Raw genomic sequence first — 53,722 nt, 5'->3', positions numbered from 1 at the left:
TGAGTCAGGCGGAGGGAAGTCCGGGGTGGTGGCTGGGCTACGACTCCACCGATCAGGTGTGGAAGTACATCCGCAGCGAGGCCCGGCCTGACGACTTCACGTACGGCTGGATGCCCCAGGAGGAAGCCCGGGCGGCATTCGAGGCTGCATCGATGGAGACCGTGGTGAACGCCGCCGAACCGGGCGATGAGTTGGTGCGTCAACTGGAGGAGTCGCTGGCACTCGCCCTTCGCGGCGTCTTCGAGGAGTATCCCGAGTTCGCGGGGGTGTCGGCCGAACAGTTGACGGAAGCGCTCCACGAGCTCGCCTTGTAAAGCGCGAGCGGTCACGATCAGCCGGTCACGGTTCGAAGCAGTCGCGTCATCCTTCGCTGCGGGCTTGCCGTCAGCACGCCCACAGGTGGGCAGACCGGCCCGCCTTCATGCGCTTCGGCAAGGGCTTCGTCGCTGCGGCCGGCCGAACGGACCTGACATGGTTCTCGTTCGACACAGGCAACGAAAGGCCCTGGGGGCGGTTCTCCCGCCCGGGTCATAGCTGTCTACCGAGTCGTCAATGTGGCTCCATCAGCCCGGAACCTGCGGCCAACCGCGTCCTGTTGCCAGAGGAGTCCGCAAGAGCGATGCCGCTCGCACGGGCACGGGTCGGGCCGGCGAAGGCAGGCGGCACCGCGATCGTGCCGATCTCGACGAACACCTCAGGCGTGGCAGGCAGCGTGCGAGCGGATTCGATCAGGGGGCGCGAGGACGGACGATGGCCCGGGATCCTCTCCAGGAAACCGCCGTAGACAGCGACTTCGCCGGCGTGCGGCCGTCGCAGGTGCACCCCTTCACCGTGGTCGAGAGCGGTGGCGAGGATGCTGAGCGTCGCCTGGTCTGAACACCCAAGCCGCTCCCGACGATCCCTCCGGGAAGCCTCGGGAGGCGAACTACCCGGAGGTGAAGACCGTTTCGACGCGACAACCGCAGGGACCAACAAGACGGTATCGCCGACCAGTCCGATACGAACACAGATGCTGCCCGAAAGTGAATCACCTTCTTCGCCTTGACCGATCCACCCTCAAGGGCAGCGGCCCCGCCCCGGCAGTCGCATGGGAATCACCAATTTCTCAAGGACTATCCATGGGTGATTGAACAGCAAATCATCATGTACCGGGCACCAACCGGTTGCCATGTGCGCCATGCACACCCATCGCCCTTCGCCTCATCGAAAGGAAGCACAATCGATGCCGCCTCAAGGCAAAGAAAATGCCGACGCAGAACTCACTCCGGAACAGTTCGCAGAATTCAAGAAGGCCCTGAAGGAGTCAGGGGCCGCCGAGATCGCGGCTACGATAACACACATAACCCCGGAACAGCTCGCCGGCGCAATGTCCAGAATACTCGCCGAAGCCAGAGATATCGCCGCTTCTCAGCCTGCAGCAGGGATCGAAAACACCCCGGAAGATCACGACAATAAGAGAGACACCTCGCAGGGAATTGAGGAAGAATTGGCAGAAATCGTATTCCAGGTAATCGCCGAAGAACATCCAGATTATTTCACCGATGTATACATGGATGACGAGGATCTTGCTGAGGAAGATCTGACAGAGGCCATCTCCATCGCCATCGAAAAAACCCTGGCAACGTAAAAACACCCGCCCGCCAACAGCTCCTCAGGTACTGCCTGAAGCAATCAAAACCCCTCATCACTCCGGCAGACTTGCCCAAGAAATCGGAGAAAAAAATGCCGAAACTCGCCGACACCCTCCCTGACAGTAATCCATGGAAAACCACCCTCATCCGTTACAGAGAAACCCAGACACCACAGACACCGCCGATCGACCCCGCCAAAATTTCCAAATTGGTGATCCGCCTCCGCCGCAAGGCAAAGACGGCAGCGCAAAACGTGGCAGATCACAGACAGGTGAGGCCCGTGGAGATCACAGGAGAGGGGGCTCCGACGAACAAGATTTTCTTCATGGCACACGGCTGGCACAAGCCCGGTGAACCCGACGTCCTGTTGCCCCACGACTGGGAGGAGCGTATTAGATTCTACGCACATGCGGACGTTACAATGGACATTCCGTCCATGCTCACCATAGCGCATCTACGTAGCCTAGGGGACGAGACTCCCTTGCCGCCCGGGAACAAGCGCGTTCCAAACTATTACTACGCGAGGATGGAGCGCAATTTCGTCGAGGATCTCAAAATCCTCGTGGACGCCCCAGGATTTGATGGAAAGGATGCGATCCAAGCTCCGGGCTTGAATCTAGCTGACAGCATGAGATTGTGCGGAATGAACAGCCCCGGATGCGAGGAAGGTGTTCATGAGTGCTCCGGCGTGCTCGGCATTTTCAAGAATCTTCCGATCGACATAATGTCTTGCAGAGTCGAGTCGTCGGAAGGACATGAACCACAGTTTGAAATCGGGAAAGTCCTTGAAGGACTATCCATAGATGGAATCATCGGAGATAAAATAAGAACGCTACTCCGCCAGGACCGGAGGACTGGCAACCTCTACGATGGTAAATTTATTGAGTGGCTGCACTCGATGCCGCCTAGAAGTCAAGTCCTCGCAAAGGCCAGTAGTACCGTAGCCACTCTCATCTATTGGGGTAGCGCACGCGAGATATCCAATGATTTCGCAGACGAAATCGCCCTGGGCCGCTTCGTGGGGGACATGAAGGAAAGTCACGAAATTCGGTATAACAGCTTGTGGGATGATTCGTACAAACGCTGGGTTATCACCCCCATGGTTGAGGATGCATCATGGCGGAGGGCCCTTCTTTTGACGGCCGTATTCTACCGAGACCCTGATGGCTTTGAAGGTGGGTGGCCGACCGAATCGTCGCATCAGGAAGTCGTGGACAGACTCAGGAAAGACCCCAAGATCGCTGCCTGGATCGACAGCCGGCCCGGGCCTTCGGGCACCTGAACTCCCACCGACGCACCCGCACGGAGCCGGGCACCTGCCGCGGGTGGTCAACCGCGGTCCCACCCGGCTCCACGGCACCCCGCACGCCTCCGCGTGCGCGGACGTCACCCGGCGTATGAAGCGATCAGCGCTTCGGGCGCGGAGCCAGAAGTCGCACGGGAGCGAGGGAGGCGCGCTCAATGCGCGCGAATTTCTTGATCATCTCCGGCCGTCGACCGGTCGCCCCTCATTGCCTTGGGCCGCGTTCCCTTCGGCCTACCCGTGGCTCCAGGCGCTGGGGACGAGTGCCGGGAGGCCGTGGGCGATCTCGTGTTCCCCTGACCCTGCGGCCGCCGGTCGGAGGCCCCGGAGAGGTTCGCGGCCTCCGGTACTACGCCGGGGGTGAGTCTGAAGTCGCGCTGTGGAGCCGTCGTGCCGCTTTGAGGAGTTGTGAGCTGCCGCGTTGTTCGGAGAGGGTGCTCACCGCCGGTACCGGAGGGAGGCCGGGTGCTGACTCGGCTTGTTCGGCGGCCAGGAAGAGGAGGTCCGCCCCCGGCTCGTGGCCTGGTGCCCGGGTGTGGCAGTACGTCGGGGAGTGCCTGTGCCAGTACTGAGTACACAGTGATCGGGGCGCCTCCCTGCGCGACGTACCGCAAGGTCTCCGTGACGCGCTTGAGTTTGAGGGCGTCGAGGTCGATCAGGTCTGCGATGTCCCGGGCCAGTCGGGCGGGATCCAGTTCGCAGCGGCCGACGAGGGTGAGGAGGGCGTCGGCGGTGGCGGCCCGTTCGATCACCGAGGAGGCTCCGCTGCCGTAGGCGAGTGCCAGGTGCACGGCCGGTCCGGCTTCTCCGTCGGTGTCGGCCAGGGCCGGCAGGTGGACGGCGGCACTCCGGTCGTCGTGTTCCGCGCCCAGGGCCATCGCCGTCAGGGTGCGGGCGGCGACCAGTTCCCGGTGGTGGGGTACGACGGCCAGCCACAGCGGGAACATCCAGCGCCAGGGTATGGAGTCCGCCCATCCGCAGTTGCAGTGGTCCTGCCATGCCTCGCGCGCGGGCCGCCGACGGCGCGGAACAGGGCGGAGAACTCGGCCAGCCGGTCCGTGGCGTCGGTGACGGCGAGGCGGATGAAGGCCGGTTCCCGGTCTCGGGCCCCGTAGGTGCCCAGCGGTTTACCCGCCCACGGTGGAGGGCCCGGGTAGTAGTTCAGCCCGGAAGGATTCGCTTGCTGCCATTGCCAGTCGGCCTCGTCGCGCGCGGCCAGGTTCCAGCCCTTCGGGTACGCGGCGGCGGCCTCCGGGTCGTCCGGACGTTCGAACGGGAGCACGGTGGTCCGTTCGCAGCCGGGGGCCGGAAAACCTCCGCCCGACAGCCAGCGCGCCAGTCGGCGCCCCTCGGGTGTGCCGAGTTCCTCCGCCGCGGCAGGCGGGAACCCGGGGTCGGGCCTGAGGCGGAACAACGCCTGCTCGAAGTCCGCTTGTCCGGGCCGCACTTCCGACCGCCGGTACTCGGCCAGTCGTTCCAGCAGGACGCGTGGATCCAGCGAACCCGTCGTATGGGTGGGGGTGGCCAGCAGGAACGGCGGGCAGGTGCCGTCGAGGATCCGGCCCGCCGCCTCGTCCACGCGCGCGGCCAGTACGGCGTCGAACACCTGGTGCCCGCACGATCGGGAGTAGACATACGGTGCGGCGTCGTCGTGGGTGGGGCCGGACACCGCCATGGCCACCAGCCAGATCCGGGTGAGATAGCTCGGCGTACGGGCAGGGATCCGGCGTTCGAAAGTTCGCAGCACGGGCTCCAGTGCCTCGGCGAGCGCTTCCCGATCCCGGTGTGCCAGGCGCACCAGTCCGTCCAGGACCCGTTCGAAGGGGATGAGCTGCCCCACGCGGTCGGCCAGGACGGCCCCGAGTTCCGCGGCGACCTCCTCCACGCCGCTCACCGGGGGCGGGAAGGCGGGAGTCGGCGCAGGCTGCGGCAACGCGTCCGTTCGCGGGGCGTCGGGCTGTGCTTCGACGGCGGGGCCGCCGGCAAGGTCGTCCATCTGGCGCCGTAGATCCGGAGGGAGGTGTACGGCCGCGGCGCGAAGGTCGTCCAGCGTCCCCTGCTCCAGCTTGTCCGCCATTTTCCCGGCCAGCTTGGCCGCCTTCTCCTGGACGCTGCGGGTGGGGTGGGAGAAGGCGGCTCCCAGCAGCGGTGCCAGTGCGCCGAGGCGTGCGGGGGAACGGCGCGTCTCACGCTGCAGGAAGGTCAGCGCCTGCGAAGCCATCACCCCTTCGGGGCGGGCGAGCAGGCTCAGGATGCACTCCTCCACCTGCTGGTCCGTCAGGCGCTCCAGGTCGGCGAGCCTGCGCAGCCTCCCGAGCGCGTCCTTCGCCGCGGCGGTTCCGGCCGCGGAGCCGACCAGTCCCACCAGTGTGTCCGCCGCGGCGGTCTGCTCGTCCAGGGTCGGATCCAGTGCGGTGAGCAGCGCGAGGTATCCGGGCGTCACGGTGCGGGGTTCGGACCGCAAGGGTCCTTGCAGCGCGGCTCGCAGGAGGCGGCTCCGGTCGACATGGCCGTCCCGGGCCAGGAGCGCCAGGGCCGCGATTCCGGTGCCCTCACGTGTGGTGACGTTGTGGGCCAGGCCGCGGCCCAGGCCCTCCGCGTCCGGCAGACGCGGCAGCGCGAAGGGAGCGAAGGGAGAGGCGCGCAACGCGTCGGCGGCGGCCTCCGGGGTGTCCTCCCGGCCGCTGGTGATCAGGAACCAGTCGACGGCACCCTCGTCGTCGATGTCGTACGGCATACCTGTCTTCTCCAGGAGGGCGTTGACCGGGAGCAGATAGTTCCGGAGTGGTCTGAGGGCATGCGCCAACGCGTTCAGGCCGTCGGGCGGCCAATCGGCGAACACGTCGAGGAAAGCGTCCCCGAACCTGGCCTCGTGGGGAAGCCACCACGCGCCGCCAAGGACGCTGACGCCGGGAATCGTTGAGCTCTCCCTCCCGGAGCAGGCCGGGTATGCGCGCGAACTCGCCCGCCTTCACCGCGACGATCACGGCGGAGTTCCGTCGCGCGTCCGTGGCCGCGGCCTCGGTCATCTTCCTGCCTTCCTGTTTCGTCACCGGTCTCCCGGGCGGACGAGCCGGCGGACGCGGTTCGCAACGAAGGGACGACGGATACCGCGAGAACGGCTATCAGAACCCCGGGCCCCGTCTCGCGCTCCCGCGCGAGCCAGAACGCGCCAGCCAGAACGCGTGAGCCAGAACGTCAGACCGGCCGCAGCCGTGTCCGCGCCGGCCGCGAGCTGGTGGACATGGTCGTTGCCGCCGGCTTCCGCCAGGTCGCGTCCGCCACGATCACCACACGGCACACAGGGTCATCGGCGCGCATCGCCGCAAGCGGGACCAGCGGACGCATACCGCGCGCAGCAGCCGCATCGTCGGTTCGTGTCACGAGGTCAGGGCCCCGTCCCCGCCGGCCGCCGCACCACCGGGGCCGGTCCTTCCCCGCCGGCCGCCGCACCACCGGGGCCGGTCCTTCCCCACACCCGCGCCCGGCCGGAAACCCTCCACAGCCACCCATCGCCTCTGGGCGGACCAGACGATCGCACGGCCCGACGCAACAGCCCGGATACGAACAGGTGACATGCAACGTGATGTTCGCTTTCGCGAACAGGCTGCGGAACGCGGCACAGTTGCCGCCTGCCTCTGGAAGGCGTCCCCGAACGCTCCGTGGTGAGCCGCTTGACTGCGGGCTGGTGAAATCTGACGGTGGGCGGCACCCACAGACCCTCTGCCGCCGGACGAAGGCCCCCACCACGATTCTGGACGCTCGGCCGTGATCACCGAGCACGGGACTCCCGGCTCAACTCGTTCCGGAACGGCCGGTTACGGGGAGCACGGTGTCCATGGCGTGGTGGAGGAGTTCGAGGAGGTCCCGCTTGCCGTCGGATTCGGTCCAGGCGTCGAAGGCCACTTCCAGGCAGGCGAAGGCCGCTGCGGTCAGGGCATGGGCGCGGGTGTCGTCGGCCTCGTCGCCGGCCAGAGCGAGCCGACGCGTGACTTCAGAGGCAAACAAAGGACGCCAATCGCGCTGCTTTTCGAGGTTGCGGGCGTGAATCTGCGGGTTGCCGCAGACGATGGCGACGACCGGCAGGCCGTCCCGAGGTATTCCGGCGGCAGTGAGCGCGTCCTCGATGGCGCGTGCGAACGCCTCCCAGGCGGATTCGGCGTCGGGGCGCGCGCACAGAGAGTCCAGGACCTGCGGACCGAAGCGTTCGCCATGGAACAGTACGACGTCTTCTTTGGTCGGGAAGTACCGGAAGAACGTCGTCCGTGAAAGGCCGGCGTCGGCGGCAATCTGCTCGACCGTCACCTGATCGAACCCCCGCTCCAGGAACAGGCGCATCGCGACCGCGCTGATCTCCTCCCGGACCAGCTGCCGCTTGCGATCGGCGATGGTCGGCTGTGCGGCCGGGATTCGGGGAGATGCGGTCATCGACTTGTCGCGCATGTGACACACAGTACGCCATCCCTCCACTGGTACTCAGTACCATTAACGTGTTAGCGTCTCTAATATGGGATTCACGCTCATGCCGTGGCGGGGCGTCTGTTACGGCGAGATCGGAGAGGAGAGCACGACATGAGCACCATCTGTTCCACCACCGGTTCCTCTCTATACGTCACGCGCCCCTGGCCGCGCGTTCACCGCAATGGGGCGTGGAAACGCGGTGCCGTCACCCCGCGCGAGACCGAGCCCCTCGGCGGCTTACGGGACGCTCCAGGCGACGCGGACCTCCTCGCCGGCCTTGGAGGTCACTGACACGGCAGCAGCGGTCGCAGCGTACGCACGGGGGCAGGACCCGCGATCGTCGAACCGGTGTGTCCGCGCGGACGCCGGCTCCACTGCTCGCGATTTTCGTCCGCGACCGGCCTTCGACGGCTGACGCGCGGCGTCAGGGGTGCTTCCGCTCAAACGACGGCGACCGGGTGGTCCTGCGTCTGCCGGTCGAAGGGACGCACACGGGCTCTTCCCTCGGCATCCCGACACCCTCCGCGCATCCCGACACCCTCCACAAGGCATGCTGCGGCGCCTACGTCGCCGAGCCCTTCTCACCTTGTCGGGTTCGACGCCGATCGGTTCTCACCGCATCCATACAACCGAAGCATCCGTCTCCTGGCTCCACCCAAGAGGGTCCGGACGGCGGTCCACGGAAAAGGAAGTCCTATGACCACAGTCCAGGCGGTTCACTACACCCGGTACGGCGATCTGGGCGAGGTTCGGATCGGGTCCCTGCCCGCACCCTCCGCGTCGCCCGGGCGGGTCCTGGTGGATGTGCGAGCGGTGTCGGTGAACCCGGTCGACGTCAAAACGGTCGCTGGCGAACTGGCCCCGTACGGGGAATCGGAGTTTCCGGCCCTCGTCGGCGCGGACTTCGCCGGGGTGGTGAAGCAGGCCGATCCGGGGGCCTCGTTCTCAGTGGGTGACGAGGTGTTCGGCTCGCTGCCGCCCTTCGTGGGATCCTTCGCCGAGACGATAAGCGCCGATCCGGCGACACTCGCCGCGAAACCCACTGTGCTCTCCTGGGCCGAAGCCGCGAGCATCCCCACCGCGGGCGTCACCGCGTTGACAGCACTCGCCACGATCGACGTCAAGGCCGGCGACGTGGTGATCGTTAACGGTGTCAGCGGTGGCGTCGGCGCCTTCGCCGCTGCCTTGCTGATCCAGCGCGGTGCCGTCGTGATCGGCACACTGTCGCCGTCCAAGATCACAGGTGCCGCCGGGTTCACCGAGGTCGGACACGGACCCGGCGTCTCGGACCGGGTACGCGAAGCCCTTCAGGGCCTCCCCGCCGCGGCGCTCGTCGACACCCATGGCGGCACCGAGGTCGGCGGCCTTGTCACCTTGCTCGCCGATCGCACCAACGCGGTCTCGGTCGCCCACGGCCTCGTCGGCGACGCGGCGGGAGGGACGAACCACACCACCGCGCCCAGCTCCGCCGCCTTGGCGGAACTGGCCGCACTGGCCGCCGCCGGCGCGATCAGGGTCCCCCTGAGCGAGACGCGACCCATCCGGGAGGTGAAGGCGGCTTACGAGGACCTGCTCGCCGGGCGGGTTCGCGGCAAGTTGGTGCTCGACGCCCGCGCCTGGTGACGCCCGGGCTTGCCGATCCCGATCACGGAACTCGGCAAGCCGGTCCGGGGGCTGGACGGGGCGGGCGACGGGGCGGACCTGCGCGGTGCCGGCGGGGGTCGCGCAGACCCTGGACCTGAGCCGGCCCGTCGCCCTGGTGATCTCCAATGTGCTCGGGCACATCGTCCGACTGGGACGACGCCCTACCCGGCCGCCTCCGTCCCTCTGTCGCACACGGCGTGCCGAAGCGCGCGTCTTCGTCAGGAGAGGGTCTGCGGTTTGCGCGGCGGCGGGACAGCGCGGAGCAGCTCCCACAGGGGGCGTGAGCCGGACGCCCACAGGGCGAGGGTGCGGCGGTCGACGATGTGGAGCCGCTGTTGCTCGGCGAAGGTGACGGCCGGGTTGGTGACGCGGCCGTTCGTCACGATCACCGCGACGTCCGCCCCGTGGACCTGGCGGGCGGTGCCGTTGAGGACCTGGAGGTCCGGCGTGCCGACGGCGGAGCCGGCGAGGCCGGCGGCGCGGTGCTTGCATTGAAGTACCCAGCGGCGCCCGTAAGGATCGGTGGCCGTGACGTCGGCCCCGTTGTCGCCCGCTCCCCCGACCTGGATCGCGTCCGCGCAGCCGTCGCGGACCATCAGATCGCGCACCGCGTACTCGAACTGGCGGTGGTGCAGCCGGTCCAGCTGCTCCACCGGGTAACGCAGCGCCCGCAGTTCCTCCTGCCGCCCGCGGATCCGCGCGGCACGGTAGCGGCACCACAGGACGCCCCCGGCAGCCGCGGCGGCCAGGACCACGAGCACGATCCACGGGTTCGCGGCGACCCAGGCCAGCAGCCTCCCCGCCACCCACAAGGCGACGGCGACGAGCACCACGGCCTGGATGACGCGCTCCTGCTGTCTGCCGCGGGGGCGGGCACGGAAAGCGGTTCGGCGGCGCGGTGCGGGGCGGCGCGACGGACGACGCGCGGAACGGCGGACGGGGTGGCGGCGCGGCGGGCGGCGGCGGGTGGGCATCGAGGGCGCTCCAGTTGTCAGCGGCCGGATTCGGAGATGCTGGAGGCGAGCCGGCCAAGGAGGCTGAGGATCCCCTCGCCCACCGGGGTGGGAGCGATGACCACGCCCAGGGCGAGCACGATGACGGCGGTCAGCCTCTGGTCGTACCGACTGCGGGCCTGCCCGCGGTAGCGCAGCCGGAAGAGGAGGATGACGGCCGGCAGTAGCCCCGGATTAATCGTCAGCATCCCGTCCCAGCCCCCGGTTCAGACCTCGCCCGCCACCGCCCGGCCGGTACGCCGGCGGGCCTCACAGCCCCCTTGTGTATCCCGAATCCCCAGGCCACGCCCTCCAGTTACCGGATCATGACGTGAAGTGACCTGTTGGCCGGATCGGGTCGAGGTGAAGGGCCGGCGGCCGGTTCGGCAGGAAGCCGCTGAGGGGCCCGAACCAGCGGCGCGAGCCCGCCGGGGACCGGCCGACCGGTACCGGACAGCGAAGGGCGACCGTCGGCCGGCGGAGGTCGCGCGGACGGGCCGACCGGCGATGATCACGTGATGACGACACCTCAGCCCACCCGCTCCAGCTCCGATCCCCTGCCGGTCATCGGGTGTGAGTCGTTGGCGTAAAGGGAATTCCCGGTGAGATGGAACCCTGCCCCGAACCGCGACAGTGACCGTGGAGGAGGAACGCGCCTTCTGGGTCCGGGCCGTCGTCGAAGTCTCCGCCACACCGGCATGCGGGTCGAAGAGGCCGTGGAGTTGGCCCACCGCAGCTCGTCGCCCACCGACTGCCGACCACCGGCGAGATCGTCCCCATGCTCCAGGTCGCTCCGTCCAAGCTCGACCAGGAGGGGCTGCCGCTGGTCTCCCCAGAACTCGGCGAGCCCTGACCGCGATCATCCAGCGTGTCCGGCCCGGCCGGCAGGCTACGCCGCTCGTCTCCGCCCATGTCGCCCTCGAACGGATCTGGAGTGCACCGATGCCGTTCCTCTTCCAGCGCCGTTACGGATCGGAAGACCGTGCCATCCCGCGCGAACACGTCTGCATCTGCCTCGATGACGCCCTGGCGGCAAGCGGTTGACGGGCCCCGACAGCGAGCCGTTGCGCCGCACCCCGCTCGACTTCCGGCGAATCTTCGTTTCCGCGGCCCTACGCTCCGGCCTGCCCGCGCACATTGCCGCCCGCATCCGCGGTCACCAGGCGGTCGACACCACGATCGGGTACGCCTCCATCTACCCGGAGGACGTCATCAACCACCATCGGGCCTTCATCGCCCGCAGCAGGTCGTTGCGGTCCGCCGCGAGTACGAAGAGCCCACCGCGCAGGAGTGGCGGGACTTCCTGGCCCACTTCGAGCTGCGGAAGGTTGCGTTGGGCGTCTGCGCACGTGACTTCGACGCCCTGTGCGTCCACGAGTACGCCCGCATCCGCTGCTTCGTCCTGCGATCCGCCCCCGTGCGGACGCCCCGACCGGAGGAGATCCACGTCAACCTGCTCGACCGGCTCCGGGAGGCCGAAGAACAGGAGGCTCGGCGAGGTCGCGGCGATCCAGGCCGGCTTCGCCGCCGTCGAGCAGCAAGCTTGCCGCCATGCATGACCTCGCGGCCCGGCACACGACCGTCCACCTCGGGATGCCGGACCTCCGCCCCAGCGCCGGCTGGTTTACCGAGCACCCTGACGGCCGCTGACGCTGTCCGACGGCGGCCTTCGCGCCTGGCCGCCCAATGGCCTCAGGCGCGAGGTGGCAGGATCTCGGTGATCTCGGTGATCTCGGTGATTTCGGCGATGCCTGCGGCGGGTTGGACCTCGTGCATGGTGATCACGTCGCCGGGCTTCAGATGATTCCACTGCTGGGGCCGCAGGGGAGCCAGGCGGACGCCGGCTGTCTCTGCCGGGCCGAGTTTCGGTGCGGACTCCACCCAAAGCCGCGCGAGCCGCCTGGCTCCCTGGCCTTCGCGCTATGCTCCCGCCCATGTCGAACATGAGCATGTCATTCAGGAAGGCTCTCGGCTCTGTCCCACGGTTCGCGCCGCGCCCAGCCGGGACCGCGGGCTCACGGAGAACCGGACGGTTCTCCGTCGTTTTCCTCCTTCTGCTGAGTCTCTTGGGAACACCGGCCCTGGCGAGCGCCGCACCGCCCCCCGTATCCGCCACCGCCGTCGCTGCCGCCCCTGCCGCTGGTGCCGCTGTGGCGCAGGCGCGAGCCCGCTGGGGCGACCGGCGACTCGACGAGGTCTCCTTTCTCGGCACTCACAATGCCTTCACCAACTACGAGGACTCTCGCTGGAGTTCGGTCGCCCAGTCCGAGTCCATACGCCACCAGCTCGACAACGGGGTGCGCTCCCTGAGCCTGGACACCCACTGGTACGAGCGCAGCAGGTTTCTCTGCGCGATCAGCCTCGGCAGCGACTGCTACCCGAGCGACGTCTACCTCTGCCACGGCGAGTGCAAGACTTTCGCCGGGGTCACCTACGCTCTGCCTCGGCAGTCCTTCCAGAGCAGCATGCAGACCGTGGTGGACTTCCTCGCGGAGAATCCGCAGGAGGTGGTGACGATCTTCCTGGAGGACTACGTCAGCGCCCAGCAGTTGGGGAACTCGCTCGGCCGGGTACGCGGTCTCGACCAACTCCTCTTCCGCCCCGACGCGTGGAACGTGCGCCAGCAGGGGTGGCCAAAGATGACCAACCTCGTCGAGTCCGGGAAGCGCCTGCTGATCTTCAGCGACGAGCCCGACCGTGAGGACCTGGGCGTCATGTACGACAAAGCCTGGACCGTCAGCAACTTCTGGAGCCTCGGCGACCTCGGCAACGACGTCTCCTGCGTCAGCCGGTGGTCCGACGTGCCGCTGGACCGTCAGGAACCGGGATTCCGCCGGCTCTTCACCATGAGCCACCAGCGCAACGTGCCCACCGTCATCAACGCCGCCCTCGACAACGGGACCAAGCTCCGGGACCGCATCAACCAACAGTGCCGCCCGGCGGCAGGCGGACGCGACCCGAACTTCGTCTCGGTCGACTTCCACAAGGTGTCCGACGGCAGCGGCCACTCCCCGGCCTCGATCGTCGCCGAGCTCAACGCGCGGGACTGAGACCCTCCGACAATCCCTCCTCCTTGCGGCGTCGCCGGCCACCTGCCGAGATCGCCGGAGATCCCGCCCGACCGCTTCCGCTCGACGACGCCCCCGCTTCGGATATCCGCCCGAAGCGGGGGAACCGGCGGGCCGCCCGTCCCCGTGGTCGCCGCGGCCCTCGGCGTCGGCTGACCGCCGACGGCTACGACGGTCGCGGCCTTGCATCCGTGCCACCGCGAACCGCATCCCGGACGAGTCGGCACCCGGTCCGGCCAGGTGGGTCAGCACCAGCGACTGGCGCTTCGGAGTCCTGGTTGCCCCGGTACCCGGACCGGGCGCAGCGCCGGTCGTGATCGGCCGCGCACAGCACTGGCCAACGGTCCAGTTCCTCAGCCGAGAGGCGTCCAAGCATCCGGACGCCCTCCCCAAGCTGATCCGCGACCGATATCACCGCTCGCCTGCGAGGTCCATATCGCCCCTGCTCGTCTCAGCCACGCCCTCCGCGCCCCGCGGACGCCGCCACGGGTGCGCGATCGGCCGGGACGCCTCGCGCCACCACGGCTCGGTCGGCAGTGTCGCCGCCGGCTCGAACGGCTCGCCGGGACGAGGCAGCGCCACCGCCTGGCCTGCCTCCTCGGCCTCATACCTCGTCCACTCGCCCGGCTCCGCCCACGCGTGCGGAGCGAGGTTGAACGTCCCCCAGTGGATCGGCAGCAGCACGCCGTGCGGCTTCCCGCCCTGGAGGTCGAGGTGGGCGCGCATGCCCTCGGCCGGTGTCATATGGATGTCCGGCCAGTACTCCGAGTAGGCGCCGATCTGAATCATGGTGGCGTCGAAGGGGCCGTGCTCGGTGCCGATGTCCCGGAAGCCCGGGAAGTAGCCGGTGTCGCCGCTGTGGTAGATCCGGTGCTCCGGGCCCGTCACGGCCCAGGACGCCCACAGGGTGTGCTGCTGGTTACGGAGGCCACGGCCGCAGAAGTGGCGGGCCGGAGTGGCGGTGAGGCTGATCCCGGCGACCCGCGCGGTCTCGTTCCAGTCGAGCTCGTGCATCCGGTCGGGGCTCACGCCCCAGCGCTCCAGGTGGGCGCCGACGCCGAGCGGCACGGCGAAGACGGTGTCCGTGCCGGCCAGGGCGCGGATCGTCGGCATGTCCAGGTGGTCGTAGTGGTCGTGGGAGATCACCACCACGTCGACGGGTCCGAGCGCGGCCAGCGGCAGCGGCACGGGGTGCAGGCGCTTGGGGCCGGCGAAGGGGAACGGGGAACAGCGCTCACCCCAGACCGGGTCGAACAGGACGCGGCGGCCGTCGATCTCGGCGAGGACACTGGAATGCCCCATCCAGGTCAGCCGCAGCCCGGAGGCGGGCGGGGCGGCCAGGTCGGCCAGGGTCGTGCCGTGCACCGGCACGGTGCCCTTCGGTGCCCGGCGGGCGCGCTGCTCCTTGTGGAAGTAGACCTTGGCGAACTCCAGCGTGGACCCGGAGGGCCTGGTGCGGGCGCCTACCGGGTTCTGGAACACCCCGTCCTCGAAGTTCGGCGAGCGGCGGATGCGCTCCATCCGGGCTCCGGCGGGATCGGCGCCGAAAGACTCGGAACGCATCGAACGCAGTTTCGTACGGAGGGAAAGCAGGTGGTCGGCGCCGGTCACAGCATCTCCTGGGGGAGTCGGTGTCGTTTCATTATGGTCGGGCTGTACGACATCGCGAGAAGAGGGCGGTGAACGGGGCATCGATCCCCGGGGCCGCGACGGCGTCCGGCCACGGCTCTGGGGGTGTCGGGGGCCCGGACCGGGCGGCTCAAGGGTGCGCGTCAGCCACGCGGCTGTCCGTAGACGTGTTCGATACGGAGCGTGAGCACGACCCTGCGGTCCCGCACCATGGTCCGCCGGTAGTCGTCCCAGTCGGGGTGCTCGCCCGCGACCTCGCGGTACAGAGCGATCAGCGCGTCCACCGTGGCGTCGTCCGGTTCCGCCGCGGGCGGGGTCAGCTCGGCGGTGCCCTCGGCGACGGTCCAGGCCCAGCGGTCGGCGCTGGTGACGTGGTAACTGGCGCGGGGATCGCGCCGCAGGTTGCGCGTCTTGGCCCGGTCCTCGGTGATCGACACCCGGATCACGTGTTCGTCCGGGTCGTAGGCGTGGGTGACATTGGACAGCTGTGGCCGGCCGTCCTTCTTCAGGGTGACCAGTACTCCACCGTCGTGCTCGCCGATGAGGCGCAGCAGCGCTTCCTGTGCCGGTGCGAAAGACGTCATGCAGGATCCAACGTTCCCGTTCACCGGAGGATTCCGCTCCGCCCGGCACGGGGCCGCCCGCCCTCCCGGCGGCCGGGCTGTGCCGGGCCGGTGGCCGCTCCGCGTTCGCGCCCGGACCGGCCCGCACGGCGGGACAGCCCTTAGGGTGACCGGGTGGCAAGAGTGCGGTTGAACGTGGCGGAGCGGCGTGAGGAACTGCTGCGCGCGGCGGTCGAGCAGATCGAGGTGCGGGGCGTCTCCTCCGTCCGGATCGCCGATGTCGCCTCGGCGCTGGGCGTGAGCAATGCTCTGGTGCTGTACCACTTCTCGACGAAGGAGAAGCTCGTCTCCGCCGCCTTCGCGTACGCCGCCGAGGTGGACCTGGCCCATCTGCGCAAGCTGCTGGCCCGCCGCACCACCGCTCTGCGGCGGCTGCGCGCCGCCGTGCGGTGGTACGCCCCGAGCGGGCGGGCCGAGGGATGGCGGCTGTGGATCGAGGGCTGGGCCGCCTCCCTGCGCGAGCCCGCGCTGCGCGAGGTCGCCGGCGCGCTCGACCGGCGGTGGAAGGCGGAGCTGGCCGAGGTCATCGAGGAGGGAGTCGCCGCGGGCGAGTTCGCCTGCGACGACGCCGTGTCGGCGGCCTGGCGGCTGACCGCCCTGCTGGACGGTCTGGCCGTGCAGATGACGTCGTACGCGGGCCCCCTCCCCCGGGCCACGATGCTGCGCTGGGCCGATGAGGCGCTTGCCCGTGAACTGGGCGTCGACCAGACCGCGTTGACCGCCTGACAGCTTGTCGCAACCGGGACCTCAGGTCTGGCGCAGCGGGCTGTAGGCGGCGCCGTCCAGGCCGAACGTCCAGGCGACCCCGTCCTTCGCTGTGCTCGTCGAGGGCGGCACACGGAGCCAGTACGTCCGGTACGTGCCGTCCGGCTCGGCGGTGGAGTTGACGACCTCGACCATCACCACGTCCTCGTCCCCGTCGAGTGCGATGCGCCAGAGGACGCCCGTCTCGTCGCGGTGGACGGGCTCGGCACCCGACTCCGTGAGGTAGCGGTCGTATCCGTAGTACTCCAGCATCACGCGGCGCAGCTCCGCGTTCTCCTCCTCGCGTATGCGGGCCGGGGTGAGAGAGGCCAGCTCGGCCAGGAACTCGGCGGGGACCGGCATGCCGCGCCAGGCGTGGAGCGCGAACCCGTCCGCCCAGGACAGCGCCGGACCGTCGCCGTGGTCGAGGCGGCCCGCCTCGTCGCGGTGCAGGACGGCCGGCCGCTCGCTGATCACCGCCGCGTGCTCGTACGGCCACCACCAGCCGGCGTTGCGCGCCACCTCGCCCAGGCCCGCCAGCCGGTCTCCGCGCCCGTCGAACGCGGCGAGCCAGGCGGCGTCGTGCTGGCCCAGCACCGCGTCCAGGAGGAGCAGGCGGATCGTGCCCTCGTCCTCGGGCCGCGATGCCAGGTCGGCGACCACGCCCGCCCGTATCCGCTCGGCGAGCGCCGCCGTGGTCTCCCACAGCCGCGCCCCCGTGGCGGACCAGAGCGCGGACCAGCCGGCCGGGCCCAACTCGTAGTGCGTACGGCGGCGTTCCTCGGCCCAGGGGCGTGTGCGGACTTCTTCGCGCACCGATCGTCCGGCGTCGGTGAGCTTCTCCACGATCTCGACGGCCGCGCGGGGCGACCCGGCCCAGAGAATCCGCTCCGGCTCGGCGAGGCCAGCGGCGCGGTAGGCGCGCCGAACTCCTTCCTCGGCGGCCGTACGGTCCGCCGCCCCGGTCGCCGCCGCCACGTCCCGCCAGGAATTCACGTGCTGCATCGGTTGTCCCGTCCCCTGTCGTGCTCGGTTCGTTGTTCTGTTCCCGCGACCGCGGCGTGCCGCTCGCGCCGCGGCTCCTGGTCGGTCCGGGCCGCCGGTCCCCCGACAGGCCGCCCGGATGGCTCAGTCCGCGACGATGCGGATCGCGCCGGGCGCGTACTCCCGCTGGCGGACCACCCGGAACCAGCCCTGCGGGAGCGTGATCACCGCGTGCTCCTCGTGGACGACCCGGCCGCCCTCCGGGAGGTGGAGCAGCATCGGTCCGAACGGGCCCGCCTCGCAGATCAGCCGTCCGGGGCCCTGCACCGCGTGGGCGTGTCCGGTGACCTCGCCGAGCGCGAGCACCAGCCGCCCCCGGCCGTCGCGCAGTTCACCCGGCGCCTCCAGGTGGGGAGCGGGCACGGCCGACTCCTCCAGCGCCATGATCAGTACATCGCCCTGCCGGTACACAGACGTCTCCCCTCGGTCGCGGCACCCGCTGTGCCGGCCACGGGAAAGACGCTAAGGGCAGGGTCTGACAACGGGCGTTCGCGGAGCGTGTCCGGCCGCTGCCGAAGGGCCCGGTCGCGGCGTTGTCAGTGCGGCTTGATACACCTTGCGGACATCAGCCGTCCTCAGGATCAGGAGCTCAGAGCCATGTACGGTGCGCAGCATCTGCACGAGTTCGGGGGCCTTTCGGCCGTCGACTTCCAGCACTCGACCGGCGAGGCGTCCCGGCCGGCCGCCGACGCGGTGGCCTGGCGTCTCGCCGTCGACCCGTACGGCGACGACGCGGACCTCAGCTGGGAGCGGTTGTTCGCCGCGTTCCTCGACTCCGTCGACGCCTCGCGGGTGCGCGCTGTGATCGTCGGTCAGTGGGGTGAGGCGTACGAGGAGGACTCCTCGGTCCCGATCTCCCACATCATCGCCGCCGCCGGCCGGCTGACCTCCCTGGAGGCGATATTCGTCGGGGACCTGGAGGCGGAGGAAGCGGAGATCACCTGGATCAAGCAGTCGGACGTCACCGCGCTGCTGGCCGCCTTTCCGCAGCTGACGGAGCTCGGTGTGCGCGGAGGCACCGACCTGTGCTTCCCGCCGACGAAGCACGAGCGGCTGCGGGCGCTGACGATCCAGGCGGGCGGTCTGCCCGTCCAGGTGGTCCGCGGCGTGCTGGACAGCGAGCTGCCGGCCCTGGAGCGGCTGGACCTCTGGCTCGGGGTGTCGGGCTACGGCGGCGACACCGACGTGGCCGATCTCGCGCCGCTGCTCGCGGGTACGCGCTTCCCCCGTCTCGACCACCTGGGCCTGCGCAACAGCGAGGTGCAGAACGAGATCGCCGCCGCGGTGGCGTCGGCGCCGGTCGTCGCCCAGCTGCGGACGCTCGACCTGTCCAACGGGACGCTCGGCGACGAAGGCGCGGCGGCCCTGCTCGAAGGGCAGCCGCTGACCCACCTCGACGTGCTCGACCTCCACCACCACTTCCTCACCGAACCCGTGGAGCAGCGGGTCCGCGCGGCCCTGGAGCCGCACGGCGTGCGGGTGGACCTGTCCGAGCGCAACGAGCCGTGGGGCGAGGGCGGTCCCGAGGGGCGCTACACCGCTGTGTCGGAATGAGGCGCTGAGTGACGCCGGGCGAGGACCCCAAGCCCTGCCACCGGCTGCCCGCACACCGCCGCCCGGCGGGCGCGGTGATCCGGGGTCGGCAGTGCGAGCGACGAGAAGAGATCGGAGGGATCGAAGCGCCATGTCGTCGTCGGTGAGAGGCTGTTGTCCCCGTTTCGCGGTCGTGGGCAATCCGGACAACCGCAGGGTCGCCTCCTTCGAGGCGGCCGTGCGGGACGCGGGGCTGCCGCCTGTCCGGCGCGTGCCCTGGCTCCAGGTGCTGTCGGGCACAGCGGTGTTCGAGCCGGGCGAGACCGTGCGGATCGACTCGCCGGGCGAGGATCCCCGGGTGGAGCGGTTGCTGCGCGGCGTCGAGGATCCGACCAGGGTGGAGGGGTCGGCCCGGTGGTACGCCGGTTTCACCGCGGCGGTGGCCGAGGTGGCGCGGGCGGCCGAGGACGCCCGCGCCCGGGTGCTCGGTTCCGCCGAGGACATCGCCGTGCTGTTCGACAAGCGGCTGTGCCACGCCCGCCTGGCGGACGCGGACGTTCCGGTGCCCGCCTCGCCGACCTCCGGCCCGCCGGCGCGCGCCGTGGAGGGCTGGTCGGACGTGCGGGCCCTGATGCGCGAGCACCGGATGCCGCGGGCCTTCGTGAAGCTCGCGCACGGCTCCTCCGCGTCCGGGGTGCTGGCGGTGGAGACGGCGGGCCCGGGCCGGGTGAGGGCGAGCACGTCGGTGGAACGGGACGCGCGCGGGCGGCTGTTCAACTCGCTGCGGGTCCGCCGGTACACGACGGAGCGCGAGGTCGGCGCGATCGTCGACGCGCTCGCCCCGGACGGGCTGCACGTCGAACGCTGGCTGCCTAAGGCGACCCAGCGGGGGCGGGCGGCGGATCTGCGGATCGTGGTGGTCGCCGGCCGTGCGACGCACGCCGTCGTGCGGACGAGCGCGAGCCCCATGACCAATCTGCATCTGGGCGGCGCGCGCGGCGATCTCGACGAGGTGCGGGCCGCCGTCTCGGCGGCGGGCGGCTGCTGGCGCGAGGCGCTGGCCCTGTGCGAGCGGGCCGCCGCCTGCTTCCCCGGCACGCTGTGCGTGGGCGTCGATCTGCTGCCCGCGACCGGCTGGCGGCGCTTCGCCGTCGGCGAGGTCAACGCCTTCGGCGATCTGCTTCCCGGGCTGACAGGTCTGCCCGGCGGCGCGGCCGAGGGCCTGGACACCTATGCGGCGCAGGTCGCCGCCGTAATGGACCGATCGGGGTACCGCCATGCCGTCACCGCTCGCTGATCCCGAACGCCCCGACATGGGCGAGGTCGTGGGCAGCCACGACCTTTTGCTGGTCACGCTGGACACCCTGCGGTACGACGTCGCCGTGGAGCTGGCCGAGGCCGGGCGCATCCCGCACCTGGCCGGCCGTCTGCCCCGGGGCACATGGGAGAAGCGGCACGCGCCGGGCAGCTTCACCTACGCGTCGCACCAGGCGATGTTCGCGGGCTTCCTGCCGACGCCCGCGACGCCCGGCCCGCATCCGCGGCTGTTCGCGGCGAGATTCGCGGGCAGCGAGACGACGGCGGACGGCACCTTCGTCTTCGACACACCGGACCTGGTGTCGGCCCTCGCCGCCGAGGGGTATCGCACGGTGTGCGTGGGCGGCGTGGGGTTCTTCAACCGGCGGGGCCCGCTCGGTTCGGTGCTCCCCGGAATGTTCCAGGAGAGCCACTGGGAGCCGGAGTTCGGCGTCGCCTCGCCGACGTCGTTCGAGGAGCAGGTCGCCCGCGCCGAGGAGGTCGTGGCCGCGCTCCCCCGCGAGCAGCGGCTGTTCCTCTTCGTCAACGTGTCGGCGCTGCACCAGCCGAACTGGTTCCATCTGCCCGGCGCCACCCGCGCGGCCGGCGACTCCCGGGAGACCCACGCGGCGGCCCTGGAGTACGTCGACCGGCACATCGGCCGGCTCTTCGCCGCGGCGAGCAGCCGCCGCCGGTGTTTCGCGATCGTCTGCTCCGACCACGGCACCGCCTACGGCGACGGCGGGTACACCGGTCACCGGCTCGGTCACGAAGCCGTCTGGACCGTGCCGTACGCCCACTTCTTCCTCGAACCGGAGGACCCCCGATGACCATCACGACCGCTCTTCCCGCCGTCCGGCCGTACGAGGGCTATGTGTACGCCTATCCGCACAAGACGGCGTACCGGCCGCTGGCGGACCGGCCCGCGCTGTGCGATCTGTGGGCGGCGGAGCGCAAGGACGCGCTGTCCCTCTATCTCCACATACCGTTCTGCGAGGTGCGCTGCGGGTTCTGCAACCTCTTCACCCGGATCGGCGCGCCGCAGGAGCTGACGACGCGCTATCTCGACGCGCTCGACCGGCAGGCGACGGCGGTACGGGAGGCGCTGGGCGACGGCGGACCGGTGCGGTTCGCGGCGGCGGCGTTCGGCGGCGGCACGCCCACGTTCCTGACGGCCGGTGAGCTGGAGCGGCTCTGCGACATCGCGGAGAAGCGGATGGGCGCCGATCTGCGTTCGGCGCCGTTGTCGGTGGAGACGTCCCCGGCCACCGCCACGGCCGACCGGCTGGCGGTGCTGGCCGACCGGGGCGCCACGCGGATCAGCATCGGTGTGCAGAGCTTCGTGGACGCCGAGGCGCGGGCCGCCGTCCGGCCGCAGCGGCGGGCCGAGGTGGAGGCGGCGCTCGGCCGGATTCGGGACGCCGGAGCCCCGGTGCTGAACGTCGACCTGATCTACGGGATCGACGGGCAGACGGAGCGCAGCTGGCTGGCGTCGCTGGACGCGGCGCTGGCCTGGCGGCCCGAGGAGTTGTACCTCTACCCGCTGTACGTGCGCCCGCTGACCGGTCTGCACCGGCTGGGCCCGGCGGCCGGGCCGGAGGCGGCGGCCCGGGAGGAGGCGCGGTGGGACGAGCAGCGGCTGCGGTTGTACGCGGCGGGCCGGGACCATCTGCTGGAGCGCGGCTACGAGCAGGTGTCGATGCGGATGTTCCGCCGCGCCGACGCCCCGCAGGAGGGGCCCGGCGACTACGCCTGCCAGACCGACGGCATGATCGGGCTGGGCTGCGGGGCCCGTTCGTACACGGCGGGCCTGCACTACTCGTTCGACTACGCGGTGGACATGCGGGAGATCCGGTCCATCATCGACGGCTTCACGGCGACCGAGGACTTCTCCCGCGCCGAGGTCGGACGGTACGTGGACGCGGAGGAGGCCCGCAGGCGCCATCTGCTCCAGTCGCTGCTCCAGGCGGCGGGCCTGGAGACGGCCGCCTACCGGACCCGGTTCGGCACGGACCCCTGCGAGGACTTCGCCGCCGAGCTGGGCCGGTTCGCGGAGCGGGGCTGGCTGGACGCCGGGGCGCCGGACGGTGTGCTGCGGCTGTCGCCGCGGGGCCTGGCCCACTCGGACGCGGTCGGCCCGGCCCTGTTCTCCTCCGGTGTGCGGGCCGCGATGGCCGCGTACGAGAGGAAGTGAGGGCGGCCGTGGACCTCACGATCCTCTACCGGGGGCCGCTCGCCTCGTGCGACTACGACTGCCCCTACTGCCCGTTCGCCAAGAGGCGGGACAGCCGGGCGCAGCTGACGGCGGACCGGGAGGCGCTGGAGCGCTTCACCGCCTGGGCGGCGGCGCAGACCGGCGACCGGCTCTCGGTCCTGTTCACCCCGTGGGGTGAGGGGCTGGTGCGGTCCTGGTACCGGCGGGCGCTGACCGAGCTGTCGCGTCTGCCGCATGTCCGCCGGGTGGCCGTCCAGACGAATCTGAGCGGGCGCACGTCGTGGCTGGCCGACGCCGACCGGGAGCGGATCGCGCTCTGGTGCACGTACCACCCGGGGCAGACCCCGTTCGACCGGTTCCTGGGCAGGTGCCGGGAGCTGTCCGGGCTGGGGATCCGCTTCAGCGTGGGCGTGGTGGGCTTCGAGGCCCATCGGGAGGAGGCGCGGCGGCTGCGGGCGGCACTGCCCGAGGAGGTGTACCTCTGGGTGAACGCCGCCGAGGGGCACACGTACACCGACGAGGAGGCACGGCGGTGGACGGAGCTGGATCCGCTCTTCCCCTACAGCCGCCATCCGCACCGTTCGGCGGGTCTGCCCTGCCGCACGGGTGAGTCGGTGATCTCGGTCGACGGCGACGGCACGGTGCGCCGCTGCCACTTCGTGCGGGCGGAGCTGGGCAATCTGTACGACGGCAGCTACCGCCGGGCGCTCGGCCCGCGGGCCTGTCCGCTGGCCGTGTGCGACTGCCACATCGGTTATGTGCACCTGGAGACGCTGCCGTTGTACGACGTGTTCGCGGGCGGCGTCCTGGAGCGGATACCGGCGGCCCACGGCGACCGCGCGGTGGACGGGCTCCTGGCGGTTCCGAGCCCGTCCCGGCGGACGGTCCCCGGGCTGTCGGCGGATCCCGTCCGGCCCTCCGGGTCCGCCCGGCCCTCCGGGTCCGCCTGAAGCCCGGGTCCGCCTGACGCGCGGGTCCCGTCCGGCACCCCGGGTCCCGCGCCGCCGTCGGCCGGGGTCAGAGGGGCAGCAGGTCCGGGCGCTTGGCTTCGACGTGGTCGCCGGAGGACTCTCCGCGCAGCCGCCGCCCGATCCAGGGCACGAGGTATTCGCGGGCCCACTGGATGTTGTCGCGCCGTGCCTCGAAGGGACGGCGGAGGGCCTGCGGGGGCCAGGGCTGGTCGGGGTCGGCCGGCACGTCGACGCCGAGGACCTGCGCGGCCCGGAGCGCCACGCGGGTGTGCCCCTCGGGCGACAGGTGCAGCCGGTCGCTGTCCCAGGCGCGCCGGTCCTGGACCGACCGCAGCGACCACAGGTCGAGCACCGGGCAGTGGTAGCGGTCGGCGATGGCCCGCAGGTGGACGTTGTACGTGGCGATCTTGCCGCGCATGTGGCGCAGCACGGGCACACCGCGGGTGTCGAAGCCGGTGGTGACCATGACGGTGCCGACCGCGCCCGTCAGGTCGGCGACCGCCCGTTCGAAGCGCTCGGCCAGGTCGTCGGGGTCGGTGCCGGGCCGAATGATGTCGTTGCCGCCGGCGCAGAAGGTGACCAGGTCGGGGGCGAGCTCCTTGGCCCGGGGGATCTGCTCCGCCACGATCTGGTCGAGGAGCCGTCCGCGTACGGCGAGGTTGGCGTAGCGGAAGTTCCCGTGCGGGGAGTCCGCCGGGCTCGTCGCGGCGTCGGGGGCCGGGAGCCGGTCCGCGAGCAGGACCGCGAACCGGTCCGCCCAGCCGACAAAGGTTCCGTCGGGGCCGGGGTCGCCGACTCCTTCGGTGAAACTGTCGCCGATCGCCGCGTACGACCCGATGATGTGCTGCTGCTGGGTTCTCGATGCGTCTGCCACAAGCGCATATCCTGCACCGTTCAATGTGACCTACGCGACCGTAATACGGGGTTGACGGATGGTGAGATAGACCACCCGGTCAGTTTTTGGTAAAGCCGGAATAAGTGGAGGGGCGGTGCGCCGCCGCGCACCGCCCCTCATACCCTCGCTACCGCCGTCGGCTCAGAGGGAGACGCCCTGCTGGCGGAGGTAGGCGACCGGGTCGACGTCCGAGCCGTAGCTCGGTCCGGTGCGGACCTCGAAGTGGAGGTGCGGGCCGGTCGAGTTGCCGGTGGAGCCGGAGAGGCCGATCTGCTGGCCGCCGGTCACGGTCTGGCCGGCGGAGACGCTCAGCGAGGACTGGTGGGCGTACTGGGAGTACATGCCGTCCTCGTGCTTGATGACGACCTCGTTGCCGTACGAGCCGCTCCAGCCGGCCGAGACGACGGTGCCCGGGCCGATGGCGCGGATGGGCGTGCCGGAGGACGCCTGGAAGTCCGAGCCGGTGTGGTAACCGCTGGACCAGCTGGAGCCCGAAGCGCGGTACTGGGTGGTGACGTTGCCGTTGGCGACCGGGGTGGTCCAGCCGGAGCCGGTGGCCTGGGAGGCGCCGGTCTCGGCGGAGTCGTCGGCGGAGACCGTGTCCGCCTGGGCGGCCGGCTTCTCGGCGGCCTGCGGAGCGGCCTTCGCCTTCGGGGCGGCCTTGGGGGCGGGCGCGGAACGCTCCGTCTTCGAGGGCGCGGCGGAGCCGGACGCCTCGGCGCCGAGCGTCAGCTTCAGGCCGGGGCGGATCAGGCTCGGGTTCGAGCCGACGGCGTCGCGGTTGTCCTGGTACAGCTTCTGCCAGCCGCCGTCGATGCGGTGCTCGGCGGCGATCTTGGACAGGTAGTCTCCGGCGACGACGGAGTACGTCTTCGGCGCGGCCTTCGCCGCGGCGGGAGCGGAGTGCGCGGCGGCCACCGCGGCGGCGGGCTTGGCGGCCGGGGCCGCCTTCTCCGCGGCGTGCGCGCCGGTGGCGGCGAACAGCGGCAGGGCGAGTACGGCGCCTCCGGTTCCGGCGGCGAGGACGCCGCGGGAGATCGCGCCGGACTTGGTACGACGGTGCTTACCCTGTGCGGGCATGGGGTTGTTCCTCTCCGGCGCCTGCGAGGTGAGCTGTCGGGTTCGGGCTGGAGATGCCCGGCCGCTGGACGCGACTTCACCCCGAGCCGGTCCGGATCGCTCCGGGCCGGCGGCTTACCTGGGTCCCCCGCTCCTGCCACGCGTGAGTGGGTGGTGGGAATTCCGGGCGGCGGCAGGATTAGGCGGTCCGTCCGGATTGAGGGTGACCGTAAGCGAGTCAGGAGGACAGGAACAAGCCGCCGGTTCCGTACCGTATTCGTCGATTCGATTCCGCTTCGCTTTTCCCGTCACACTCCGTGGATTACGGATCTTGCCTTTCGTGCGAGCGCCGGGAATATCGCCGGACAAGATCGCCACGGTCCGTCACGGATATGATCCCGCTCACCCACTCGATCCCATCTCCCCCATAATTTGGGCATGTTCTTCTAAATGCACCAATACGGACATGGCAGGCACATCTCCCCTGATGGCCTGTCAGTCCGGTCCGCTGACGTCCGGACATGACCGCCCGCAGCCGAGATGATTTTCCGCTGAATCGATGTCGTATCGTCACGGGAGCGCCCTCGACGGCGAGCAGCGCCGACGCCCGAGACCCCAGGAGACACCGTGACGCAGCAGGTGCCGCAGGTTCCGCCGACCGAGGCGGCGCTCACCGGAGTCCGCAACTTCCGCGACGTGGGCGGGCTCCCCACCTCCGACGGGCGGCGCACCGCGTACGGCCGGCTCTACCGCAGCGGCCACCTGGCGCACGCCACCGCCGAGGACGCAGCCCTTCTCGGCGGTCTCGGCCTCCACACGGTCTTCGACTTCCGCAACGAGGCCGACCACCGGCTCGAAGGGCACGACGTCGAGCTGCCCGGCGTCCGCAATGTCAGCATTCCGCTCTCGGATCCTGCCGACGGGGCCGAGTTCTGGCGACTGGTGCGCGACGGGAACATCGAGCAGCTGCGCTCGGTCCTCGCGGACGGCAAGGCGACCGAGCGCATGATCCGCATGTACCGGGCGACGGTCCGCGACCGCACGGCCGAGCACAGCCGCGTACTGCACGCGCTGGCCGAGGACAGCGTGCCCGCGCTGATGCACTGCGCCGCGGGCAAGGACCGCGCGGGCCTGTCGATCGCGGTCGCGCTGCTCGCGGTCGGAGTCGAGCGCGAGGCGATCGAGGCGGACTACCTCAAGTCGAACGACCCGCACCGCCGCTACCGGGTGAAGCGGGCGGACATGTCCGAGGTGGGAATGTCCCCGGAGGTGATCGAGCTCCTGAACCCGCTCTTCGCGGCGGAGGCCGACTACCTCGCGGCGGCGTTCGCGACCATCGAGGAGGTCTGGGGGACCACGGACCGCTACCTCGCCGAGGGTCTGGCGCTGGCCCCGGCGACCCGGGAGCGGTTGCGGGTGCGCCTGCTCGACGAGGGATGAGGGCCCACCCGGACGTCTCGGGGCGTCCGGGCCGCCCGGCTCACTTGCTGCCGGCCACGACGAACAGCAGGTAGAGGAAGGCCGCGATCACGTGCCCTGCCACCAGGTAGGCGAAGAGGCGGATCACCACGCCCCTCGGCATCCGGCGCTCCTGCGGGTCCTCGTTCTTGCGGCGCCGCGGGCTCAGCGGATCGTAGTGCTCGGAATCCGACATGACGGTCCTCTCTGCCGGCCTCGCGGCCGGTGATACGTCGGGTGCGGCGGGCGGGGGCCGGGGGATCCGGTCAGCGCGCGTGGAAGGCGTTGCCGAGGCACAGCTCGGCCGCGGGGCTCTGCAGCAGGGTGTGGACGAAGAGCAGTTCCGCGCCGCCGCGGCCGAGGGCCGCGATCCGGTGCGGGGTGAGGGAGTCGAAGTGGGCGCTGTCTCCGGGCTCCAGGTCGTGCACGGTCTCCCCGAGCGCGATCCGCAACCGCCCCTCCATGACGTACAGCCACTCCTCGCCGGGGTGTACGCGCACCAGGTCGCCCTGGGCCCCGTAGGGCACGCGGACCCGCAGCGCCTGCATGGCGCGGCCGGAACCGCCGGCCCTGCGGTACATCCAGCCGTCGGCCTCCGCGCCCTCGAAGCCGCCGCCGCGGACGATCGCCTCCCGTTCGGGGGGCGCCTCACCGAGGAGCTCGGAGACCGTCGTACCGTAGATACGGGCCAGACCGAGCAGCATCGGCAGCGAGGGCTGCCGGCGGCCCGTCTCCAGCCGGGAGAGGTGGGCCGGGGACAGTCCGGCCCGCTGGGCAGCGGTCTCCAGGGTGAGACCGCGCCCTCGGCGCAGATCGCGCAGGCGGGGAGCGACGCCCGGGAGGTCGTCGGCCACCCCTTCGTCCGGAGTGTTCATGCCTCCATTGGGCCAGCTTCTTTCCTCCGAGGCAAATAACTTGCCTCGGAGGCAAAAGAGGCACTTAGCGGTTGGCGACGGCCTGCTTGACCAGCGTGCGGCCGAAGTCCCACATCAGCCCGCCCCCGCTGTGCGCGTCGTCCATGACCGCCGTGAACGCCGCAACGAAGCGTTCGACCTCCGGCTCGCCGATGACCAGCGGCGGAATCAGCTTGATCACTTCGAGGTGGTCGCCCGAGACCTGGGTGAGGATGCGGTGCTTCTGGAGCAGCGGCACCACGACCATCTGTGCGAAGAGTCCCTTGCGGGCCGCCTGGAGCATGGTCCACCGGCCGCGGAGCTTCAGCGAGGACGGCCGCCCGAACTCGATGCCGATCATGAGCCCGCGTCCGCGCACGTCGTGCAGCAGCTCGTAGCGGTCCACCAGTGCGGCCAGCCGTTCGCGCAGCAGGTCGCCGGTGCGTCGGGCGTTCGCGACGGTCTCCTCGTCCTCCATCACCGCCAGCACCGCGAGCCCGGCGGCCATGGCCTGGGCGTTGGAGCCGAAGCTCGCCGAGTGGACGAGGACGCGGTCCATGGACGAGTACACCCGGCGGAAGATCCAGTCCTTGCCGAGGGTCGCGCCGACGGGGACATAGCCGCCGGACAGCGCCTTGGCCACGCACACCAGGTCGGGCTCGACGCCCTCCTCGTGCTGGTACGCGAAGAAGTCGCCGGTCCGGCCGAGGCCGGTCTGCACCTCGTCGGCGATCAGCAGCGCCTTGTGGCAGTGGAGCAGTTCCTGCGCCTGGCGCAGGTACCCCGGCGGGGCCGCCCGCACGCCCTTCCCCTGGATGGGCTCGACCACCAGGGCGGCCACGTCGCCGCGCTCCAGCTCGCGGCGCAGGGCGTCCAGGTCGCCGAGGGCGACCGGGGTGTCGGGCAGCAGCGGGGCGAAGCCGTCGCGGAAGCCGCTCTCGCCGTTGACGGAGAGGGAGCCGGTGGTCAGTCCGTGGAAGGCGTGGGGGCAGTAGAGGATGCGCGGCTTCCCGGTGGCGTAGCGGGCGAACTTCAGCGCCGTCTCGACCGCCTCCGTGCCGCTGTTGCCGAAGAAGACCCGGTCCAGGTGCGGGGTGTGGCCGAGCAGCTTCTCGGCGAGCAGTCCGGGCAGCGGCTGGCAGTCGAAGCGGGTGAGGTCGGCGAGCTGGGCGTCGAGGACGTCGTGCAGGGCCTTGCGGACGACCGGGTGGTGCCGGCCGAGGCCCATCACGCCGAACCCGGCGAGCATGTCGAGGTAGTCGTTGCCGTCGGCGTCCCAGAAGTACGCGCCCTCGGCGCGCTCGTAGACCCGGTCGAAGCCGATGGTGTGCAGCATCCGGGGCAGTTGGTGGTTGAGGTGGCGCGCGTGCAGTTCGTACCGCTCGGCCCCGCGCTCCGCGAGGAGCCGTGTCAGGTCGAAGCCCTCCGGTCCGCCGTCCGTCATCGCCCGCTCTTCTCCTTCGCGTCTGCCTGGGGCCGCCGCCCGCCCGTCGGCGGGAGCGGCACGGTGCGACGGGGCGGAACCGGCCGCCCGGGAAGGCCCGGTGAGCCGGCTCCGCCCCGGTCACGGCGTCATCGGGTGCCGACGACGGTCTCCCGCGCCGCGCGCAGGGATTCCTTCAGGGAGCCCATGGTGGCGAGCACCGCCGTGGGCTCGTAGCCGCAGTGCGCCATGCAGTTGGCGCAGCGCGGGTCCTTGCCCCGGCCGTACTTGCTCCAGTCGGTCTCCTCCACGAGCTGACGGTACGTCGGGACGTAACCGTCGTTCATCAGGTAGCAGGGGCGCTGCCAGCCGAAGAGCGAGTAGTTCGGGATGGCCCAGGCCGTGCACGGGAAGTCGGCCTTGCCCTCCAGGAAGTCCAGGAAGAGCGGCGAGTGGTTGAGGCGCCAGCGCGACCGGTTGCCGCCCGCGAACGCCTTCTTGAACAGCTCCCGGGTCTGCTCGACGCCCAGGAAGTGCTCCTGGTCGGGCGCCTTCTCGTAGGCGTAGGCGGGCGAGATCATCATCTCGTCGACCTTGAGGTCGTCGTTGAGGTAGTTGAGGACCTCGATGATGGTCTGCGGGGTGTCGGTGTTGAAGAACGTGGAGTTGGTGGTGACGCGGAAGCCCAGCCGCTTGGCCTCCTTCATCGCGGCGACGGCTTCGTCGAAGACGCCTTCCTTGGCGACCGATTCGTCGTGCCGCTCGCGCAGTCCGTCGATGTGCACGGCGAAGGCGAAGTACGGCGACGGGGTGAACTTGTCGAGCTTCTTGCGCATGAGCATGGCGTTGGTGCAGAGGAAGACGTATTTCCTCTTCGCCACCAGCTGCCGCACGATCTCGTCGATCTGCGGGTGCATCAGGGGCTCGCCGCCGGCGATGGACACCATGGGCGCACCGGATTCGAGCACCGCGCCCACGGCCTGGGCGACGGGCATGCGCTGCTTGAGGACGCCCGCCGGGTGCTGGATCTTCCCGCAGCCCTCGCAGGCGAGGTTGCAGGCGAACAACGGCTCCAGCTCGACGATCAGCGGGAACTTCTCACGCTTGCGGAGCTTCTGTTCGGCAAGGTACGTCGCGACCTTGATGGTCTGGCGGAGCGGCATGGCCATCTGGCTCACCTCCTGGGGAGCGATAAAGATCTGTGCCATTCGTAAAATGCCGGAAGGACGGCACGAAGAACGCGGAAGGCTGATATTCCACCGCGGAACGTGCCGATGCGGACGAGCTCATGCTCTGGAGCGTCCACGACCACCCGGACGGCCGCAACCGGACGTGGGCCGTGGCACAGGGCGGTGCGGAGGGTGGCGGCCGACTCCATGTCCACCGCGATGGCCCCGTCCGCCCGCAGCGCGGCGCGTTCGGGGCCGCGGACGACGTGGTCGGAGCCGGTGAGCCGTCCGGTGTGCACCGTGCGCCCGGGAACGGCCCTGGCGAGGGCGTCGACGAGCAGTCCGGTGCCCACGCAGGGCGTGACGCCGTCGGCGTCCCGGGTCTCCTCGGCGACGATCAGGTCCCCCGGGTGCATGCCCGGGGCGAGGCCGGCGCAGAAACCGGCCGCGACGACGGCGGCGCCCAGCACCCCGCCGGAGCCCAGCAGGCGGCCCACGGCCGCCTCGGCGGCGCGGGGTCCCATGCCGGTGCGCAGCACCCGTACCGGCCCCGCGGCGCCCCGGCCGCTGCGCAGCGCGAGCTGCTCGATCCCGAGCGCGCAGGCGACGAGCAGCGGGGTCGTGGGGCCCGGATCATCGCCCATCAGGCCCCCTCGCGAGCATCCGCGCGGTCGGCGAAGGGGTCGCCGTGGACGTAGCGGCCGAGGGCCGTGAGCGGGAAGACCTGCCGGTAGAGGTGGTAGTTGATGGAGAAGTCCCACGGGAAGCCGGTGCCGGTGAAGTACGGCTCGTCCCAGGAGCCGTCGGCCTGCTGGGCGTCGGTCAGCCAGGTGACGCCGCGGGCTGCGGCGCGGGTGTCGCGGCGGCCGGCGGCGAGGAGGGCGAGCAGCGCCCACGCGGTCTGGGAGGCGGTGGACTCGCCGTGGCCGATCCACTTCTCCTCGCGGTACGAGCGCAGGTCCTCGCCCCAGCCGCCGTCGTCGTTCTGGACGGTCTCCAGCCAGATGACGGCCCGGCGGATCGCCGGGTGACCGGCGGGCAGGCCGGCCGCGATCAGGGCGGGCACCACGGACCCGGTCCCGTATACGTAGTTGACGCCCCAGCGCCCGAACCAGGCTCCGCAGGGGGCCTGTTCGGCGAGGAGCCAGTCGATGCCCGCCCGGGTGCGCGGGTGCGCGGAGAGTCCTTCGACGGCCAGCATCTCCACGACGTGGCCGGTGACGTCGGCCGACGGCGGGTCGATGACCTCGCCGAAGTCGCAGAACGGGAGGCGGTTGGGGAAGGGGCTGGTGTTGTCCGCGTCGAAGGCGCCCCAGGCTCCGTTGCGGGACTGCATCCCGAGGTTCCAGCGCACGCCGCGCTCGATGGCGGCTTCCAGCCTGGCCGGGTCGGGGTGGCACACCCGGCGCAGTGCGAGGACGACTTCCGCGGTGTCGTCGATGTCCGGGTAGTTGTCGTTGTGGAACTCGAACGCCCAGCCTCCTGGGGCGAGTTCCGGTTTGCGTACCGACCAGTCGCCGGGCCGGGTGATCTCCTCTGCCAGCATCCAGTCGGCGGCCCTGACCAGGGCCGGGTGGTCGGGTCTGAGTCCGCCGTCGGCCAGCGCGATGGTGGCCAGGCAGGTGTCCCAGACGGGCGACTGGCACGCCTCGATCATGCGGGCGCCGTCCTCGCGACGCACGGCGAACCGGTCGAGCGAGGCGATTCCGGCCCGCATCACCGGGTGGTCGAGGTCGTAGCCCAGCAGGTGGAGCGCGATGACGGAGTAGACGGCGGGCGGCTGGATCCCGCCCCAGCAGCCGTCGTTCTCCTGGCGCTCGATGATCCAGCGGGCCGCCGCGTTCATCGCGACGCGGCGCAGCGGGCGCGGGGCGACCTTGTGGTAGAGGTGCAGGCCCTTGTCCAGGCGCTGGAAGAACCCGTCCCAACTGGCCGCCGGGGCAGGCTTCCTGGGCGGATTGGGGTGGGCGGGGTCGGTGTGCAGCTCGTCCAGGGCGAAGGGCGCGGGGCGCACGGGGCGTTTCGCGGAGACGATGGTCAGCGGAACGATCGTCTGGCGGGCCCAGCAGCCGAAGTCGTAGATGTTGAGCGGCACCCACTTGGGGAGGAACATCAGCTCGGGCGGCAGTTCGGGGAGGTCGTCCCACTTCCACCAGCCGAACAGGGCGAGCCAGATGCGGGTGAAGACGCGGGCCGCCGCGATACCGCCCTGTTCCCTGATCCAGCCGGAGGCGCGCGCCATGTGCGGGGCGTCGGGGCGGTCCCCGGCCAGCCGCAGGGCGACGTAGGCCTCGATGGTGGCGGAGAGGTCGGCGGGTCCGCCGTAGAAGGTGTTCCAGGTGCCGTCGCCGAGCTGTTCGCCGCGGATGAAGCGGGCGGCGGCCTCGGTGGTCCCGGGGTCCTGGATGCCGAGGAACTGGCGGAGCAGCAGGTCCTCGGCGTCCATGGTGACGTTGGTGGCCAGGTCGCCCTTCCACCAGCCCTGCTCGTCCTGCCTGCCGAGGAGGTGCTCCACCGAGCGTTCCGCGGCCCGTCGCGCGGCGGCGAGTACGTCGTCCGCGGCGGTGGTCGTGTCGGTCGGATGTCCTGCCGGGGCTGCGTGAAGGTTCGCGGCCCCGGTGGATCCGTCGGTCGTCGCTGTCATGGCTTCCCCTTCGTGCAGTCGGTTCTCTGCTGTGCTGGGGTCTCCGTCGGCCGGCGCCCGAAACGGACGCCGGCCGGCGACTGCGAGTCATATGCGAATGGTGATCATCTCTTTCGTACGACGACGAAGTCCGCGAGCGCCGTGAGCTGCGCCCGCACGTGGTGCGGCATGTCGACACCGTGCAGCGCCTCGATGGCGACCGCGTGCTGACGACGGGCTTCCTGGGCGGTCCACTCGCGACCGCCCGCCTCCTCGATGAGCGCCGCGCGGGCGGCGAACTCCTCCTCGGAGAAGCTGTCGAAGTCGCTGCTCTTGGCGTCGGCGGCAAGCAGTTCGCCGAGCCGTTCGGAGGCGTCGCCGCCCGCGGCGAGCGCCGCGACGACGGGCAGGGACTTCTTGCGCTGGCGCAGGTCGCTCCAGGTCTGCTTGCCGGTGGACTCGGGGTCGCCCCAGATGCCGAGCAGGTCGTCGACGGCCTGGAAGGCGAGCCCGAGGTGGTGTCCGTAGGACTCCAGGACGTCCGCGGTGCGGTCGTCCGCGCCGCCGAGCACCGCGCCGATGGAGACGGCGCAGGCCAGCAGCGCGCCGGTCTTGTTGCCCTCCATCTCCAGGCACTCCTCGACGGTGACCCGCTCGCGGTGCTCGTAGGAGATGTCCTGGGCCTGCCCGTCGATGAGCTTGCGGGTGGCGGTGGTCAGCCGGCGGGCCGCGCGGCCCGCCTCGACGGTGCCGAGCTCCAGCAGGATCTCGTTGGCCAGCGCGAACAGCGCGTCGCCGACGAGGATCGCCTGGGCGGGGCCGTGCACCTTCCAGACGGTGTCGCGGTGGCGGCGCTGCTCGTCGCCGTCCATCAGGTCGTCGTGCAGCAGCGAGAAGTTGTGCACGAGTTCGACGGCCACCGCTCCGGGGACGCCGGCCTCCGCCGGGGCGCCCGCCGCCTCGGCGGACAGCAGGGCCAGGGCGGGGCGCACGGCCTTGCCGCCGTCGCCGTCCGCGGGACGCCCGTCGGCGTCGATCCAGCCGAAGTGGTAGGCGGCGACGGTGTCCATGGGCGGCGCGAGCCGGTCCACGGCAGCCCGCAGCACCGGCGCTGACAGGGCTCGTCCGCGCTCCAGAAGCGCGGTGACGTCCGTGGTGTCCGCCACGGTGTCGAAAGCCGGATTCGCCGGGGTCACTGACTCTCCTCTTGTTCCGGTGGTACTGCTCATGCCGCCTCCTGCAGCGGATGTCCATGGGGCCGGCCGAGGTCCTTCAGAGCCGCGTCGGCGGCGCTGAGACCACTGCGCACCGCGCCCTCCATCGTCGCGGGCCAGCCGGTGGCGGTCCAGGCGCCCGCCAGCTGGAGGCCGGGCATCCGGGTGCGGGGGCCGGGGCGCAGCCGCCCGACGCCCGGGGCGGGTGCGAAGGTCGCGGTGCGCTCCCGGGTGACGAAGAAGTCGCGCACGCCCGCGCCGCGGGCGGCGGGCAGCAGCCTCTCCAGCTCGGGCAGGTAGCGCGTGCGCAGTTCGGCCACGGGGAGGTCGATCTCGTCCCTCGCGGCGGACTGGGAGACCGCCAGATACTGCCCCGGGCCGGTGAGCCCGGAGGACTCGGTGCGGTCGAAGACCCACTGGACGGGCGAGCCGATGGCGGCGAAGAAGGGGCGGCGCAGCACCTTGCGGTCGTAGATCACGTGCACGTTCAGGATGGGCGCGGTGTCGATGTCGAGGAGCAGGTCCGGTTCGTCGAGCGCGCCGTCGGGCAGCAGGTCGTGCGTCTCGGTCTGCGGGACGGCGAGCACCACGGTGTCGGCGGGGATCCGCTCCCCCGCCGTCTCGACGCTCCAGCGCCCGTCGGCCGTACGGGTCACGGATCCGGCCTTGGCGCGGAGCTCGGTCCGTACGCCGGCGGTGTCCAGGGCCTTGCGGGCGAGGGTGTCGTGCAGTTCGCCGAGCGGCACGGAGGCCCACCCGATGTCGGCGGCGCCGGGCTCGGAGAGCAGGCCGGTCTTGAAGACCTTGGCGGCCAGGGCCAGGGAGGCGTCGGCGGCCGTGGCGTTCAGCGTGGCGACGCCGACGAGGTCCCACAGGGCCTCGACGGCGCGTCGCGACTGGCCGTGCCGGCGCAGCCAGGTGGCGAAGTCGATGCGGTCGAGCTCCGGGTCCGCCAGGTCGAGGCGGCCGAGCGCGAGCGCGGCGCGGCCGACGCCCGCCTTCTCGGCGAGGGAGAGGTGCGGATAGGCCGCGAGCCCGCCGGCGAGGTGCAGCGGCACGGGCAGTCCGGTGCGCCGCAGGCGTCCCAGGCGCGGTCCGGCGGGGCGGCCGACGTCCAGTACGGGGACGTCCAGGCGGTCCTGGAGGGGAGCGAGGTGGGCCCCGTCGACGCGGTCGAGGAACCAGCGGTAGCCGGTGCAGCAGCGCAGGTAGACGTGCTGGCCGTTGTCCACGGTCAGGTCGCCGCGCTGGAAGGAGAAGGCGAGGCCGCCCAGGCGGGGCCGGCCTTCGAGCAGGGTGACGTCGAGCCCCGCGTCGGCGAGGCGGAGGGCCGCCGTGACGCCGGCGAGGCCCCCGCCGACGACGACCGCGCCGGGGCGCGGTGTCTCGTCGCTCATGCCTGCCCCTCTCGCCGGGTCGCCACCGTGAGGACCGCCGCGGTCGCGGATGTCATGAAGATCGTCGCAGTCGCCGACGTGTCGGGCCACCGGAGGGTCGCGGCCGGGCCGCGGCGGTCTCGGCGCATCAGCCCCGCCCCCGGGCGGTGAGCCGCGAGACGTGGCGCGCGTCGAGGCCCGACAGGCCGCGCACCGCGACGTACGCCTTCTCGTGGCCGGGCAGCGAGACCCGGCCGCGCAGCACGGCCTCGGGGTCGCGCTCGATGCGGTCCAGCAGGCGGCGGTAGATGCCCGCCATGGCGGCGACGCACGCGCCGCTGCGGCGGTCGAGCATGGGCAGCAGCCGGTATCCCTCGGCGAACAGCGCGCGGGCCCGGCGCACCTCGAAGTGGACGAGTCCGGCGAAGTCGGAGCCGGGCGGCGGGGTGGCCCGGTGGAACCCGGCGGAGCAGCCGAACTTCGCCAGGTCGTCGGCGGGCAGGTAGGTGCGCCCGTTCGCGGCGTCCTCGCGGACGTCGCGCAGGATGTTGGTGAGCTGGAGGGCGAGGCCGAGGGTGTCGGCGTACTCCGCCGCCCGTTCGGCGCCGGGCGCGCCCGCTTCCGTGCCGAAGACGCCGAGGCTGAGGCGGCCGATCGCGCCCGCGACGCACCGGCAGTAGACCTTCAGGTCCTCCCAGGTCTCGTACGTCGCGCCGCGCACGTCCATGAGGACGCCGTCGATCAGCTCGTCGAGTCCACCGAGCGGCAGCGGGAAGCGCCGGGCGGCGTCGGTGAGGGCGACGGCCACCGGGTCGGTGTCGTCCTCGTCGACCGCGCCGGCCCGCACCCGGTCGAGCAGTCGGCGGGTGCTCTCCAACCGCGTCCGCTTGGTCTCCGGGTCCAGCTCGCCGTCGCCGATGTCGTCGACCCGGCGGGAGAAGGCGTACAGCGCCGACATGGCCTGCCGCTTCTCGTTCGGCAGCAGTCTGATGCCGTAGGCGAAGTTCCGGGCCTGCTGTCCGGTGACGGCCTCGCAGTAGCTGTATGCGGCCTGCACCGGCGGCGACATGTGCGTCGTTGGTCCCTCCACGGTCCGGCTCACCCCTCTCCACGCGCTCTTCGCAAGACGACTCCCACTTCGCGCAGCAGGCTGGGCTTGGTGGGCTTGGGCGGTCCGGGCAGTACGTCGAACCCGGCGGCCGAGATCGCCGTGAGCGCGGAACGCCCGCCGGCGACGAATCCCGCGAGGAGCAGCTTGAGCCTGCCGTTGACGCTACCCACCAAGGGGGCGCCTTCATTCAGCAGCTCGTGCGCGCGTTCGGCCTCGTACGCGGTCAGGGCGCGGACGGAGGCGCCGGCGGACGGTGCGGCCAGGTCGGATTCGGTGACACGGAAGCGGTCCATGTCCTCGGCGGGCAGGTAGATCCGGTCGCGCCCCAGGTCCTCGGCCACGTCCTGGAGGTGCTCGACGATCTGGAGCGCGGTGCAGACCGCGTCGGATCGGCGCACGCGTTCCGGGCTGGTGGTGCCGGTGAGGGCCAGGACCAGGCGGCCGACCGGGTTGGCGGAGAGCTCGCAGTAGGCGGCGAGCTCCGCGTAGGTCGCGTAGCGGCGGACCTTCTGGTCCTGCCGGTTGGCCTCGATCAGCCCGAGGAAGGGCTCGGGCGTGAGCGCGCGCCGCCGCACGGTGGGGCGCAGGGCGCGCAGCAGCGGGTGGTGCGGCTCCCCGGTGGCGGCGAAGACCCGGTGCAGATCGGTCTCGAAGGCGTCGAGCATGGCGAGGCGGTCCTCGCTCTGCTCAGGCTCCAGGCCGAGGTGGCGGGCGTCGGCGCCGCCGGGGGCGAGGTCGCCGTCGCCGATGTCGTCGACCAGCCGGGCGTATCCGTAGACCGCCATGAGGTCCCCGCGCCAGGCGCGGGGCAGGAAGAAGGGGGCCACGGGGAAGTTCTCGTCCGCGGCCTTGTCGAGCGTGGCGTCACCGGTGCGCGCCTGCCGGCTGGAGGTCACTGCGGACCGCCCGGCGCGGGGACGGCGAAACCACGTCGGAGCTGGAGATCTTCCGTCATTGCCGTCACATCTCCCGTTCTACACTGCTGACCCAAAACATCCCTTTTCGGACACGCCGCTCGTTCTTCCGAGTGCACTGCGGCACAGCGGGCGAAGCGCCGGGGGCGTATCGCCCCACTTGCCATGAATCAGCACCGCTACAGCCTACGTTGTACGGCCGACCGGACCTCGCCGGGGTGGAGCACCCCCGGCGGCCGGCACCGCCTCTTCGGCCAACTCTCCCCGTGGGTAGGTGCGTTGACGTCATCCGCCGGGAGGAGATCGCCTCCCGGCCCGTACCGCGCAGGGCTCTCCCCCGCACCGCTCCAGGGCCTCGCACACCGCTGTGGCCTCCGCCGGAGGATCCGGCGAAGGCCACGGGATGCGGTGCGGGCTACTTCCCCGTCTCGCGCTCGTACGCCTTGAGCACCTCGTCGGTGGGGCCGTCCATCAGGAGCTCGCCCTTCTCCAGCCACAGCGCCCGGTCGCAGGTGTCGCGGATGGACTTGTTGTTGTGGCTGACCAGGAAGACCGTGCCCGCCTCCTTGCGGAGCTCGCGGATCCGCTGCTCGGAGCGGACCCGGAACTTGCGGTCGCCGGTGGCCAGCGCCTCGTCGATCATGAGGACGTCGTGGTTCTTGGCGGCGGCGATGGAGAACCGCAGCCGCGCCGCCATGCCGGAGGAGTACGTCCGCATCGGCAGCGTGATGAAGTCGCCCTTCTCGTTGATCCCGGAGAAGTCGACGATCTCGCGGTAGCGCTCGCGGATCTCGTCCCGGCTCATGCCCATGGCGAGACCGCCGAGCACCACGTTGCGCTCACCGGTCAGGTCGCTCATCAGCGCCGCGTTCACGCCGAGCAGGGAGGGCTGGCCGTCCGTGTAGACGTGGCCCGACTCCGTGGGCAGCAGGCCGGCGATGGCCCGCAGCAGCGTCGACTTGCCCGAGCCGTTGGTGCCGATGAGCCCGATGGCCTCGCCGCGGTAGGCGGTGAAGGAGACGCCGCGCACGGCGTGCACCGTCCTGACGCCGCGCGACTCGCCCTTGCCGCGTCTCACGATGCGGCTCAGCGCGGCGGTGGCGCTGCCGCGACCGCCGCCCGTGCCGTTGACCCGGTAGACGATGTGGACATCGTCCGCGATGACCGTGGGAATCCGTCCCTGCGTGTTGTCCTCAGCCACGGCCGTACCGCTCCTCCGCCTTCCAGAAGTACACGAATCCCACGACCCCCAGCAGCACGGCCCACAGCGCGCCGACGGCCCAGACGTGGGCCGGCAGGTTCTCCGAGCCGTACCCGTCGATCATGGCGAAGCGGACCAGGTCCATGTAGATGGCCGCCGGGTTGTACTGGAGCACGTCGGCGATCCACGCCGGCTTGTCCCGCAGCATCACCGGGATGGAGAACATGACGCCCGAGGCGTACATCCAGGTCCGCATGACGAACGGCATCAGCTGGGCCAGGTCCGGGGTCTTGCTGCCGAGCCGGGCCATGATGAGCGCCAGGCCGGTGTTGAAGAAGAACTGGAGGACCAGCGCGGGGATCACCAGCAGCCACGACAGCGAGGGGTAGCTGCCGAAGATGACGGCGACCGCGACCAGCACGATCATCGAGAAGAGCAGCTGCTGGAGCTGCTGGAGCGAGAAGGAGATGGGGAGCGATGCCCGGGGGAAGTGGAGGGCCCGCACCAGTCCGAGGTTGCCGGAGATCGACCGGACGCCCGCCATGACGGAGCTCTGGGTGAAGGTGAAGACGAAGACTCCGGTGACCAGGAACGGCACGAAGACGTCGTTGGGAATCCCCTCCCTGGTCCCCAGGATCAGGCCGAAGATCAGGTAGTAGACCAGGGCGTTCAGCAGGGGCGTGACCACCTGCCACAACTGGCCCAGCTTGGCCTGGCTGTACTGCGCGGTCAGCTTCGCCCGCGAGAAGGCCAGGATGAAGTGGCGCCGGCCCCAGAGCTGTCGCATGTACGCGAGCAGCCCTGGCCGGGCGCCGCTCACGGTCAGGCCGTACTTGGCGGCCGTCTGGGCCGCGCTCAGCCCCTCGTCGGCGGACGACAGGGTGCCGAGGGCTACCCCACCGTCGTGGGTCGTGTCACTCACAAGTTGAAACTCTCGTCTTCACGCGCGGCCAGTCGGGGGCGCGGCTCAGGCGGACAGGTCCCGGAAAGAAAATACGCCTCATGCTCTCAGAGGTAAGCGTCTCAGATGACCGGAGGTCGGCCCAGCCTCGTCAGCCGCCACACCGTACGCCACTTCATGGGGCGGCGCGGCCCGCAGGGCGCGGACCAGCCTTCCCTGAAGCCGCCGAACCACGCCCTGAGCGCGGGAGGCGACGGGCGGCGCAGCAGGGTCAGCAGCAGCCAGCTGCCGACGTAGAGGGGGACCAGCGCGGCGGGCAGGTTCCGGCGGGCGAGCCAGACCCGGTTGCGGGCCACCATGCGGTGGTAGACGGCGTGCCGGGACGGCGCGGTGGTGGGATGGTGCAGCACCATGTCCGCGCGGTAGTCGATCATCCAGCCCGCGTCCAGCGCCCGCCAGGCCAGGTCCGTCTCCTCGTGCGCGTAGAAGAACGCGTCCGGCAGCCCGCCGACCTCGGCGAGGACCCGGGTGCGTACGGCGTTGGCGCCGCCGAGGAAAGTCGTCACGCGCGATGAGCGCATCGGGTCGGCCGCGCGCAGCCTCGGCACGTGCCGGCGCTGGGTGGTGCCGGTGTCCGGGTCGGCGATCCGGAAGGTGATGATCCCGAGCCGCGGGTCCGCCTCGAAGGCCCGCCGGCACAGCTCGGCGGTGTCCCGGTTCGGCAGGAGCCCGTCGTCGTCCAGGAAGAGCAGGCCGTCCACGTCGGCCCCGGACGGGCCGAACGCCTCGATACCGACGTTGCGTCCGCCGGGGATGCCCAGGTTCTCGGGCAGTTCGACCGTGCGCACTCCGGCCGGGACGTCCGGGACCGGGGCGCCGTTGCCGACGACGACCACCTCGATCCGGTCGCCGTCCTGCGCGGCGACCGAATCGAGGAGGGCCCGGAGCTCGTCGGGGCGGTTGCCCATGGTGATGATCACCGCGCCGAGCTTCAGGGGAGGACTCACTTCAGCCTGCTGGACGCCAGGACCGACACCAGGTGGAGCAGCGTCTGGAGCAGGGCGATGCCGGCCATGACGGCCGTGGTGAGGCGGGTGTAGAAGAGGTCGCCGCCGATCGTGTCCAGGACGGCGGCCAGAAGGATGACGAAGGACGCCTCGATGCCCAGGATCAGCCGGTGGAACTTCAGCGCGCCTGCCGCACGGCGGGCCAGGGCCATGCCCGAGGAGCGCGGCTCGGACGCCGACTCCTGCACGGGCGGCATGCCGCCCTGGTGGCGGGCCACGCCGACCAGGTCCGTCTCGGCCTTGATCAGGATCGCGCCGAGGGCGGCGAGCGTGCCCAGGAAGGCCCACAGCCAGTCGATCCGGCCCTGGCCCCACAGGTCGGCGGCGCGCAGGCCGAGGCCGACGAGCACCGCCGCGTCGCACAGGTAGGCGGCGACCCGGTCCAGGTAGACGCCGCTGAGCGAGTACTGCTTCTTCCAGCGGGCGATCTCGCCGTCGACGCAGTCGAACAGCAGGTAGAGCTGGACCATCAGCACGCCGAGCAGCGCGCCGCCGATGCCCGGCACCAGCAGGGCCGGAGCCGCCAGCACCCCGGCCACGGTCATCACGTAGGTCAGCTGGTTGGGCGTGACGCGCGTGTCGACCAGGTAGCGGTCCACGCGCAGCGAGACCTCCCGCATGTACAGGCGCCCGGCCCAGTGCTCGCCGCTGCGCCGGTCCTTCACGCCCGGCGGGTGGACGACCGGCCGGAGTTCAGCTACTGATGGTCTTGGCATAGTCGGCGTACGCGTCCCTGATCTGGTCGGTGGACAGGTTGAGGTGCTCCAGGATCGTGAAACGTCCCGGACGCGTCTGCGGCGCGTAGTCGACGGCCCGGACGAACTCGTCGACGCTGAAGCCGATCTCCTCCGGCACGACCGGCAGACCGTGGCGGCGCAGTATCGACGCCATCAGGAGGGACTCCTGACGGGCGCCGCGCAGATGCATGGCGAAGCAGGCTCCGAGGCCGACCTGTTCGCCGTGGCTGGCCGCGCGCTGCGGGTAGAGCAGGTCGAAGGCGTGGTTGATCTCGTGGCAGGCGCCCGACGCGGGTCGCGAGTCGCCCGCGACCGACATGGAGATGCCGGTCAGCACCAGGCCCTCGGCCAGCACCTTGAGGAAGGCGTCGTCGCCGACCCCGCCGGGGTGGCGCAGCACGGCCTCGCCGGCCTGCCGGGCCATGGCGGCGGCCAGTCCGTCGATCTCCTCGCCGTTGACCTCGTGCGCCAGCTCCCAGTCCGCGACGCAGGAGATGTTCGAGATGGCGTCGCCGATGCCGGAGCGGACGTAGCGGGCCGGCGCCTCGCGGATGACGTCGAGGTCGATGACCACGGCGATCGGGGTGGGCACGCCGTACGAGCCGCGCCCGTTGTCGTTGTCCAGCGTGGCGACCGGCGAGCACAGGCCGTCGTGCGAGAGGTTCGTGGCGACGGCGACCAGCGGCAGGCCGACCCGCGCCGCGGCGTACTTCGCCACGTCGATGATCTTTCCGCCGCCGAGTCCGACCACGGCGTCGTAGCGGTTGCCCTTGATGCCGTCGGCCAGTTTCACCGCGGAGTCGATCGTGCCGTCGGAGACGGAGTACCAGTCGGCTCCGGGCAGGACCGGTGCGAGCCTCTCGCGCAGGGCGCGCCCCGAGCCGTCGCTGATCGCGATGGCGAGCTTGCCCGACGAGGAGATCCGCTGGTCGGCCAGGAGACCCGCCAGATCGTCCATGGCGCCGCGCCGGATGTCGACGACGACGGGGGACGGAATGAGCCGGGTCAGTACTGGCACGCGATGACCCGGCCCTTCGCGAGGTCGTCGTGGTTGTCGATCTCGACCCAGGTCACGGTGCCGATGGGGGCGACGTCGACGGTGAAGCCGCGGTTGACGAGCTCCTGGTAGCCGTCCTCGTAGTAGAGGTCGGGGTCGCGCTCGAACGTGGTCCTCAGCGCGTCGGCGAGCTCCTCGGCGGCCTCGGCCTCGATGAGGGTCACGCCGATGTACTCACCGGTCGCGGTCGACGGGTCCATCAGCTTGGTGATGCGCTGGACGCCCTTGCCCTCCGCGGTGATGACCTTCATCTCCTCGTCGGCCAGGGACTTCTCGGTGTCCAGGGCGAGGATGATCTTCTGGCCCTTGCCGCGGGCGTCCAGGAGGGTCTTCTCGACGGAGACGGGGTGCACGGTGTCGCCGTTGGCGAGGATCACGCCGCGCTTGAGCACCTCGCGGGCGCACCACAGGGAGTAGGCGTTGTTCCACTCCTCGGCCTTGTCGTTGTCGATGAGCGTCAGCGAGAGGCCGTACGTCGCCTCCAGTTCGGCCTTGCGGGCGTAGACGGCCTCCTTGCGGTAGCCGACGACGATCGCCACCTCGGTGAGGCCGACCTCGGCGAAGTTGGCCAGCGTGAGGTCGAGGACCGTCCGGTCGCCGTCGACAGGGACGAGCGCCTTGGGCAGCGTGTCCGTGTAGGGGCGCAGACGTCGTCCTGCACCGGCTGCCAGTACGAGGCCGATCATGCGAGTTCTCCTTCGTCGTGTACGGCGGGGGCCGAGGAGGACACCCAGAAGCGGATGGACTCCACGAGCGCCACCAGAGCCACGGCCACCGCGAGGACGGTGAGCGCCGTGGTGAAACCTGAGGCGTGGGTGAGGACGGCGGCGAGGACGACCACCAGCGCGGTCCGGCCCTCGTGTCCGCCGAGGACGCGCACCAGCCACCGGGGCGGCGCGCCGGTGCCGCCGCGGATGCGGTAGACCGTGTCGTAGTGATGGTAGGCGACGGCCGAGACGAGCCCGAAGGCCGCCGGAACGGCGTGCGGCACGTCGCTGCGGGCGGCCAGCACGAGGATCGTTCCGTACTCGGCGGCCCGGAAGAACGGCGGCACCAGCCAGTCGAGCGGGCCCTTGAGCGGACGGGCCACGGCCAGGCCGGAGAGCAGGACGTACAGGGCGGCGGCGACGACGGTGAGGGCACTGCCGTACGGGAGGAACAGGGCGGAGCCGGCCATCACGAGCGCTGCGAGCAGGGCGACGGCCGGGGCCGTGAACGCGCCGCGGAGCCCCGGGGCGACGGCGGCGACGGCCTGGGCTAGGGGGCCGGAGTCGGCGAGGTCGGCCAGGGCCCGGGCCGCGCGGTCGGTGCGCCGGGCCCGGCGGGTCAGCGAACGCAGCAGCCGGCCCGCCGTGGTGTAGCAGGCGGCCAGGGCGCAGCCCACGAGCAGGGCGTAGAAGACGACGCGCGGGGTGGTGAGCGCGGTGAGGACCGCGATCATGGCCCAGCGCTCGCCGATCGGCAGCACGATCATGCGGCGCAGCCAGACCGTCCAGCCGACGCTGTCGAGCCGGTCGGAGAGGGCCGCGGTGGGGCTGGTGTTGGCGACCGCGTCGTGGTTCGCCTCGTTGAAGGAGAAGTCGACGACGTGGCGGCACGCCTGGAGCACCATCGCGCCGAGCGCGAGGACCCAGACGTCGTCGCCGCCGCGGGCCGCGCCGAGGGCGAGCCCGGCGTAGTACGCGTACTCCTTGGCCCGGTCGAAGGTGGCGTCCAGCCAGGCGCCCATCGTGGAGTACTGGAGGGAGTAGCGGGCGAGCTGGCCGTCGGTGCAGTCCAGGACGAAGGAGACCAGCAGCAGGATGCCGGCGGCGACGTAACCGGCGCGGGTCCCGGTGGCCGCGCTGCCGGCCGCGACGAGGGCGGTGATCAGCGAGGCGGTGGTGACCTGGTTCGGGGTGAGGCCGCGGCGGGCGCACCAGCGGGCGATGTGGCGGGAGTAGGGGCTGACGCAGAACGTGGTGAAGAAGCCGTCGTGGGCCTTGACCGCGCCGCGCAGCCGTACCGCCTCGCCGTCCACCGAGGCGAGGCCGGCCGCCGCGGCGGCGCGCTGGTCGTCGTCGGTGGGCACGGCGGCGGTGAGCGAGCCGAGTTCGGGGCGCCGTACGTCGACGCCCTCGGCCTCCAGTGCCGCCGCGACGCGGCCCGGGACGGTGCCGTCGGCGGGTGCCGGGGCGGTGCGGTCGGCGGGCGTCGGGTCGGCGTCGGGCTCGACGGCGGGTGCGCCGGCGCCCACCGCGGCCCCGGTGCGTCGCAGGGCGCGCGTCAGCGCGGCGCGAGCCTCGGGCTGGGCGGTGAGCGCGCCGGGGACGGCGGCGGCCGGGAAGCGGGGGTCGGTCAGACCGAGCCGCAGCGCGTGGACGTGGCCGACGAAGCGCGGGTCGACGAGTGCGACGCGGCTGTTCGCGGGGACGGCGGCGAGGAGCGCCGCGGCGTCACCGGGGTCGGCGGCGGTCTGCACCTCGAAGCCCAGCGAGCGCAGATCGTCGGCGAGTGACGATCCGGGGACCGGCAGACCGGTGAGGATGGCGGTCGACAGTCGAACTCACTCCTTGGCACTGACGGTGGACGACGCACGGCGGCGCGGCCCGAGGACGGGCCGGCGGCATGTCGGCTGAGGCTATCGGATGAACAGAAGCCCGAGTTCACCGCCTGTTTGTGCGCCGTTCGGGCGTATCCGCCCGGGCCGGCCCGCTGCGCGATCATCATCGTCGATCGACCGCCCGGGCCACAAACCGCGACGGCGGGGCCGCCCGGGGCTGCCCTTAGGGTGGCAGCCATGACATGGCTGATCACAGGCGGAGCGGGATACATCGGGGCACATGTGGCGAGGGCCATGGTGGCGGCGGGCGAAGAGGTCGTGGTGCTCGACGACCGCTCGACGGGCGTCGCCGCGAGGCTGCCGGAGTCCGTCACGCTCGTGGAGGGCTCCGCCTCGGACCGGGCGCTGCTGGACCGGGTGCTCACCGGGCACGGGGTGAGCGGCGTCATCCATCTCGCGGCGAAGAAGCAGGTCGGCGAATCGGTCGAGAAGCCGCTGCTGTACTACCGGGAGAACGTCGCCGGGCTCGCCGTCCTGCTGGAGGCGGTCGTCGCGGCCGGTGTGCGCGACTTCCTCTTCTCGTCCTCGGCGGCGGTGTACGGCGTGCCGGACGTGGACGTGATCACCGAGGAGACGCCCTGCCTGCCGATCAACCCGTACGGGGAGACGAAGCTCGCGGGCGAGTGGCTGGTGCGGGCGGCCGGCAAGGCGCACGGTCTGTCGACCGCCTGCCTGCGGTACTTCAACGTGGCGGGGGCGGCGGCTCCGGAGCTGTCCGACACCGGCGTCTTCAACATCGTCCCGATGGTCTTCGACCGGCTGACCCGGGGCGAGGCCCCGCGGATCTTCGGCGACGACTATCCGACGCCGGACGGCACCTGCGTCCGCGACTACATCCACGTCACCGACCTGGCCGAGGCGCACCTGGCCGTCGCCCGGGGGCTGCGCGAGCGCGCGGGCGGGGACCTGACGGTGAACGTCGGCCGGGGCGAGGGCGTCTCGGTGCGCGAGCTGACCGCGGTCATCGGCGAGGTGACCGGCCACCGCGCCGATCCGGTGGTCGAGCCGCGCCGGCCGGGTGACGCGCCGAGGGCGGTGGCGTCCGCCGCGCGGCTGTCGAAGGAGCTGGACTGGACGGCCCGGCGGAGCGTGCGCGAGATGGTGGAGTCGGCGTGGGAGGGATGGTGCCTGCACCACCCCGAGGCCCGCGCGCGGCAGCGTTCCTGATCACCCCACGGCTCTGACCTGCGGAACGTTTCCGCAGGTCAGAGCAGATGACAACGGTGTTCAGTGCCGTGTTGCCGGATACCCCCCACCCGTAGTTCACTGGCCTGGCCGGGGCGTTTCGCCCCGGTCTCGCGGCACCGACCTGAAGGGGTTTCTCATGGGGGCTGGCCACGACCACGGGCACGCGCACGGCGGGGCGCCTCCGACGGGCACGGCAGCCGCCGCGTACCAGGGCAGGCTCCGGATCGCGCTGGGCATCACCCTGAGCGTGATGGTCATGGAGATCGTCGGCGGTGTGCTGTCGGACTCCCTGGCCCTGATCGCGGACGCCGCCCATATGGCCACCGACGCGCTGGGGCTCGGCATGGCCCTGCTCGCCATCCACTTCGCCAACCGCCCGGCCGGACCCAACCGCACCTTCGGCTTCGCCCGCGCCGAGATCCTGGCGGCGCTGGCCAACTGCCTGCTGCTGCTCGGGGTCGGCGGCTTCCTGGTCTTCGAGGCGGTCGAGCGCTTCATCACACCGGCCGACACCAAGGGCGGTCTGACCATCGCGTTCGCCGCGGTCGGCCTGGTGGCCAACGTCGTCTCGCTCTCGCTGCTGACCCGCGGCCAGCAGGACAGCCTGAACGTCCGGGGCGCGTACCTGGAGGTGCTGGCCGACACCCTCGGCTCGGTGACGGTGCTGGTCTCGGCGGGCATCATCATGGCCACGGGCTGGCAGGCCGCGGACCCGGTCGCCTCGCTGCTGATCGGCCTGATGATCGTCCCCCGGACGGTGAAACTGCTGCGCGAGACGCTGAACGTGCTGCTGGAGGCGGCGCCCAAGGGCGTGGACATGGAGGAGGTCCGGGCCCACATCACGGAGCTGCCCGGCGTCATCGACGTCCACGACCTGCACGCCTGGACGATCACCTCCGGGATGCCGGTGCTCTCCGCGCACGTGGTCGTGCGGCAGGAGATGCTCGACTCGATCGGGCACGAGAAGCTGCTGCACGACCTCCAGGGCTGCCTCGGCAGCCACTTCGACGTGGAGCACTGCACCTTCCAGCTGGAGCCCAGCGGCCATGCCGAGCACGAGGCGAAGCTCTGCCACTGAGACGGGGCCCCGGGGCCCGAGGACCGCGGGGCGGTGCGCGGTGGACCTGACATGCCCGAGCCCGAAGTACGGACAAGCGGCTTTTGTGCGGCAGACTTGACCGGACTCGAGGGGCCCGGCACTCAAGGCCGGAGACCAAAGCGAAGGATGGGTATGCCGACCACACCAGCCACCGCGACGCACAACTCGTCGAACGGCACCGCAGAAGCGATCATGCTCGAACTGGTCGATGAGAACGGCACCACCATCGGCACCGCGGAGAAGCTGGCGGCCCATCAGGCCCCGGGCCAGCTGCACCGCGCGTTCTCCGTGTTCCTCTTCGACGAGCAGGGCCGGCTGCTGCTCCAGCGCCGGGCGCTCGGCAAGTACCACTCCCCCGGCGTGTGGTCGAACACCTGCTGCGGCCACCCCTACCCCGGCGAGGCGCCGTTCGCGGCGGCGGCCCGGCGCACCCACGAGGAGCTGGGCATCTCGCCCTCGCTGCTGGCGGCGGCGGGCACGGTCCGCTACAACCACCCCGACCCGGCGTCGGGTCTGGTCGAGCAGGAGTTCAACCACCTGTTCGTGGGAATGGCGCAGGAGGAGGTGGAGCCGGACCCGGAGGAGGTCGGCGAGACCGCGTTCGTGACCGCGTCGGAGCTGGCCGAACAGCACGAGCGGGCGCCGTTCTCCGCCTGGTTCATGACGGTGCTGGACGCGGCGCGTCCGGCGATCCGGGAGTTGACGGGGCCGTCCGCCGGCTGGTGAGGCGGACCCCTGCGGGCCGGTGACGGCGGACGGGGCCGGGCGGGGGCGGGTCAGAGCCGCGTCTTCAAGGGCAGCGCCGCCCAGATGATCTTGCCACCGCTCGCGGTGTGCGCCACGTCGCAGCCGCCGCCGGCCTGCGCGGTGATCTCCCTGACCAGCAGCAGGCCGCGGCCCCCGGTCTGCGCGTGGTCGGTCTCCAGCGCGGTGGGGCGGTAGGGGTGGTCGTCCTCGACCGACACCCTGACCCAGTCGGCGCCGATGGCCACCTCCACCGCCAGTTCGGGCGAGAGCACCGCCGCGTGCTTGACGGCGTTGGTGACCAGCTCCGAGACGATCAGCAGCAGTCCCTGGAGGACGTCCTCCTCGATCGGTACGCCCTGGCGGTCGAGGAGGTCGCGTACGGCGTGCCGGGAACGCGGAACGGACAGGTCCACGGAGGGGGCGGTGAAGCGCCACACCCCCTCGTAGGAGACGGCGTCCTTGCAGGAAACGGCCTCCTCGTGGGAAACGGGATCGGCCGGGACACTCCCGCGGCTCTCCATCGTCCGGCACCCGCTCTCACTCGCACTGCACTGACCGTCGAGTAGTGAGTGTTGGGAACCACTCGGCCCCCGCCGTGCCACTGATCGGAAATAGCCCTCTATCGGCGCTATTTGGCCGGGCGAGCACGACGGTGCCGGGTTCCCGGACTACTTCTGCTCCTCTTCGAACCGTACGGATAGCATCCGGCGCATGGACCGTACGGAACCCCGGCTCATCCCGACCGCGGACGGCGCTGTCGCCACCGTCGTCATCAGCAACCCCGCCAAGCGCAACGCGATGACGGCGGCGATGTGGCGCGCGCTGCCGGACGTGCTGGCCCGGCTGGCGGCCGACCCGGCCGTACGGGTGCTCGTCCTGACCGGGGCCGGCGACACCTTCTGCGCGGGGGCCGACATCTCCTCGCTGCGCGAGGCGGCCGGGGACGCGCAGGCACTGGCCGTGGCCGCCGAGGAGGCGCTGGCCGCGTTCCCGCTGCCGACGCTGGCCTCGGTGCGCGGCTTCTGCGTGGGCGGCGGGAGCCAGCTGGCCGCCGCCTGCGACCTGCGGTTCGCCGAGGACGGCTCCCGGTTCGGGGTCACACCGGCCAAGCTCGGCATCGTCTACCCGTCCTCCTCCACCCGCCGGCTCGTCGAACTGGTCGGCCCGTCCGCGGCGAAGCACCTGCTGTTCTCCGGCGAGCTGATCGACACGGCGCGGGCCCTGCGCACCGGCCTGGTGGACGAGGTGCTGCCGGCCGGCGCGCTGGAGAAGCGGGTGGACGAGTACGCCCGGGTCCTGGCGTCCCGCTCACAGCTGACCCAGGCCGCGGCCAAGGAGTTCGCGGCGGGACGGCGGGACCGGGACGCCCACTGGGCGGCGCAGGCCGCGGGCAGCGACGACACCGCCGAGGGCGTCGCCGCCTTCCTGGAGCGCCGGCCCCCGCGCTTCACCTACACGACGGCGTCTACCGAACGGTGAGCCGGCTCCTGGCGCGCCACTCCTCGACGAGGGCCTTGGGAGCCTTTTCCGGCGATCCGGCGTCGTAGGGCGGCTGCGGGTCGTACTCGGTGACCAGTTGCACGGACCGGGCGGCGTCGTCTCCCGCGATCCTGCCGAGCAGGGTGAGGCCCATGTCGATGCCGGAGGAGACGCCGGCGGAGGTGACGTACTTCCCGTCGGTCACCACCCGCTCACCGGTCGGCTCCGCGCCGAACGGCCTCAGCCGCTCCAGCGCCAGCCAGTGCGAGGTCGCCCGGCGGCCCTTCAGCAGTCCGGCCGCGCCCAGCAGCAGCGATCCGGTGCACACGGACGTGGTCCAGGTGCTGGCGGCGTCGGCGGCCCGCAGCCAGTCCAGCAGTACGCCGTTCTCCATCTGGTCCCACTGCCCCGGGCCGCCCGGCACGATCACGACGTCCGGCGCGGGCACCTCGGCGAGCGCCTTGTCCGCGACGAGCGTGAGGCTTCCGCTGTCGTTGAGCACCGGTCCGGGCCGCTCGGCGGCGAAGACGGTCCCCGCGCCGGGCATGCGGCTGAGGATCTCGTAGGGTCCCACCGCGTCCAGGGCGGTGAAGCGGTCGAAGAGCACGATGGCGATCTGCACGGGCTGCCTCTCGGTGAGGTCGGGCGGAGGACGTGCGCGAGCGGGGCGGCGGTGCTCGGCGGCCTCGGGGAAGCGCGCCGTGCCGCCTCGGCCGTACCGTATCCGCCGACGCCGTGTCCGCCGGTGCCGACAACCCGGCCGACGCCGGGTTCCCTTGCGTACCGACCAGTCGGTAACGTGCGGGCATGATGACTCTTCCGCCCCGCGCCGGACGCCGCTGTCACAACGCCCTCAACCCGCTGCACTCCTGCATCTTCTTCTCCCCCGACCTGGGTTCCGAGCTGGCGAAGCTCGGTGTCGAGGACCCCGGTGCCGTGTACTTCGCCACCCGGGGCGCCGCGCTCGGCGCGGTGGGCGCGGGCACGGTGACGGCGGCCTTCTACAACTTCAACCCCGCCCTGGTGGCCCGCCATGTGCCGACCGTCTGGTCTCTCGCCTCGCCCGAGCAGGTCCTCGGAGCGCGGCTGCGGACGGCGGACGCGACGCTGCGCAGGCTGCTCGGCGAGGAGGCGGTCGCCTCCGAGGAGATGGCCGAGGCCGCCCGGCTCGCCCTGCGCGCCACCGAGGCGTGCACCCCGCACGCCCGGCCCCTGTACGCCGCCCACGCGGACCTGCCGGTCCCCGAGGAGCCGCACCTCGCGTTCTGGCACGCGGCGACGCTGCTGCGCGAGCACCGCGGCGACGCCCACCTCGCGGCCCTCCTCGCCGCGGGCCTGGACCCGGTCGAGGCGCTGGTCAGCCACACCGCCACCGGCAAGGGCATGGCTCAGGGGTGGATCCTCGCCACCCGGGGCTGGCGCGAGACGGACTGGGAGGCCGCCTCCCAGCGGCTGCGCGGCCGGGGACTGCTGGAGGAGTCCGGCGAGCTGACGGAGGCGGGCGCGGCCCTGCGCACGGAGCTGGAGGAGGCGACGGACCGCATGGACGCGGCGCCGTACGAGCACCTCGGCGCGGCGGGTGTGGAGCGGCTGACGGAGCTGGGGCGCGGCTTCCTGTTCGCCGCCGCCGCGGCCGGCGCCTTCCCGGCCGACGCGACCGGCCGCTGACCCGTACCGGAGGAGTCGTCGCCGCGAAGGCCCCGCACCTCGTGCGGGGCCTTCGCGGCGACGTACGCCGAGGTCGCGCGACACGGCCCCCGGCCACCCGGCACAATGCAGGCCGGGGGCGAGACGCCTCCGGGGGGGCGACCCCGGGTAAGAACGTGCTCCTCGCACAGCGAGCACGGCCAGCACAGCCAGTACGAGAAGGCGAGTCGGGAAAACCGTGACGACGTCCATCGAAGGCAGGATCGCCGAGGAGCTCGGCGTACGTGAGCGACAGGTCAGGGCGGCCGTGGAGCTGCTCGACGGCGGATCGACCGTGCCGTTCATCGCGCGCTACCGCAAGGAAGCGACCGAATCGCTCGACGACGCTCAGCTGCGCACGCTGGAGGAGCGGCTGAGGTATCTGCGGGAGCTGGAGGAGCGGCGCACCGCGATCCTGGAGTCCGTACGCGAACAGGGCAAGCTCGACGCGGCGCTGGAGGCGGGCATCCGGGCCGCCGGGACCAAGGCCCGGCTGGAGGACATCTACCTGCCGTTCAAGCCGAAGCGGCGGACGAAGGCGCAGATCGCCCGGGAGGCCGGGCTGGAGCCGCTGGCGGACGGGCTGCTCGGCGACCCGTCGGTGGATCCGCTCGCGGCGGCCTCGGCGTTCGTGGACGGCGACCGGGGCGTGGCGGACGCGGCGGCGGCGCTGGAGGGCGCGCGGGCGATCCTCACCGAACGGTTCTCCGAGGACGCCGACCTCACCGGCGAACTGCGCGAACGCATGTGGACCCGGGGCCGGCTGGCGGCGAAGGTGCGCGAGGGCCAGGAGGAGGCCGGGGCGAAGTTCTCCGACTACTTCGACTTCGCGGAGCCGTTCACCGCGCTTCCCTCGCACCGGGTGCTCGCCATGCTGCGCGGTGAGAAGGAGAACGTGCTGGACCTGGTCCTGGAGCCGGAGGAGCCGGAGGCCGCCGAACGGCCCGGCCCCTCGACGTACGAGAACATGGTCGCCCGCCGCTTCGGCATCGCCGACCGGGGCCGACTGGGCGACAAGTGGCTCGCGGACACCGTGCGTTGGGCCTGGCGGACCCGGATCCAGGTGCACCTCGGCATCGACCTGCGGCTGCGGCTGCGCACGGCGGCGGAGGACGAGGCGGTGCGCGTCTTCGCGTCGAACCTGCGCGATCTGCTGCTCGCGGCCCCGGCCGGGACGCGCGCCACGCTGGGCCTGGACCCGGGTTTCCGTACGGGGGTGAAGGTCGCGGTCGTCGACGCCACCGGCAAGGTGGTGGCCACCGACGTGATCCACCCGCACGTGCCGGCGAACCGGTGGGACCAGGCGCTGGCGAAGCTGGCGCAGCTCGCGAAGGAGCACGCGGTCGACCTGGTCGCGATCGGCAACGGCACGGCGTCCCGTGAGACGGACAAGCTCGCCGGTGAACTGATCGACAGGCATCCGGAGTTGAAGCTCACCAAGGTGATGGTCTCGGAGGCGGGCGCCTCGGTGTACTCCGCCTCGGCGTTCGCCTCGCAGGAACTGCCCGACATGGACGTCTCGTTGCGCGGCGCGGTGTCGATCGCGCGGCGGCTCCAGGACCCGTTGGCGGAGCTGGTGAAGATCGACCCGAAGTCGATCGGCGTCGGCCAGTACCAGCACGACCTGTCCGAGGTGAAGCTGTCGCAGTCGCTGGACGCGGTGGTCGAGGACTGTGTGAACGGCGTCGGCGTGGACGTCAACACCGCGTCCGCTCCGCTGCTTTCGCGGGTGTCCGGCATCAGCTCGGGCCTCGCGGAGAACATCGTGGCGCACCGCGACGCCAACGGCCCCTTCCGCTCCCGCAAGACGCTCAAGGACGTGGCGCGGCTCGGCCCGAAGGCGTACGAGCAGTGCGCGGGCTTCCTGCGCATTCGCGGCGGCGACGACCCGCTGGACGGCTCCAGCGTGCACCCCGAGGCGTATCCGGTGGTGCGGCGGATGGTGAAGGCCACCGGCGGCGAGGTCGCCTCGCTGGTCGGCGACACGGACGCGCTGCGGTCGCTGCGCGCGGCGGACTTCGTCGACGACGTGTTCGGTCTGCCGACCGTGACGGACATCCTGAAGGAGTTGGAGAAGCCGGGGCGCGACCCGCGTCCGGCCTTCCGCACGGCGACCTTCAAGGAGGGCGTCGAGAAGCTCGGCGACCTGGCGCCCGGCATGGTGCTGGAGGGCGTCGTGACCAACGTGGCGGCGTTCGGCGCGTTCGTCGACGTCGGGGTCCACCAGGACGGTCTGGTGCACGTCTCGGCCCTGTCCAAGACGTTCGTGAAGGACCCGCGCGACGTCGTGAAGCCCGGGGACATCGTGAGGGTCAAGGTGATGGACGTCGATGTGCCGCGCAAGCGCATCTCGCTGACGCTGCGGCTGGACGACGAGCCGGGCCGGGGCGGCGGTTCCGGCGGCGGGCAGCAGGGCCGGGGCGACCGGGGCGGCCGTCCGCCGAAGCAGCGGCAGGGCCAGGGCCCCGGCGGCGGTCAGGGCGGCGGCGAGCGCGGTCAGGGCGGCGGCCGGGACCGGCGCGGCGGCGGTGCGCCCCGGTCGGCCCAGGGCACGGCGGCTCCGGCGAACAGCGCGATGGCCGACGCGCTGCGCAAGGCCGGTCTGGTCGATCCGAAGCGGGGCGGACGGGGGCGCTGAACCGGGCGGGGCGGGGCGGGCGCACAGACCG

The 53,722-nt window shown here is 71.4% G+C and carries 48 protein-coding genes, 1 pseudogene and 1 riboswitch; of the genes and pseudogenes, 19 read left to right on the top strand and 30 right to left on the bottom strand.

The features are described from left to right. The 3 genes from EES43_RS27075 to EES43_RS27065 all read left to right on the top strand — a co-directional run. Positions 1-314 (top strand): hypothetical protein (locus tag EES43_RS27075; RefSeq protein ID WP_206430131.1); only part of this gene is annotated, 314 nt, incomplete at its 5' end. 863 nt (positions 315-1,177) lie between these two features. Further along, a complete protein-coding gene (locus tag EES43_RS27070) occupies positions 1,178-1,627 on the top strand; it encodes a hypothetical protein (protein WP_124271179.1) in 450 nt (149 codons plus the stop codon). A gap of 71 nt (positions 1,628-1,698) precedes the next feature. Continuing rightward, positions 1,699-2,913: a hypothetical protein gene (locus EES43_RS27065; RefSeq protein ID WP_124271178.1), complete on the top strand. Its 1,215-nt coding sequence runs from the start codon at positions 1,699-1,701 to the stop codon at positions 2,911-2,913. Positions 2,914-3,817: 904 nt separating this feature from the next. Here EES43_RS27065 and EES43_RS27055 read toward each other — a convergent pair. Both EES43_RS27055 and EES43_RS27050 read right to left on the bottom strand, forming a co-directional pair. Beyond that, positions 3,818-5,671 carry a DUF7824 domain-containing protein gene (locus EES43_RS27055; RefSeq protein WP_124271177.1) on the bottom strand — a complete coding sequence of 618 codons (1,854 nt, stop codon included), beginning with the start codon at positions 5,669-5,671 and terminating at the stop codon, positions 3,818-3,820. 1,058 nt (positions 5,672-6,729) lie between these two features. Then, positions 6,730-7,377 carry a TetR family transcriptional regulator gene (locus EES43_RS27050; RefSeq protein WP_124271176.1) on the bottom strand — a complete coding sequence of 216 codons (648 nt, stop codon included), beginning with the start codon at positions 7,375-7,377 and terminating at the stop codon, positions 6,730-6,732. 714 nt (positions 7,378-8,091) lie between these two features. On the opposite strand from EES43_RS27050, the gene EES43_RS27045 reads away from it, so the two are divergent. Both EES43_RS27045 and EES43_RS31600 read left to right on the top strand, forming a co-directional pair. Continuing rightward, complete coding sequence (locus EES43_RS27045; protein ID WP_124271175.1) at positions 8,092-9,018, top strand: NADP-dependent oxidoreductase; 927 nt, start codon at positions 8,092-8,094, stop codon at positions 9,016-9,018. Positions 9,019-9,112: 94 nt separating this feature from the next. Beyond that, positions 9,113-9,203: pseudogene (locus EES43_RS31600) on the top strand (SAM-dependent methyltransferase); the annotation flags it as partial. A gap of 54 nt (positions 9,204-9,257) precedes the next feature. Here EES43_RS31600 and EES43_RS27035 read toward each other — a convergent pair. The 3 genes from EES43_RS27035 to EES43_RS30855 all read right to left on the bottom strand — a co-directional run bounded on the left by EES43_RS27035 (position 9,258) and on the right by EES43_RS30855 (position 11,478). Then, positions 9,258-10,013 (bottom strand): restriction endonuclease, encoded by a 756-nt coding sequence (locus EES43_RS27035; RefSeq protein WP_124271174.1) that lies wholly within the window; start codon positions 10,011-10,013, stop codon positions 9,258-9,260. Between the two features lie 17 nt (positions 10,014-10,030). Beyond that, positions 10,031-10,240, bottom strand: a complete 210-nt coding sequence (locus EES43_RS27030) for a hypothetical protein (RefSeq protein ID WP_124271173.1) — start codon at positions 10,238-10,240, stop codon at positions 10,031-10,033. A 986-nt stretch (positions 10,241-11,226) separates the two neighbouring features. Continuing rightward, a complete protein-coding gene (locus tag EES43_RS30855) occupies positions 11,227-11,478 on the bottom strand; it encodes a hypothetical protein (RefSeq protein ID WP_164493287.1) in 252 nt (83 codons plus the stop codon). 703 nt (positions 11,479-12,181) lie between these two features. On the opposite strand from EES43_RS30855, the gene EES43_RS27015 reads away from it, so the two are divergent. Further along, a complete protein-coding gene (locus EES43_RS27015) occupies positions 12,182-13,081 on the top strand; it encodes a PI-PLC domain-containing protein (protein ID WP_124271172.1) in 900 nt (299 codons plus the stop codon). Positions 13,082-13,510: 429 nt separating this feature from the next. Here the strand turns inward: EES43_RS27015 and EES43_RS27010 are convergent, their stop codons facing one another. Together EES43_RS27010 and EES43_RS27005 are read right to left on the bottom strand one after the other, a co-directional pair. Beyond that, the gene (locus EES43_RS27010; RefSeq protein ID WP_124271171.1) at positions 13,511-14,710 is read right to left on the bottom strand and encodes an MBL fold metallo-hydrolase; all 1,200 of its coding nucleotides are present in this window, start codon (positions 14,708-14,710) and stop codon (positions 13,511-13,513) included. Between the two features lie 161 nt (positions 14,711-14,871). Then, complete coding sequence (locus EES43_RS27005; protein WP_124271170.1) at positions 14,872-15,312, bottom strand: PPOX class F420-dependent oxidoreductase; 441 nt, start codon at positions 15,310-15,312, stop codon at positions 14,872-14,874. A gap of 153 nt (positions 15,313-15,465) precedes the next feature. Between EES43_RS27005 and EES43_RS27000 the strand changes: the two genes are divergently transcribed. Further along, entirely contained in the window at positions 15,466-16,077 is a 612-nt protein-coding gene (locus EES43_RS27000; RefSeq protein ID WP_124271169.1) for a TetR/AcrR family transcriptional regulator, read from the top strand. 21 nt (positions 16,078-16,098) lie between these two features. Here the strand turns inward: EES43_RS27000 and EES43_RS26995 are convergent, their stop codons facing one another. Together EES43_RS26995 and EES43_RS26990 are read right to left on the bottom strand one after the other, a co-directional pair. Next, the gene (locus tag EES43_RS26995; RefSeq protein ID WP_124271168.1) at positions 16,099-17,100 is read right to left on the bottom strand and encodes a DUF6745 domain-containing protein; all 1,002 of its coding nucleotides are present in this window, start codon (positions 17,098-17,100) and stop codon (positions 16,099-16,101) included. 123 nt (positions 17,101-17,223) lie between these two features. Next, complete coding sequence (locus tag EES43_RS26990) at positions 17,224-17,550, bottom strand: hypothetical protein (protein WP_124271167.1); 327 nt, start codon at positions 17,548-17,550, stop codon at positions 17,224-17,226. A gap of 186 nt (positions 17,551-17,736) precedes the next feature. Here EES43_RS26990 and EES43_RS26985 point away from each other — a divergent pair, with 186 nt between their 5' ends. From EES43_RS26985 to EES43_RS26965, 5 genes are all read left to right on the top strand, one after another. After that, a complete protein-coding gene (locus EES43_RS26985) occupies positions 17,737-18,693 on the top strand; it encodes an STM4015 family protein (protein ID WP_124271166.1) in 957 nt (318 codons plus the stop codon). Positions 18,694-18,823: 130 nt separating this feature from the next. After that, positions 18,824-19,969, top strand: coding sequence for an STM4014 family protein (locus EES43_RS26980; RefSeq protein ID WP_124271165.1), 1,146 nt, complete (start codon positions 18,824-18,826; stop codon positions 19,967-19,969). A gap of 16 nt (positions 19,970-19,985) precedes the next feature. Continuing rightward, positions 19,986-20,798: an STM4013/SEN3800 family hydrolase gene (locus tag EES43_RS26975; protein ID WP_124272171.1), complete on the top strand. Its 813-nt coding sequence runs from the start codon at positions 19,986-19,988 to the stop codon at positions 20,796-20,798. Beyond that, positions 20,795-22,162: an STM4012 family radical SAM protein gene (locus tag EES43_RS26970; protein WP_124271164.1), complete on the top strand. Its 1,368-nt coding sequence runs from the start codon at positions 20,795-20,797 to the stop codon at positions 22,160-22,162. Before EES43_RS26975 ends, EES43_RS26970 begins: the two co-directional genes overlap by 4 nt. Before the next feature lie 8 nt (positions 22,163-22,170). Then, on the top strand, positions 22,171-23,133 hold the full coding sequence (locus tag EES43_RS26965) for an STM4011 family radical SAM protein (protein ID WP_124271163.1): 963 nt from the start codon (positions 22,171-22,173) through the stop codon (positions 23,131-23,133). A gap of 67 nt (positions 23,134-23,200) precedes the next feature. Here EES43_RS26965 and EES43_RS26960 read toward each other — a convergent pair whose 3' ends face one another. After that, entirely contained in the window at positions 23,201-24,028 is an 828-nt protein-coding gene (locus tag EES43_RS26960; protein ID WP_124271162.1) for an SGNH/GDSL hydrolase family protein, read from the bottom strand. A gap of 162 nt (positions 24,029-24,190) precedes the next feature. Beyond that, complete coding sequence (locus EES43_RS26955; RefSeq protein ID WP_124271161.1) at positions 24,191-25,129, bottom strand: M23 family metallopeptidase; 939 nt, start codon at positions 25,127-25,129, stop codon at positions 24,191-24,193. Positions 25,130-25,134: 5 nt separating this feature from the next. Then, positions 25,135-25,292: riboswitch (cyclic di-AMP (ydaO/yuaA leader) on the bottom strand. A 443-nt stretch (positions 25,293-25,735) separates the two neighbouring features. On the opposite strand from EES43_RS26955, the gene EES43_RS26950 reads away from it, so the two are divergent. Continuing rightward, complete coding sequence (locus tag EES43_RS26950) at positions 25,736-26,548, top strand: tyrosine-protein phosphatase (protein ID WP_124271160.1); 813 nt, start codon at positions 25,736-25,738, stop codon at positions 26,546-26,548. 40 nt (positions 26,549-26,588) lie between these two features. Here the strand turns inward: EES43_RS26950 and EES43_RS30850 are convergent, their stop codons facing one another. From EES43_RS30850 to EES43_RS26870, 17 genes are all read right to left on the bottom strand, one after another. Beyond that, positions 26,589-26,762, bottom strand: coding sequence for a DUF6126 family protein (locus tag EES43_RS30850; protein WP_164493286.1), 174 nt, complete (start codon positions 26,760-26,762; stop codon positions 26,589-26,591). 70 nt (positions 26,763-26,832) lie between these two features. Further along, a complete protein-coding gene (locus EES43_RS26945; protein ID WP_124271159.1) occupies positions 26,833-27,441 on the bottom strand; it encodes a helix-turn-helix domain-containing protein in 609 nt (202 codons plus the stop codon). Positions 27,442-27,505: 64 nt separating this feature from the next. Next, positions 27,506-28,903, bottom strand: coding sequence for an aspartate aminotransferase family protein (locus tag EES43_RS26940; RefSeq protein WP_124271158.1), 1,398 nt, complete (start codon positions 28,901-28,903; stop codon positions 27,506-27,508). Positions 28,904-29,031: 128 nt separating this feature from the next. Continuing rightward, positions 29,032-30,051: an adenosyl-hopene transferase HpnH gene (gene hpnH / locus EES43_RS26935; protein WP_124272170.1), complete on the bottom strand. Its 1,020-nt coding sequence runs from the start codon at positions 30,049-30,051 to the stop codon at positions 29,032-29,034. 5 nt (positions 30,052-30,056) lie between these two features. After that, on the bottom strand, positions 30,057-30,695 hold the full coding sequence (locus EES43_RS26930; protein ID WP_124271157.1) for a phosphorylase family protein: 639 nt from the start codon (positions 30,693-30,695) through the stop codon (positions 30,057-30,059). Continuing rightward, the gene (gene shc / locus EES43_RS26925; RefSeq protein WP_124271156.1) at positions 30,695-32,695 is read right to left on the bottom strand and encodes a squalene--hopene cyclase; all 2,001 of its coding nucleotides are present in this window, start codon (positions 32,693-32,695) and stop codon (positions 30,695-30,697) included. Before shc ends, EES43_RS26930 begins: the two co-directional genes overlap by 1 nt. A 104-nt stretch (positions 32,696-32,799) precedes the next feature. Further along, the gene (locus EES43_RS26920; RefSeq protein ID WP_124271155.1) at positions 32,800-33,903 is read right to left on the bottom strand and encodes a polyprenyl synthetase family protein; all 1,104 of its coding nucleotides are present in this window, start codon (positions 33,901-33,903) and stop codon (positions 32,800-32,802) included. Beyond that, the gene (hpnE, locus tag EES43_RS26915; protein ID WP_124271154.1) at positions 33,900-35,285 is read right to left on the bottom strand and encodes a hydroxysqualene dehydroxylase HpnE; all 1,386 of its coding nucleotides are present in this window, start codon (positions 35,283-35,285) and stop codon (positions 33,900-33,902) included. Before hpnE ends, EES43_RS26920 begins: the two co-directional genes overlap by 4 nt. Positions 35,286-35,412: 127 nt before the next feature. Then, positions 35,413-36,333, bottom strand: a complete 921-nt coding sequence (hpnD, locus tag EES43_RS26910) for a presqualene diphosphate synthase HpnD (RefSeq protein WP_206430130.1) — start codon at positions 36,331-36,333, stop codon at positions 35,413-35,415. A gap of 29 nt (positions 36,334-36,362) precedes the next feature. Continuing rightward, entirely contained in the window at positions 36,363-37,271 is a 909-nt protein-coding gene (gene hpnC, locus EES43_RS26905; RefSeq protein ID WP_124271152.1) for a squalene synthase HpnC, read from the bottom strand. A 433-nt stretch (positions 37,272-37,704) separates the two neighbouring features. Beyond that, positions 37,705-38,490, bottom strand: a complete 786-nt coding sequence (locus tag EES43_RS26900; protein WP_124271151.1) for an ABC transporter ATP-binding protein — start codon at positions 38,488-38,490, stop codon at positions 37,705-37,707. Continuing rightward, positions 38,483-39,412: an ABC transporter permease gene (locus tag EES43_RS26895; protein ID WP_124271150.1), complete on the bottom strand. Its 930-nt coding sequence runs from the start codon at positions 39,410-39,412 to the stop codon at positions 38,483-38,485. The genes EES43_RS26900 and EES43_RS26895 overlap by 8 nt, the downstream gene beginning before the upstream one ends. Before the next feature lie 101 nt (positions 39,413-39,513). Continuing rightward, positions 39,514-40,386, bottom strand: a complete 873-nt coding sequence (locus EES43_RS26890) for a glycosyltransferase family 2 protein (protein WP_206430211.1) — start codon at positions 40,384-40,386, stop codon at positions 39,514-39,516. A gap of 8 nt (positions 40,387-40,394) precedes the next feature. After that, entirely contained in the window at positions 40,395-41,174 is a 780-nt protein-coding gene (locus EES43_RS26885; RefSeq protein ID WP_124271148.1) for a CDP-alcohol phosphatidyltransferase family protein, read from the bottom strand. After that, positions 41,152-42,213 carry an iron-containing alcohol dehydrogenase family protein gene (locus EES43_RS26880; RefSeq protein ID WP_124271147.1) on the bottom strand — a complete coding sequence of 354 codons (1,062 nt, stop codon included), beginning with the start codon at positions 42,211-42,213 and terminating at the stop codon, positions 41,152-41,154. Before EES43_RS26880 ends, EES43_RS26885 begins: the two co-directional genes overlap by 23 nt. After that, positions 42,201-42,938: a phosphocholine cytidylyltransferase family protein gene (locus EES43_RS26875; RefSeq protein ID WP_124271146.1), complete on the bottom strand. Its 738-nt coding sequence runs from the start codon at positions 42,936-42,938 to the stop codon at positions 42,201-42,203. Before EES43_RS26875 ends, EES43_RS26880 begins: the two co-directional genes overlap by 13 nt. Then, entirely contained in the window at positions 42,935-44,713 is a 1,779-nt protein-coding gene (locus EES43_RS26870; RefSeq protein WP_241192543.1) for a DUF5941 domain-containing protein, read from the bottom strand. Before EES43_RS26870 ends, EES43_RS26875 begins: the two co-directional genes overlap by 4 nt. Positions 44,714-45,031: 318 nt before the next feature. Between EES43_RS26870 and galE the strand changes: the two genes are divergently transcribed. From galE to idi, 3 genes are all read left to right on the top strand, one after another. Continuing rightward, a complete protein-coding gene (gene galE / locus EES43_RS26865; RefSeq protein ID WP_124271144.1) occupies positions 45,032-46,021 on the top strand; it encodes a UDP-glucose 4-epimerase GalE in 990 nt (329 codons plus the stop codon). A gap of 157 nt (positions 46,022-46,178) precedes the next feature. After that, positions 46,179-47,120 carry a cation diffusion facilitator family transporter gene (locus EES43_RS26860; RefSeq protein ID WP_124271143.1) on the top strand — a complete coding sequence of 314 codons (942 nt, stop codon included), beginning with the start codon at positions 46,179-46,181 and terminating at the stop codon, positions 47,118-47,120. A gap of 153 nt (positions 47,121-47,273) precedes the next feature. Beyond that, positions 47,274-47,867: an isopentenyl-diphosphate Delta-isomerase gene (gene idi / locus EES43_RS26855; RefSeq protein WP_124271142.1), complete on the top strand. Its 594-nt coding sequence runs from the start codon at positions 47,274-47,276 to the stop codon at positions 47,865-47,867. A gap of 50 nt (positions 47,868-47,917) precedes the next feature. Here the strand turns inward: idi and EES43_RS26850 are convergent, their stop codons facing one another. Beyond that, positions 47,918-48,409: an ATP-binding protein gene (locus tag EES43_RS26850; protein WP_124271141.1), complete on the bottom strand. Its 492-nt coding sequence runs from the start codon at positions 48,407-48,409 to the stop codon at positions 47,918-47,920. 190 nt (positions 48,410-48,599) lie between these two features. Between EES43_RS26850 and EES43_RS26845 the strand changes: the two genes are divergently transcribed. Continuing rightward, positions 48,600-49,367, top strand: a complete 768-nt coding sequence (locus EES43_RS26845; RefSeq protein ID WP_124271140.1) for an enoyl-CoA hydratase/isomerase family protein — start codon at positions 48,600-48,602, stop codon at positions 49,365-49,367. On the opposite strand, the gene EES43_RS26840 is transcribed toward EES43_RS26845, so the two are convergent. Further along, the gene (locus tag EES43_RS26840; protein WP_124271139.1) at positions 49,354-49,989 is read right to left on the bottom strand and encodes a DJ-1/PfpI family protein; all 636 of its coding nucleotides are present in this window, start codon (positions 49,987-49,989) and stop codon (positions 49,354-49,356) included. The two genes, EES43_RS26845 and EES43_RS26840, sit on opposite strands and share 14 nt — an antisense overlap. Positions 49,990-50,174: 185 nt before the next feature. Here EES43_RS26840 and EES43_RS26835 point away from each other — a divergent pair, with 185 nt between their 5' ends. After that, positions 50,175-51,035, top strand: a complete 861-nt coding sequence (locus EES43_RS26835; RefSeq protein ID WP_124271138.1) for an SCO6745 family protein — start codon at positions 50,175-50,177, stop codon at positions 51,033-51,035. 217 nt (positions 51,036-51,252) lie between these two features. After that, on the top strand, positions 51,253-53,691 hold the full coding sequence (locus EES43_RS26830; RefSeq protein WP_124271137.1) for a Tex family protein: 2,439 nt from the start codon (positions 51,253-51,255) through the stop codon (positions 53,689-53,691). Positions 53,692-53,722 lie beyond the last annotated feature (31 nt).

Source organism: Streptomyces sp. ADI96-02 (genome assembly GCF_003846185.1).
Taxonomy (GTDB): domain Bacteria; phylum Actinomycetota; class Actinomycetes; order Streptomycetales; family Streptomycetaceae; genus Streptomyces.
Note: the sequence above shows the minus strand (reverse complement) of the source record. Positions and strands in the feature narration are given on the sequence as shown.

Coding starts and splice junctions, on each gene's coding strand:
- EES43_RS27005 (WP_124271170.1), bottom strand. CDS start 15,312: ATGACGTCTTTCGCACCGGCACAGGAAGCGCTGCTGCGCCTCATCGGC.
- EES43_RS26975 (WP_124272171.1), top strand. CDS start 19,986: ATGGGCGAGGTCGTGGGCAGCCACGACCTTTTGCTGGTCACGCTGGAC.
- EES43_RS26920 (WP_124271155.1), bottom strand. CDS start 33,903: ATGAGCAGTACCACCGGAACAAGAGGAGAGTCAGTGACCCCGGCGAAT.
- EES43_RS27045 (WP_124271175.1), top strand. CDS start 8,092: ATGACCACAGTCCAGGCGGTTCACTACACCCGGTACGGCGATCTGGGC.
- hpnH (WP_124272170.1), bottom strand. CDS start 30,051: ATGGCCATGCCGCTCCGCCAGACCATCAAGGTCGCGACGTACCTTGCC.
- EES43_RS27055 (WP_124271177.1), bottom strand. CDS start 5,671: ATGCCGTACGACATCGACGACGAGGGTGCCGTCGACTGGTTCCTGATC.
- idi (WP_124271142.1), top strand. CDS start 47,274: ATGCCGACCACACCAGCCACCGCGACGCACAACTCGTCGAACGGCACC.
- shc (WP_124271156.1), bottom strand. CDS start 32,695: ATGACAGCGACGACCGACGGATCCACCGGGGCCGCGAACCTTCACGCA.
- EES43_RS26940 (WP_124271158.1), bottom strand. CDS start 28,903: ATGACGGACGGCGGACCGGAGGGCTTCGACCTGACACGGCTCCTCGCG.
- galE (WP_124271144.1), top strand. CDS start 45,032: ATGACATGGCTGATCACAGGCGGAGCGGGATACATCGGGGCACATGTG.
- EES43_RS27050 (WP_124271176.1), bottom strand. CDS start 7,377: ATGCGCGACAAGTCGATGACCGCATCTCCCCGAATCCCGGCCGCACAG.
- EES43_RS26995 (WP_124271168.1), bottom strand. CDS start 17,100: ATGCAGCACGTGAATTCCTGGCGGGACGTGGCGGCGGCGACCGGGGCG.
- EES43_RS30850 (WP_164493286.1), bottom strand. CDS start 26,762: ATGTCGGATTCCGAGCACTACGATCCGCTGAGCCCGCGGCGCCGCAAG.
- hpnE (WP_124271154.1), bottom strand. CDS start 35,285: ATGAGCGACGAGACACCGCGCCCCGGCGCGGTCGTCGTCGGCGGGGGC.
- EES43_RS27070 (WP_124271179.1), top strand. CDS start 1,178: ATGCACACCCATCGCCCTTCGCCTCATCGAAAGGAAGCACAATCGATG.
- EES43_RS26955 (WP_124271161.1), bottom strand. CDS start 25,129: ATGCCCGCACAGGGTAAGCACCGTCGTACCAAGTCCGGCGCGATCTCC.
- EES43_RS26860 (WP_124271143.1), top strand. CDS start 46,179: ATGGGGGCTGGCCACGACCACGGGCACGCGCACGGCGGGGCGCCTCCG.
- EES43_RS26945 (WP_124271159.1), bottom strand. CDS start 27,441: ATGAACACTCCGGACGAAGGGGTGGCCGACGACCTCCCGGGCGTCGCT.
- EES43_RS26970 (WP_124271164.1), top strand. CDS start 20,795: ATGACCATCACGACCGCTCTTCCCGCCGTCCGGCCGTACGAGGGCTAT.
- EES43_RS26845 (WP_124271140.1), top strand. CDS start 48,600: ATGGACCGTACGGAACCCCGGCTCATCCCGACCGCGGACGGCGCTGTC.
- EES43_RS27030 (WP_124271173.1), bottom strand. CDS start 10,240: ATGCTGACGATTAATCCGGGGCTACTGCCGGCCGTCATCCTCCTCTTC.
- EES43_RS27035 (WP_124271174.1), bottom strand. CDS start 10,013: ATGCCCACCCGCCGCCGCCCGCCGCGCCGCCACCCCGTCCGCCGTTCC.
- hpnD (WP_206430130.1), bottom strand. CDS start 36,333: ATGTCGCCGCCGGTGCAGGCCGCATACAGCTACTGCGAGGCCGTCACC.
- EES43_RS26850 (WP_124271141.1), bottom strand. CDS start 48,409: ATGGAGAGCCGCGGGAGTGTCCCGGCCGATCCCGTTTCCCACGAGGAG.
- EES43_RS26985 (WP_124271166.1), top strand. CDS start 17,737: ATGTACGGTGCGCAGCATCTGCACGAGTTCGGGGGCCTTTCGGCCGTC.
- EES43_RS26930 (WP_124271157.1), bottom strand. CDS start 30,695: ATGGGCGATGATCCGGGCCCCACGACCCCGCTGCTCGTCGCCTGCGCG.
- EES43_RS26885 (WP_124271148.1), bottom strand. CDS start 41,174: ATGCCAAGACCATCAGTAGCTGAACTCCGGCCGGTCGTCCACCCGCCG.
- EES43_RS26875 (WP_124271146.1), bottom strand. CDS start 42,938: ATGATCGGCCTCGTACTGGCAGCCGGTGCAGGACGACGTCTGCGCCCC.
- EES43_RS26835 (WP_124271138.1), top strand. CDS start 50,175: ATGATGACTCTTCCGCCCCGCGCCGGACGCCGCTGTCACAACGCCCTC.
- EES43_RS26980 (WP_124271165.1), top strand. CDS start 18,824: ATGTCGTCGTCGGTGAGAGGCTGTTGTCCCCGTTTCGCGGTCGTGGGC.